This is a genomic window from Noviherbaspirillum humi (assembly GCF_900188095.1).
Taxonomy (GTDB): Bacteria; Pseudomonadota; Gammaproteobacteria; order Burkholderiales; family Burkholderiaceae_D; genus Noviherbaspirillum; species Noviherbaspirillum humi.
The window spans coordinates 113,113-168,105 of sequence record NZ_FZOT01000004.1 but is presented as its reverse complement, the minus strand read 5'-3'; the positions used below and the strand labels follow the sequence as shown (position 1 = coordinate 168,105).

Sequence of the window (54,993 nt, the reverse complement as noted above, 5' to 3'; positions counted from 1 at the left end):
TGGCGCCTTCTTCGAGGGCGCCGGCGGCTTCGGCACGCCGGTGGCGGTCACCGGCGCGATGCTGATCGGCCTCGGCTTCGCCCCGCTGGCGGCATCCGGCCTGTCGCTCATCGCCAATACCGCGCCGGTGGCCTACGGCGCGCTCGGCACGCCCATCATCGCGCTGGCGGGCGTCACCGGCCTCGACGTGATGTCGCTATCGTCCATGGTCGGTCGCCAGCTTCCATTCTTCTCGATCCTGGTGCCGTTCTGGTTGATCTGGGCCTTCTGCGGCTTCCGCGGCATGGCCAACATCTGGCCCGCCATCCTGGTGGCCGGCGTGGCTTTCGCCATTCCGCAGTTCCTGATCTCGAACTTCCATGGTCCCTGGCTGGTGGACGTCGGCGCCGCCATGATTTCCATGGCCTGCCTGACGCTGTTCCTCAAGATGTGGCAGCCGGCCCAGGTATGGACGTCCACCGAAGGCAAGTTCAAGGGCGGGCAGACGGCGGCGGCAGCTGCCGGCGCCGGCAGCACCGTGCATCAATACAGCCGCGGCGAAGTGATGCGCGCCTGGCTGCCCTGGCTGATCCTCTCTATCCTGGTGGTGATGTGGGGCATCCCCGAGTGGAAGAAATTTCTCGATGCGCTCTCCATGCCCAAGTTCGAATGGCCGGAGCTGCACAGACTGGTGCAGAAGATGCCGCCGGTGGCGCCCAAGCCGACGCCGGAAGCGGCCGTCTACAATCTGAACTGGCTGTCGGCGACAGGGTCCGGCATTCTCGTGGCGGCGGTCATCTCCGCCCTGATCATGGGCTACCGCATCCGCGAAATGTTTGCGGTGTACTGGGATACCCTGAAGCTGCTGCGTTTCTCGTTGATGACCATCGCCGCCATGCTGGCGCTGGGCTACACCACCCGCTACGCCGGCATCGATTCCACGCTCGGCTTGGCCTTCGCCCAGACCGGCGCCTTCTATCCCTTCTTCGGCACGCTGCTTGGCTGGCTGGGCGTGGCGCTGACCGGTTCGGACACCGCCTCGAACGTGCTGTTCGGCGGCTTGCAGCGCACATCGGCGGAACAGATCGGCTTGAGCCCGACGCTGATGGCGGCGGCCAATTCCTCGGGCGGCGTGATGGGCAAGATGATCGACGCCCAGTCCATCGTGGTCGCTTCCACCGCCACCAAGTGGTACGGCCATGAAGGCGACATCCTGCGCTACGTGTTCTTCCACTCCATCGCGCTGGCCTGCCTGGTCGGCATCCTGGTGACGCTGCAAGCCTATGTGGCGCCGTTCACCAGCATGGTGGTGAAGTAGGAGGCGGAAAGGCACTGCGGCCGCGCGCGTCGCAGTGCCCGTAAAAGCAAAAACCCCGGCATGCCGGGGTTTTTATTTGCTTCAACTCAGCGCGATATTACTGCGGCTGGATGTTGGAAGCTTGCTTGCCTTTCGGGCCGGTGGTCACTTCGAAGCTGACGCGCTGGCCTTCTTTCAGGGTCTTGAAGCCGCTGGACTGGATTGCGGAGAAGTGAGCGAAGAGGTCTTCGCCGCCTTCGTCCGGAGTGATGAAGCCAAAACCTTTAGCATCGTTGAACCACTTGACAATACCTGTTGCCATTTTCATTTCCTATTTCTGTTAATGAGAGCCCTGAGGCCCGGGTAGATCCTTTGAAGCAAGAAAGAAATGACAGACGATACTGCACTGCTCAGCTAAGACTTCAATAGGTGAGTCTGATTATAACTGTGTATTTGCGAAAGTGGTGACTTTCTTGATCCGGTTTTTGCCCAAAAAAACGGCAATGAAATTTGTTTTCGGAGGGAAATTTTTGTCCATCCCTTATTCATGGCATGGATGCTGCATCCGCGGGTGTTTTTGACGAGCCATTCCTCCGCAATGACCTTATCGCCACCGACTGAAACGACGCGCCGCAGGCCCTCCGCCCGCGGGAAAAAACCCATCTTTCCCAATCTCGATGAAGTCGAAGCGCACGCCCTCGAGGCGACCCTGAACGAGATCTTCGGCATCCGCAGCTTGCGCGCCGGACAGCGCGAAGTGATCGAGAGCGTGTTGAACGGCAGCGATACCCTGGCCATCATGCCGACCGGCGCCGGCAAGTCGCTGTGCTATCAATTGCCGTCCCTGCGCATGGCGGGCACCACGGTGGTGGTCTCGCCCCTGATCTCGCTCATGCGCGACCAGGTATCGAAGCTGGAGGAAGCCGGCGTCGCGGCTGCCGAGGTCAACAGCACCCTTGGCGTGCGCAGGGAAGCCGAAGTGCTGGCGCAGATCGAGGCAGCCGAGCACGACTTCGTGTTCACCACGCCCGAGCGGCTGGCCGATCCGGCGTTCATCGAAACCTTGAAGCGCAATCAGGTCGACCTGTTCGTCATCGATGAAGCACATTGCATCTCGCAATGGGGCCATGATTTCCGCCCAGCCTACCTGCACCTTGCCGCCGCCATCGAAGCCCTTGGCGATCCGGTGGTACTGGCGCTGACGGCGACTGCGACCGCCACGGTGATCGAGGACATCGGCCGCCAGTTGAAGCGGCCCGAGCTGAATATCGTGAACACCGGCATCTACCGGGAGAATTTACATTACCGGGTAATTCAGACCGGCGATGAAGAGGCGAAGCTGGGCGAGATCCTCGGCATTGTCCGCAGTTCGCGCGGGTCGGGCATCGTGTATGGAGCCACGATCAAGTCGGTCGAAGAGATCCATGCGGCGCTGGAGGCGGCCGGCGAAAGCGCCGCCTGCTACCACGGCCAGCTCGGCGCCAAGGAGCGGGGCGCCAACCAGGAAGCCTTCATGCGCGGCGATGTGCGCATCATGGTGGCCACCAATGCTTTCGGCATGGGCATCGACAAGGGCGACATACGCTTCGTCGTGCATCACCACATTCCAGCCAATCTGGAAGCCTATTATCAGGAATCGGGCCGCGCGGGACGCGACGGCGAATCCGCTGACTGCATCCTGCTCTACCACTACAAGGACAAGCGCCTGCAGCAATTCTTCCTCGCCCGGCATTACCCCAGCGTGGACGACCTGGAACGGGTACTGGAAGCAATCAAGGGGCTGGCGGCGGAAAGCGCGGTCGATGCCGAGACGGTCGGGACCTTGCTGCAAGAGATGCCCGGGGGCAAGCTGCAGGTGGCGCTCCGCTTGCTGCAGGACGCCGGCAACCTGGTGCAGGATGAAAATCTGCATTTCCGGATGACCGCAACGCCGGGGTCGCGGCGCGCCTTCGCCGAGATCGTCGCCGCCTACGAGAAGAAGGCAGACCATGACCGCGAGGCGCTGGAAAGAATGGTGTTCTACGCGCATACCGGCTTTTGCCGCTGGCGCGTGCTGCTCGAATACTTTGGCGAGGAAGCACCCTGGGAGCAATGCGGCGGTTGCGACAATTGCCTGCATCCGCCGGAGCAACAGCTGACCGACGTGGCGGCGCCGGCCCCTGTCGAGTCGGTGCCGGAGGAACGCGACATATCGCTCGAGCCGGGCATCCTGGTGACCGTGCCGAAATTCGGCGAGGGACAGGTTGTGAGCTGCGCCGGCGACCAGGTAACCATCATTTTTCCGGACAGCACCGAAAGGAAATTCCTGCGCGACTATGTCAGTCCCGCGCATTAATTGACACAGGCCGCCGGAATTCCGCTTGGCATTGCAAAAAATTTATGAAACCACTCGCGTTCGTCGGGTCAAAGCAAGTGGAAAGGTGGTCAATCGGGCAACAGCAATGCCGGAGGGCACCGCAACGGTTTTGCCGTCGTGACACCCATCTTGCCTTTCCAAAGGTGGGCGCTGATTTGCAACAACGTTAATTAAACTTTTTGCTTCGTTACGAATCTTCTAACAGACATTGCGTCACCGTCATTTCTTACTGAGTCAGACATTGAAGAGGTCATCCATGAAATATTCTGCATTGCTTGCAACCTTGGTCGCAGCGCTGGCTCTTGGCGCCTGCGGTAAAAAAGACAACGCCGACAGCGCGAGCACCGGCGGCACCGGCGCCCCCTCGTCGTCCAGCAGCACGGGCGCTGCCGGCAGCACGTCGACCGCACCGTCGACTGCCGGCGCCAGCAGCACGCCGGGCGGCAGCACCGGCAGCACCAGCAGCGCCAGCCCCGACAGCAGCGCGTCGGGCGGCGCCGGCTCGGCGGGCAGCACCGGTTCGACCGGCAGCGCCGGCAGCACTACCGGCAGCACCGGAAGCACCGGCACGACATCCGGCAGCCCGGGCGGCACCGCCAGCAGCAGCGACGCCGGCAGCTCGGCGGGCGCGGCAGGCACCACCGGTTCCGCATCCAGCGGCACGACCGGCGGCACTTCCGGCAGCACGGGCACGACCGCCTCGGGTTCCACCGGCTCGGCAGGCTCGACCGGCACCACGGGCAGCACCGGCGGCGCTTCCACGCCGGGCAGCTCGGCTTCCGGCCAGACCAAGTAAGGCGCTTGACCGCCTTGCCACTCAGCGGACCGGTCGCAGGCAGATGTGCCCGCGACCGCTTCCGCTTGTCTGCGCCGAGCCTTGACTGATGCACGCATGAATTTCACCGACCAATAAACTCAAGAAGAAAGGATAGCCATGAACAAACTGCTCGCCCTGCTTGTCGCCGCCCTGTTCTCTTCAGGCGCTCTTGCCGCTGCCCATACCGCCGCGCCGAGCGACAGCAAAGCCGCCGCCGCCGATGCCAAGGCCGACGCCAAGGCAGAAAAGAAAGCCGCAAAGGCGGATGCCAAGGCTGAGAAGAAGAAGGCCAAGGCCGAAAAGAAAGTGGCGGAAGCCAAAGCTGACAAGGCTGCTGCATCCGCCGATGCCAAGGCGGACAAGGCCGACGCCAAGGCCAACGCGGCGAAGTAAGGAGCCGGCCCGGCGCCATGCCGCGCATCGCTTCATCGTAGAGGGGGCCGCAAGGCCTCCTTTTTTATTCCGGCGGACCCGGCTGCCCATCGGGCCGCATCGCGCCGGCCTACATGCCGGCTTGCCCGATATCCGCATCATAGAAGCCATCAGGAGATTGCCATGACCAAGCCGCGTACCGGACAGGCGCCGCCCAAGCTGAACCGGGATGAATTCCGACTTCGCTTTCTTGACTCGTTTCGCGACCCGGCATTCGAACAGGCGGCAGAAGCCCTGTCGCAGATCGAAACGATCGCCTGGGACAACTACCTTCATGGCCACAAGGCGCCGGTAAAAGCGAAGGCAGGTGCGGGCTTCGCCGATCCCGACTATGACCTCTCGGTGGAGTGGCGAGCCACCCGGGACCGCCTGCTGCAGGCGGAACAGGTGCAGAAGAACCCGTCCACGCGTTCGCGCATTCTGCTGATTTGCGGCGCCGCGCGAAACGACGGCACCTGTCCGGGCGAGATGTCCAAAACCTACCGCATGACGCAGGTCATGCGCGAAGCAGTCGAGGCGGAGCAAGCGGATGTCGACATGCTCGATCTGAGCCTGCTGGTCTCCGACTATCAGCGCCGCATCCATCCCTGCAAGGGCTGCGTCTCCACCGCGATGCCGCTCTGCCACTGGCCCTGCAGCTGCTATCCGAATCACGGACTGCATCAGACCCACGACTGGATGGGCGAGATCTACGAGAAATGGGTCAGCGCCCACGGCGTGATCATCGCCACGCCGGTGTACTGGTACCAGGCGCCATCGGTGTTGAAGTTGATGATAGACCGGATGGTGTGCGCGGATGGCGGCAATCCCGATCCGACGAGCACCTCCGGCAAGAATGCGGAGAAGGCCAAGGCCATCGAAGAAGCGGGCTGGAACTATCCCAAGCATCTCGCCGGGCGCGCCTATGGCCTGGTGGTGCATGGCGACGTCGCCGGGATCGAGAGCGTCAGGCGCAGCCTGTCGGACTGGCTCGGCTGGATGGGGCTCGTGCCGGCCGGCCATATGTCGGAACTGGAACGCTACATCGGCTACTACGAGCCGTACGCCACGAGCCACGAAACCCTCGATCGCGATCAGGCGATGATGGAAGAGTGCCGCAACGTGGCACGCGCCGTGGTGATCACGGCCAATGCACTGCGCGCCGGCCGCCATAGCCGACCGGACATGACGCTGACGGATCCGCGTCCGAAGTAAGGGATGGTGTGTTGGGAGGGCTGCCCGGCATCAGCACGGGCGGAGAATGGTTCCGGTTCGGACAACGCTGTCGAGACAGGGCTGACCGAACCGCACCATGAGAAGCCGGGCGAGTGATTCGCCCGGGCGATTACTTGTTGATGGCGTCTTTGAAAGACTGGCCAGCGGAGAACTTGACCGTCTTGGCAGCGGCAATCGTGATTTCCTCACCGGTGCGCGGATTGCGGCCGGTACGGGCGGATCGCTCGCCGGAAGCGAAGGTGCCGAAGCCAACGAGTTGCACGGAATCGCCAGCGGCCACAGCCTTGATGACGTTATTCACGAAGGAATCCAGCGCGCGCTGGGCGGCAACCTTGGACAGATCGCATTCGGCAGCGATGGCGTTGATCAGTTCAGTCTTGTTCATGCATCAACCTCTTGTTGGAAAGAGTCGGATTCTAGCACTAGCCTTCTTAACAAGGAATCGCCCTTATCGGAACGACATGGATTCCATGCAACAGTTTCCACCGCGGAACGCAGCGCATGAATGCGGCGCAAATGATTTTCCTCTCTCGTGATGCACCTCAGACCCAGGACACGAAAGATTGTTTGCAGACAAATGGCCCATCTCCGTTGAACGAAATAATCATGCGGTACCGGGCGAAGCTCATGTCGCAAAATGGAGGAAAAATTGAAAACAGGCGTCAATGCGCAACTGAGAATGCACCATGCCGGCGGACCGGTTTCACGGCTGCTCCGCTCGCAGCGGAACAAGCTGGTCGAAGCTTTCTTCGCTTTCGTCGGCAATGCGAAGCAGGATCGGATTCTCAGCATCTGCATGCAGCGCAGCCCGTTCTCGGACAGCGCCGACCGCCTGATCGGCTCGGCGGAAGGCAGGCAGCGCAATACCATCATCTCCTATGCCCTGCCCTGGCAAACGGCGCAGGACCCCGGTGCTCGCAGTCTTCGCCTGCCTTACGCCGATGCGCAGTTCGACTGGATCTACTGCGACGAAGTGCTCGAGCATGTCGGCGGCTTCGAACGCCAGTATGAACTCTTGAGCGAACTTTCCCGCATCGCCCGCAAGGGCCTGTTCATCACTTGCGGCAACCGCTGGCATCCCATCCAATTCGATACCGGCCTGCCCTTGCTGCACTGGCTGCCCAAGCCGGTGTGGCGGGGAATGCTGAAACTGCTCGGCAAAGGCGCATGGGCCTCGGAGGGGACGCTGGAACCCTGCGGATCGGCGACCCTTTACCGCCTTGCCTCGCTGCTGCCCGGAACACCGCGCCACGACGTGGGCCACAAGCGGATCTTCGGCATCAAGGCGCACTTTTTTCTGATGGTCGAAAAATCGGTTGCCAGAGCGAGCAAGGATGCAGCCGGCACGGGAACGGCAGGGTAATTCGGGAAATTGCCGAAAGGGAGAGCGGGCGGGGGCGGGAACTCGCCATGAGCTGCCTGAAAAAACACGCGCCGTAAACCAGAAAAGGGATGGATCTTGCGATCCATCCCTTGATAAAACTGGCGCGGCTGGCAGGAATCGAACCCACGACCCCTTGGTTCGTAGCCAAGTACTCTATCCAGCTGAGCTACAGCCGCGAAGAACAAAAGTATAGCACGGGTTCAATCGCTTGGTAAGCACGGCAACAAAAATCTTGATTCAAGCCGGGCAACGCCAGCCCAACGCCCTCTTCCACACCACTTCACACCTCTTCACGCCCCTTCCCGCGACAAAGCGCATCGCAATTTCATTGATTTTTCCTCAACTCATACGTACTCGTACCGTCATTTCCCAGCTGCCAAAAGGGCATACCAGAACGTTTCACCATGAGGACTCCGGAAAAATTTTGTCTCAACATTTCAAGGCCTTATGGTAGAGTCACTGGCAAAAGTTGCTCACGATTACGAAATCTCTGCCAGAACATATACGCCTGTTGCATTTTTTCTAATCGCCTAATGTCATGCATGCATAAATTTCGCTTCAATCCGTCGGGCTCAAGCCTCCCCTGCAGACAGTCCAAGCCGATGGGTACTTCGGCAGTTGAATGCAGCAAACGGCGCATTGAATGGTGCGGCGGTGTCCACCGAGCGGAGATGTTGAGTCGATGAACGAATTCCGGGTGCACAAGTCCCTTGTCAGACAATTTGGTCCGGATCCCGGCATTCGCCCGTCCACGAACCCTCCCGGCGACCGGAAACGTGCAACGGGAATGGGCGTGAAGCAAGGCGTTGCTGTCCGCCTCCCTCGCCACGCGGAGGCCTGATGCCGCCCGTGCTCGATTCCATTCAGACGGATGTCGACCCGCGCGGCGATTTGATGCGAACCGACGCCCCCGCCAGCGGCACTAACCGACAAGAGATCATGCAAGCAGAGTGGCTGCCTATCGTCATGCAGGGCACGTTCAACGAGATCTACGTCGTTGAGCCTCATGGCCTGCGGCTGGTGCAGGTGAACGACGCCGGTCGCCGCAACCTGCAGTTCCGCGACGACGAGCTGCGCGGCATGACGCTGGCCGATCTGAACCGCGACTGTTCGCTGGAGGAGCTCGACCACCGCCTTGCTGCGATTGCCGACGGGCTGTCCGGCAGCCTGCAATTCGATACCGTCCATGTGCGCCGCGATGGCAGCTGCTACCCGGTTGAGTACCGCATCTCTTACTGCGCCGCCGCAGAGAAGCCGGTCTACATCGTCATCGGCAATGACATCAGCGCCCGCCAGGAATCCGAGCGCGCGCTGCAGCTGTCGGAAGCCCGCATCCAAGCCATGGTCTCGCATACGCCGGGCCTGGTGTACCAGTTCCTGCTGCGTGACGACGGCAGCGTGAGCTTTCCATATCTGAGCGACGGCTGCGAAGCACTGCTCGGCATCAGCGCCGAGCGCCTGCGCGCCAATTCCCGCCTGTTCCTGGAACTGATCCTGCCGGAAGACAGGCCATCCTATCTCGAATCGATGCAGGCATCGGCGACCGGCATGAAAGCCTGGAACTGGGAAGGCCGGCTCTGGATCGAAAAATGGAAGGACATCAAGTGGATCAACCTGCGCTCGACGCCGCGCGCGCTCGCCGGCCAGGGAATCCAGTGGGAAGGCATCATGACCAACATCACGCAGAGCAAGCTCGAGGAAGCGGAAATCAAGCGCTCCCGGGCACAGCTGGCGGAACTGTCGGCCCACATCCAGACGGTGAAGGAGAACGAGCGCACCCGCATCGCCCGAGAAATCCACGACGACCTCGGCGGCAATCTCACCGCCATCAAGATGGCGATGACGCTGCTGGCCCGGCGGCTCTCGCCGGAGGATGCCGAGCTGGCGGAAAAGGCAAGCTACGTCAATTCCCTCATCGACCGCACCATCGAGGCGGTGCATCGCATCACGGTGGATCTGCGGCCGGGAATACTCGACTTCGGCATCGTCGCCGCCATCGACTGGCAGGCGAAGGAATTCGAAAAGCATGCGGGCATTCCCTGCAGCTTCACCTGCAACAAGAAAGACATTGAATTGCACAACGACCAAGCCACTGCCCTGTTCCGCATCTTCCAGGAAGCGCTGACCAACATCGGCAAGCATGCGCAGGCCTCCGAGGTCAGGGTCAAGCTCGCCCGCACCAATCGCGGCGTCCATCTAGAAGTGTGCGACAACGGCCGCGGCATCGCCACCACCGACAGGTTGAAGCCGAAGTCGTTCGGCATCCGCGGCATGGCCGAGCGCGCCAGCGCCCTCGGCGGCAGCCTCACGGTCGGCAGCGCCCCGGGAGGCGGCTGCATGGTGTCGTTGCGCATTCCGCTCGCCGCCAGGGCGGGCTGAACCAGAGGAAGTTATGGCTGCAAAGAGCATCAAGATCATCATCGCCGACGACCATGCCATCGTGCGCGAAGGCCTCAAGCAGATTCTCGCCGACTCGCGCGACATGGCGGTGGCGGGCCAGGCCGACAACGGCGCGGATGCGGTGAAACTGGCGCGCAAGACCGATGCCGACGTCATGCTGCTCGACATATCGATGCCGGACAAGAGCGGCATCGAGGTGCTGAAGCAGGTAAAGAAGGAAATGCCGAAGGTCGCGGTGCTGATGCTGTCGATGCACCGCGAAGACCAGTACGCCATCCGTTCGCTCAAGGCCGGCGCCTCCGGCTACCTGACCAAGCAGAGCGCTCCCGACCAGCTGGTGGAGGCGATCCGGCAGGTGGCCTCCGGGCGCAAGTACATCAGCCCGGCGCTGGCGCAGGAACTGGCGAACCAGATCGGCGAAGACCGGGAAGTGCCGCCGCACGAGACGCTCTCCGACCGCGAATTCCAGACACTGATCATGATCGCCTCCGGCAAAACGGTGAGCGACATCGCCGCCGAGCTGTCGTTGTCGGTGAAGACGATCAGCATGTATCGCACCCGCTTGCTGCAAAAAATGAAACTCAGGCACAACGCCGAGCTGACGCATTACGCCATCAAGAACAACCTGGTCGAATAGGCGGCTTGCCGCCCTCATCAGGCACGGAAGAGGAAAACTGGCGCGGGTTTTCTGCCCTGATCCATTCATGGGCGGGATGCCGTGTGTCTTAACATCCCTGCAAACCGTCATCAGCCTGGAGCACGACCGCAATGGAAGACAAGCCGCCCCGCCCCGAATCCGCCAGCCCGGCCGAAATCGCACGGGAGGCTTTCCGCCGTCTGGCGACGCGGCGAATCGCTCCCACGCCCGATGCATACCGCCGCATCTACGAAGAGATTGCCGGCGTGCCGGAGGTCTCCCAGACGGAACTGCTGCTCGCCGATCTGGCGCAGGGATTGAAAACCGCGCCGGCGCCGCTGCCTGCGATCGGGAGCAGGCTCGCCAATGCCCTGGAGCAGCAGGATTGGGAAGAATATGCCAGCCAGATGGCCGTGCTGCTGAAGGATCATCTGCAAAAGCGTCCCGCGCCGGTGATTGCCCCGGTCCAGGCCAGTTCGACGCCCTCGATCGTCATCGACGGCGCAAGAAGCGCCGCCCTTGGAGCAGAGCCGGCATCGATGCGCATGCTGCGCGACCTTCTCGCGCGCACGCTGACGCTGGCCATTGGTTCGCTGCTCCAGGATTCGCCGGAGCTGGTCGCCGAAGCCGACAACCTCGCCGAAACCATCAAGCGGGCCGCCACCGAAACGGAGCTCAATGATGCGGGCGGCCGGCTGAAGCAGCTTTGCTTCCGCATCGAACTCAAGAGCGGCGACCGGGCGGAGCAGCATGAGCTGCTGCTGCAGCTCTTTCGCCTGCTGCTGGAGAACATCGGCGAGTTGATCGATGACGACAGCTGGCTGCGCGGACAAGTCGCCGGCATCCAGGATTTGCTGTCCGGCCCGATCAGCCATGGCGCGCTGCTGGAAGCCACCCGCAGCATGAAGGATGTCATCTACAAGCAGGGCGCGCTCAAGCACAGCCTGAGCCAGACCAAGGCCAAGATGAAGGACATGATGCTGACCTTCATCGACCGACTTGGCCAGGTCGCCGCCAGCACCGGCGATTACCATGAAAAAATTGATCGCTATTCGCAGAAGATCAGCACCGCCAAGGACATCGCCGAGCTCAACGTCATCCTCGACGATGTGATGCGCGAGACGCGCAACGCACAATCCGAAGCGCTGCGCTCGCGCGACCAGATGCTGGCGGCGCGGCAGGAAGCGCATGAAGCGGAAACCCGGATCCACGAACTCGAGAGCAAGCTGCAGGAAATGAGCGAACTGGTGCGGGAAGACGCCCTCACCGGCAGCCTCAACCGGCGCGGACTCGACGACGTGTTCGATCGCGAACTGGCCCGGGCACAGCGCAAGCAGGCACCCCTGTGCATCGCCCTGCTCGACCTGGACGACTTCAAGCGCCTCAACGATACCCATGGCCATAGCGCTGGCGATCAGGTGCTGGTGCACCTGGTCCGGGTGATCAAGGATACGCTGCGCACCATGGATGTCATCGCGCGATTCGGCGGCGAAGAGTTTTTGATCGTGCTGCCCGACACGCCGCTGGATGCCGCCGCCCAGACCGTGACCCGGGTTCAGCGCGAGCTGACCAAGCGCATCTTCATGTACAACAACGAACGACTGCTCATCACCTTCAGCGCCGGCGTGGCGATGCTCGGCGCGGATGAGGATCAGCGCAGCGTGATCATCCGGGCGGACAAGGCGCTTTACAAGGCGAAGAAGGCGGGCAAGAACCGGGTGGTCATTGCCGATTGATCGCCCATGAACGGGCTTGCAGGATGAGAAGCGAGGCCTGGCGCCTCGCTTTTTTCATGAAGGAATTCAGGCGCTGCCGAGCTGCGCGGTAAGCCAGCTGCTGGTCGACTTCATGCTGGTCAGGGCCGTGTCCAGCGCTCCATACTGTGCTCGAAGCCGTTTTTCAGTCAGACCCAGGCGGGCTTGCAATGCATCCTGCTGGGTCGTGTTGCGCCGTATGGCGGTTTGGAGTCCGGTCGTTCTGGAAGAGATTACGCCATCCGTTCCCAGGATGGTGTTTGCCACTGTCAGCATGCGGGTCGCCACGCCGTCGGTGCCGCTGAAGAATTTCGTCAGATTGTCGAAATTGCTGTCCAGCGCTGCCTGCAGCTTGCTGCTGTCCTCGATCATCAGGCTGCCATCGCGCTGAAAGCGGATGCCGATGTCGGACAGCGTCTGGATGGTACCCGTGGTAGTACTGGCCTTGCCCATCTCGGCGCGAAAGTTATCGGCGATCGACCGCGGGCCGGAATCGCCGCTCAGCACACCGCCCTTCTTGGTCGTCACGTCGAATGCAGTCATATCCTTCACGGTAGTGCGCATCTTGTTGAAGGCATCCACGAAGTTCGATATGGCTGTGCGCGCGCCGGACGTGTCCTGGCTGACCGAGACCTTGACGGGTGTTCCCGGACTCTCCTTCAGCAGGTTCAGCGTCACGCCCGGAATCGCGTCGGCGATTTCATTGGAAGCGCGGCTGATCGCAACGCCGTCGATGGTCAATTTCGCGTCCTGTGCCGCCTGCAGAACCTGCATTCCCGAGGCGTTGCCACTGGTGCCGAGCACCGAGGTATCCCCGGTGAAGGAGACCGTCATCGCCGAAGCCTCACCGGTCGCCTTTGCCGTCAGCACGAGGCGGTTCTTGGTTCCGGTGTTGATGACGGTTGCGGTCACGTCGCCGCCGGCCGAATTCACTGCACTGGCGATGTCGCTCAGCGTGTAGGTGGCGGGCGCCGTCGGTGGCGAAACGTTGACGCTTTTGCTGCCGATGTTGATGCTGAGGCCGCCAGTAAAAGTCGTCCCGTAATCGACGTCGGTCGATCCGAGCTTCTGCTGCTGCGCCAGCTTGTCGACAACCATCGAATAGCTGCCGGCAATTGCGGTGGACGATGCCTTTGCGCCGACGGCGGTTGCGTCGCTCGACGTCGCCGTGCGCGCCGTGAACGATGTGGTGGTCAAGGCCTTCAGGGACGTCTGCAACGACGCCACCGTACTCTTCAAGGTGCCATACGCCGAAAGCTTGGTGTTGTAGCTGCTCTGCTTGGTCTTGAGCGCATTGAGCGGCTGCTGTTCCACCGACATCAGCTGACTGATGATCGTTTCGATGTCTAGGCCGGAGCCGATTCCGGCTGAAGTAAGGGCCATGTCAACCTCATCAAAAAATCGGGCACCCTGCACCCAAAAGCACAGACGCTATTATGCCTTGTCTCTCACGAGCAGTCCCTGCATTTTGCTGATGGAACGGTTCATCTCCAGCACTTCCTTGCTCGGAATTTGCCTGAGCACTTCCTGCGTGGACGAATCGACCACTTTGACGATGGTTCTGCCGCTATCCTGATCGACCGAAAACTCGATGCCCTGGCCGATGGACCTTCCCAGATCGTTCAACTCCTTGAGGGCGGCATCAAGCTCAGCTTCACTTTCTCTTCCTGAAGATGCCGCCTGCGACGCCTGTTTCGCGCCTCCAGTCGACGGAGGCTCGCTCGCCAAGCGCACCTGACGTGACGAAGCGGTCGAAGCCGCGGCAACCAGATCAGCGCCTCCGCCGGCATTTATCGATGAGACTGCCATATCTCCTCCCTACAACACGAATGGGGGGAAAAATCCCCCCGTTTTCATGGAACCGAATTGTCAACCAGGCTTAGCCGCGCAGGAGGGAGAGCACACCCTGGGGCAAGGCGTTCGCCTGAGCGAGCATCGCGGTACCGGCCTGCTGCAGAATCTGGTTGCGCGACAGTTTTGCGGTTTCCGAAGCGTAGTCGGCATCCATGATCCGGCTGCGGGCGGCGGAAGTGTTTTCGGTCGAGGTCTGCAGGTTGTTGATTGCGTAGTTCAACCGGTTCTGCGCTGCACCGAAGGTGGAACGCATGGTGTTGATCTCTTTCAGCGCCTGGTCGATGTTGCTCATTGCGGTTTTTGCATTGGCGGCGCTGGTGATATCGCTGCCGCTGCTTGCCGTCACGGCGGCGAAGCCGGAGCCGGTGGTGCTGCTGGCGATATCGGAGAAGCTGACGGTCAGCGAATCGCCCGACGACGTGCCGGCACCGATTTGCAGGGTTGCCGAAGTTGCGGCGGAACCAAGCAGGTCATTGCCGTTGAAGGTGGTGTTGCCACGCACGCGGCCGATCTCGCTTTTCAGCTGCTGGAATTCGAGGTCCAGGTTGCTCTGCTCGGCGGCGCCGTTGCTGCCGTTGGCGGACTGAACGGCCAGTTCACGCATGCGCTGCAGTGCGTCGGAGATGGTGCCGAGCGCGCCTTCCGCAGTCTGCACCATGGAGATGCCGTCGTTGGCGTTGCGAACGGCTACATTCATGCCGCGGATCGACGAATCCATTTTGGTGGCGATCGACAGGCCGGCTGCATCGTCCTTGGCGCTGTTGACGCGCAGTCCGGAGGACAGGCGCTGGATCGAGGTTTGCAGGTCAGCCTGGGAAGAATTCAGGGTGCGCTGGGTGTTGATCGAAGCGATGTTGGTGTTGATGACGGACATGTTAGCTCTCCTGGCAAGGTTTGTTTCATCACGTCTCGGCTGGCCTGTCTATCGACTTTGTTTCGCTTGCTCACCGAGTTTAAATTTCTTAACGGACACTTCCAGAATTACTTGAGAACATTTTTCGAAAATTTTGCAGCCTCGAAATAAGCGATGCGAAAGGGGTTGCCATTTCTTTAATCAACACAATTGACTGCGTCCGGACTTGCTGGAGCGAATGGCACTTGCGAGGGAGCGAAGCCGGCAAAGGGCCATTGCGAAAGCCTGCTTCCCGTCGACCGGACCAACGCGGAACACGTGCCATTTCATCAATGCTTCGCATAGCGCCGAACCGCCTGTGCTCCGCTCGATGCCTGTTCTGGCCTAAAGATCGCACCCACACTTCGGACTGATGCAACCTACGCACTCCTCATTCACCTTGGGCGTGGGCGGCCAACCTACATAAGCAGTCGTTTCGCCTGATATCGCCCCGCATACGACTCGAAGTCCCGCAGGTTCGGCGCGCTGCATTCCCCGGCGCCAGAAAGTCGCAGCAAGACCCACTGCATTCATTACCAATATCGACGGTTGCGGAGAGCATGGAAGGAAGATTGGCGCAGCGGCACCACCGCACCACAGACTGCGCCATGCCGTGTTTCAGGAATGACAAAGCTTGCGGAACTTCCGGGACAGGATTGCGCAGCAGGCGCTGCAAGCCGATGATGAACTGGCAAAAGAAGGGACGCGATATACGGCCACGGCCTTGCCGGATGAGCGACGAAGGCGCAGCGGAAGCGCCTGCTCCTTCGTGGATTTGAGTCAATCCGTCGCCGGATTGGATTGTGTTGAATCGAGCGCCTTAACGGCTCGCACAAACACGGTAAAGGCTGGCGCAGAGATCCGGATATTTCCTGCCCAGTTCGAAGCAGCCATCCAGATATTTTTCGTCAATAATCTTTTCACGCAGAGCCAGGTCAAACTGGAAATTTGCCAGCGGTTTGAGCAGGATGCCGCCTTCATCAACCGCTTGCAGCCCCGCTTGCCGAAGGTGATGGTCGAGCATATCGCTGGCGTAGGTGATGCGATGGCCATGGCTTGCCTCAGCCGGGGTGACCGCCGCGTTGAAATCGATCAGTCCCATCTTGACCGCGATCTGCCTGGATAATGCATTGGCGTTGGGCACTGCGACAATGAGCTTGCCGCCCGGCTTCAGCCAGGATTGGATGCGCTTCAGAATGGCAATCGGGTCGTCCAGATGTTCCAGCGTATGCACCAGAAACGCGACATCGTAGATCGGCTCCATGGTCAGCGCCTCGAAGGTCGAATTCACCACCTTGACCCTTCCCTGGAACCGTTCCCTTACCGCATCCGCGAGCACGCTTGCCCCTTCGACCACGGTCAGATCGCCGACATAGTCGAGAATCTGTTCCGTCATGTCGCCCTTGTAGCAACCGAGTTCGAGCGCCTTGATGCCGTCGCCAAGAAAGGGAGAGACGGCTTTGAGCAGATAGTGCCTGACCACCGCATCGAAATCGTGCTGATACTTCTGGAAGCGGTCGCTGAATTCGAGATTGAAGTCGCGCATGTTCTAGCCTTGATCGGATTTGTAGAATCGGTTTTCGCTCAACTGGTACCACTCATCGATGCTCGCAGGCATCCGGGCATTGAAGCCGAACAGTTGCCGCATCCCGGGGGAGAGCGAACTCGCGTAGCTTTCCGGCAGATAGCGGGGGTAGTCCATCTGCTGCTTGCGATAGGGCCGCGTGAATACGCAGCTCAGACCAATGCGAAATGCATTGGAATGGTTTTGACCCGCCCGGTGCCACACATCTCCATCCATGAAAAGTACCGAGCCGCGCGGAGCGGTCATGGTCCGCTTGAAGCGCTCGATGAAGTTCGCCGGCGGGAAGTCCGCATGATGATGGGTTCCGAAGAGCACTTCGGTCGCGCCATTGTCGATCGTGAAAGGATCGAGCAGCACCAGCGCGATCAGCAGCTGTCTGGCGTCATTGCCGTTGTAGGTGCGAATGTCCCGGTGCCATTTATGGCCATGCTCGTAACGCCCCGTTTCCGCGATGGGCGGATTGATGGCCGTGCCGATCGTGTTGAGGATGAAAGGCTTGTTTCCGAAATAAGCCGATATATAAGGCTCGATCACCGCGCTGTCGAGGAAGGCATGGATCCCGTCATGGCGGCCGCAGGTATGGTGGGCGCTCCATTGGCTGATCTCTTCCAGGCCCGCAGCTATTTGCACAGGGCGCATCTGCCGGTAGTACCAATGCGCGTCCTCCTTCATCCGTTCACATAAACCGGGATCTACGGCATGCTCCACCACGCAGGCGCCATTGACCGCCATCTCGTACAGAAAATCGGATTCGGAAACCGACAGGAATTTCATTTCATGCCTTCCAATAGGAACTGCTGCCAAGGCGGTAATCATCCGCCGTGATTCCGGCAATGACCTTGTCATGGCGCTTGCCGTCGCGGTAGAACCAGTCCTTCTTCACGCCTTCGATCTTCCAGCCCAATGCCTGGACATGGAATTCCAGCGACACCTTGTTCGAGCCGACAATCTCGGTATCCAGCCGCACCAGATCGAGTTCATCGAAGGCATACCGCATGATCGCCATGGCAGCGTCCTTCCCCAGCCCCCTGCCGCGCGTATTGGGGTCGCCGAGCATGATGCCGTAGAAAGCGTTGCGGTCCTTCCAGTTTATCGGCTTGAGGGATGCCGTTCCAATCAGTCCGAGTTCCTCGTCTTCGATGCAAAGTGAAATCGAGTCAATGGAGCGGCCATCATAATTTCTCACCCAGTTCTCGGCCGAGCCGGCGCTATAGGGAAAATGCCAGCCCACCAAACTGGCCCAGAGTTCCGGATCGTTGGCCCATTGATGAAGGAGGGGCGTGTCCGCCATGATCGGCGCCCTCAATACGACGCGCTTGCCCTTGATATTCAAGCTGAAATCCTTTTCCTTACAACTTCGATAATGCGCGCCATGTCGGACTCGCCGTAGCGATGGTCGCATGGCAGCGGATGCACTGCGTTCACCCACGCTGCTTCGCGGCTGCCGGGTCCTACCCGCTGCAGGACATCGGGCCAATAACGCGGGATGAATATCCGGTTGGCAATCAATGCGTCGCGCAGCCCCTCGTCACGGCTCAGCAGCGGATAGCAAAGCGGTCCGTTCTGCTCGGATGCTGCGAAACTGAACTCATTGACATGAGCGAGCGCATCGTCAAGCTGGCGGAAATTGGCATTGCGACGCCGCCGGGCGGCGTCATAGTCGATTCCGTCCAGAAGCGCATTCGTCAGGCGCGACATGCGCTTCGGCGCCACGTCGGAGAAGCTCCGCTCGGCTTCCTGAAACTGCGCATAGCCTTTTTCAACTGCGCCATCGAGCCGGGTGAGCAAATGCAGACTGCGGGACGGCGACCGTTCGTCCTCACTCGGTGCGACCGGCGTGAACGCTGCGCAGGCGAGCAATCCACCATCCGGCACGCCGAAGAATTTTCGCGGCGAATACAACGTGGCCAACACTTCTTCAGGCGGACAGAAGAAGGCCTGGGAATTGTCGACGATCAGGCGCTGGGAACCATAGCGGGTTGCCACCGCCTTCGCCGACTCGCCGTGCAGACCGAAGTAGTTCACATACAGAATCCAGTCCGACTCGCCCGGCTGCAAGCTGCCGTCCGGCATAAAGTCCGCATCCAGCGAATAGAAGGATGTCGGCACCGAGGCCGCCGCAAGCGGCTCCAGCATGGCGTCGCATAAATAGCTGGGCATCCAGACGCGTGCCGGGCGGCCCTGATCGAGCAGCGCGGCAAAGGCCGCGCGGGCCGATTGAAATCGATGGGCCACGGGATAAGGAAATCCATCGAAGCGCGGGACTTCGAGCGAAAAATAGCCGCCGATGGCGTCACTCATTCTTCGCCCTCGCCTTTTGTCACCATGCGACGCACCTCTTCAGGAGGATTGAACATGAGCACATCAATGATGGACAAGCCCGGGACGAATGATGCTGCCCGCTGGTCGTAGGCCTTGAGGTTCGGCGCAATGAATTCAAGACGGATGCCGTTGTCGGCGAAGGCCTGCGGCTGGTATAGGCTTCGGCCGCCGGGCAGATTGACGTAATCGGTCGCGCCTTCATGCCTGCAGATGTCGATCACGCGCGCCTCCCCTTTCAGATTCCGGTTGCCATAGCGGGAAGACGACCAGACTATCTGTGCGTCAAAGCCGAGATAATGCATGACCGAGGAAACGCTCTGCTTGGCCATCTCGCCTATGCCGGCCTGATCGGCACATATCGTCTGCTCGAACAATTGGAAAACCGGATCGAAACAAGGGGCTTTGGCATAGGCATGGCGGATGAGGGCCAGCATCTTCCTTCGCCATACCGTATCCGGCTGGATCTCGACTTCATGAATTTCACGGAACGATCCGGCGTTCGATAGCGGCACGGTGAAGTAATGCGCCTTGCCTTGATGCAGGCAGCGGTTGCGATTTATCCAGCCATTCTTGATGAAGTTGACGTCGTCGTAAAAGACGAACTTGTCCGCCGCCGCCACCATCTGGAAATAACCGATGTAGGGGAACAGATAGGGCTGCATGATCGCCAGCTTCATTCCTGCGTTTCTCTCATGCGAAAACGGGCCGGATCATAAGACGGCGTCGGCAGCCTGCGCCGGGGCCGGCTCCTCCGAAAACGGTTCGCGGATGATGTCGATCACCCGCTGCTGATCGGCATCCGACATATCCGGATAGATTGGAAGGCACAGCACCCGGTCGGCTGCGCCCGCGGCCACGGCCAGGTTTGATCGCTGTGCCGAGGGCAGCCCTCGATACATCGGAAAGTCGGAGATCAAGGGATAGAAATAGCGCCTGACCATCACGTTACGCTCGCGGAAGCGCGCATACAGCTGATCCCGCGTCAGCGGGTAGTTGGCGCTGACCAGCACCGGAAAATAGGCGTGGTTCGGCTGCACGCCGGCAACGCTCTCAAGGCAAGTGATGCCGCGCACGCTGGTCAGTTCCCGCCGATACACTGTATCGATTTCCTTCCGCCTGCCCAAGGCCGCATCGATATGCTTGAGCTGCAGCAGCCCGAAGGCAGCATTCACCTCGCTCATCTTGCCGTTGATGCCGGCGGCGACCACGGTAGTTTCATCGACAAAGCCGAAGTTCTTCAGATGGTCGATCCGCTGCTTGGTCTTGGCGTCGGGGCAAACGATGGCGCCGCCTTCAAACGTGTTGAACACCTTGGTGGCGTGGAAGCTGAGCACGGATAGATCGCCGTGGCTGAGTATGCTTCCCTGCTCGTCCTTGACGCCGAACGCATGAGCCGCATCGTAGATGACGCGCAGATTATAGTTATCCGCAATCTTTTGAATGGCGTCGACGTCGCAAGGCCTGCCGTAGCAGTGCACCGGCATGATAGCCGTCGTCTGGGGCGTGATCGCCGCTTCGATCTTCGCCGGATCGAGATTGAGAGAAACTGGATCGATATCGACAAACACCGGTTTGATTCCGTTCCAGAGCAGGGAATGCGCGGTGGCGACGAACGAGTATGGCGTGGTGATCACTTCTCCGTTGATTCTCAGCGCTTGCAAGGCGGTCACCAGGGCAAGCGTACCGTTGGCAAACAGCGCGATGTGCTTGACGCCCAGATAGTCTGCCAATGCTTGCTCAAGCTGCTGATGAAACGGTCCGCCGTTGGTCAGCACCCGGTTCTGCCAGATTTCCTCGAGGTAGGGAAGGAACTCGGCAAGCGGAGGCATGTAGGGCTGCGTCACGAAAATCGGTTTTTGCGCCATGTCTTGAACCTCCCAGTTCTTATGCAATTTGGCGGGTGCTTCCTGTAATTCGTCCGTCACCCTTTGTGGTGCCATGTCAGATGCCGTCGGTCCCGATGACAGCCGGCGGCTCGCCTGCACACCAGCGCTGCCACATGACTCTGAACAGCCTGCTCAAGTCTTTCGCGATATCGTCCGGCCGCATGAGCGGCGATTGTTCGAATCGATCGCGCATTCCGCTTCGAAGGGATGCAAGCTGTTCCAGATTCTCCGTCCAGAACAGCGCCTTCCGGATGAACTCCTCTTCACCCTCCGACACGAATTCGCCGAGCCCCAGCTGATTCAGGCTCCAGGCCGCAATCTGCGTCGGCAATGTCGCGCCCGTGATGGTCAAGGTGGGCACGCCCATCCACAACGCATTCAAGGTCGTGGTGCCGCCGGCATAGGGAAAGGCATCCAGGCACACGTCAACATGGTGGTGCATCTGCAGGTAGACCGGCGTGCCTGCGCGGGGGTGAAACTCAAGCCGGTCGCGGCCGATGCCTTCCTGCTCGAACCATTCGATCAGGCAGTCGTATTCGCCTTCGGGAGGCATCCCTCCAAGGAACATGCGGGCGTTGGGCGCGGCCAGCAACAGCCTGGACCATAGGCGAATGACGTCCTGGCTCAGCTTGTTTATCCGGTTGAAGCTGCCGAAGGTGATGAACCCGTTGCGCAGCGCCGGCAGAGCGTTGACGGGCGGCGAATAGCGCGGCGGGCTGAAGGGCGACTGAGCCCGCAGGTAGGCGATTTTCTCGGTGAATTGACTGTCGAACTTCCCGGGCGGCATGAGGTAAGGATCGGCCAGGTAGTAGTCGACGGCTTTCAGCCCGGTGGTACCCGGATAGCCGATCCAGCTGGCCTGGATCGGCGCAGGCTTCTTGGCCAGCGTGGCGAGCCGGTTGGAACCGGTGTGGCCTGAGAGGTCGACCAGGATGTCGATGCCGTCCGAGCGGATTTTCTCCGCGACGACCTGGTCGGGCAGTTCGAATACCGATTCCCAATGCGCGAAATGGGTTTTGAGCCGCTCCGTATAGTGGTCGAATTTGTAGGTGTTATGGTAAGCGTGCAGGCATAGGCTTTCGTCCTGCGCGAGGTGGCGCAGAATCGGCTCGAGGAAAGTCGCCACCGCATGGTTGTAGAAGTCGCCCGAAACGAAGCCGATGTTGAGCCGGCGATCCGCTTGCCGGGAATTGGCGTGGCTGTCGAATGCCGGCGCCGAAAGCGTTTCACAAACCTTGCCGAAGTGCAGATGGCGTCTGAAGATGTCTTCTTTCGACAGCGCCTGGTTGTGCAGTACGCCGAACAGCAAGGTGCTGTGGGCATACAGATATTCGGGTTTCAGATCCACCGCCTTCTGCAGGCAGGCTACCGCCTCCTCCTGCCGCCCCAGCTCCCTCAGCGCCTGGCCGAGCAACTGGTATGCGGGGAAATATGATGGGTCGTCCCTGGTCAGTTCCCGCATCATGGCTTCGACTTCCTTGTGCCGCGTCTGCGCAAAGATGATCGACGCCAGGCTGAGGCGGGTCGTGCTGCAATCCGGCCGGGCCGCCATCGCTCCCGCGAAGTAGGTTTCCGCTTCCTTCAAGCGGCCTTGCTCCTTGAAGATCATTGCCAGCGCGTCATGCACATAGAAATCTTCAGGCAGCAGCTCCACGGCTTCCTGCAGCGGCGGGATGGCCTCGCTCACTTTGCCCTGCTTGTAAAGAAGCAGGCCGAGCAGTTTCCAGCCGAGGCCGAAATGCGGGTAACTCTCCGTCAATTCCCTGGCGCCCTTGGTCGCCTGGTCCAGCTTGTTGCGGTTATATAAATCGAGAAGGCGATCCACCTTGTCGCCGGCGGGCTTCACCGCCAGCTTCCTGCGCGCTGCAGGCAACACTTTCCCCGCTCCGCCCCTCAACGCGCCGCCTTGCAGCGCCTCGGCCAGCGGTTGCGCTTGTGCCGGCTCGAGGATCTGATTGGCTTTCGCGGCATAGCCCGAATCCACCAGTCGTGCGATCGAATCCGACACCTCCTCGGCGTTCAGTCTTGCCATCTTTTGCGCCAGCTCCAGCGCCTCCCAGGCGTCGGTCTTGCGTTCGTCGATGATGAGCGCATCGATGTAGTTCAGCCAGTAGCTCTTCTGGGCGGGACGGGCGGTGATGGCTGCTTCGAAGAAGGGCCAGGACGATTCGATACGCCGCGTCTGGACCAGCAGCACGGCCATGTTGTGACTGGCCTCCGCATGTTGCGGCATGATCGATAGCACTTCGCGGTACAAGGCCTCCGCCTCCGCGTACCGTCCCTGGTTGTAGTGCGTCGCCGCCGTCCGCAAAACCTGATCGGTCAGCTGGGCGAGTTCCCCCGCCGCGTTTGATTCCGCCGGAGCTTGCGCATGCACGTCTGCAGAGAGGGCCATAAATTGAGCAAAGAGTAATCAGATGTTACGTAGATTATGCTGGCGGCGACATGAAACCCAAGTGCCGAAATGAACGCGAAAACGCATTCTGTCCGGCTGATTGAGTACAAGAGGAACGTCCAGCATCATCGAGTAAACAGTTAACGGCCGATGCCCCGGCTTCTTTAGCTTCGGGATTGTCGGATTGGCATCGCAGGCACATACGTTCGCAGCCTACAACGGCGGAACCGCAAGCGCATATCCCATATCCGGGGCATGCATGTTTGAACGGACAGGCCGCAAAATCGTCCGATCGGACGGAGAACAACACGGCAAATCCGCCTCTAAAGTTAGCTTTGCTCCTGTCGATAACAAGGTAAAGTGCGGTGGTTGAAACAATTTGGCAATAGCGCAAGCAACCACCAAATCGAGTCTGCGCCGAAGCGGCCTGCCGCGCCGGTTACGAGACGGTGTGCGCCCCGACGGCTTCCGTTACACGGGACCATGTTCGCGGTGCCGTGGCAAAAATCTTGGAGATTCTATGTTTGGAAACATTACGAAGGGAGCAAGCGCCTACGCCAAGGTCGGCGTCGAGACTGGGGTGACAAGCGCCAGCCCGCACGTATTGATATTGATGCTTTACGATGGTGCGATTGCGGCTATCAATTCTTCCATCGGCGCCATACAGGCCGGGGATATTGCCAAGAAAGGCATGCTCATCTCCAAAGCGATCGCGATCATCGACAGCGGACTGAGAACGAGCCTAGACAAGTCAAAGGGCGGGGAGCTGGCGACGAATCTGGAAAATCTGTACGCCTATATGAGCCATCGCCTGTTGACCGCGAACCTGCACAACAATGCTTCTGAACTCGAGGAAGTAAGACAGCTTCTCCAGGACCTCAGGCATGCATGGGAATTGATCGGGAAGAAAGCGCAGGAAACCGGTAGCGCGCCCGCGGGCATCAACGGCAGCATGCCTGCTCGCAGCATTGCAGCTTAAGGATGGCGAAAACCCATGGAATGTGACGAAATCATCGGTCTCTACGAGCATGTCGCAGCGCTCACCGATCAGATGCTTGCCGCTGCCCGGTCCGGCGAATGGGACGAATTGACGGCACTCGAGTCGGATTGCGCCCGGCAGGTGGAAATGCTGCGCAAAGCACAGCCGCCCGGTCCGCTGCCGCCCGAGGCACGCGAACAAAAAGTGCGCATTCTCCAGAAAATCCTGGCGGATGACCGCGAGATCCGCTCGCTGACCGAGACCTGGATGAACCGGCTGTCGGAACTCATGAACAGCACCGGCACCGAACGCAAGCTTGCCAGTGCCTATAGCCAGACAGGTTGATGCGCCATGATTCAGCGGGCTGACCTGGGCGGCGCCAAGGCCGCCGGCCCGGCGGCCGCCATTGCCGCGTCCAGTCCGGCAACCGGCCCGCAGCGGGATACCCTGCAGCGGCTGATGCAGCTGTCGGTCGGTCAAGCCTACCAGGCCAGCGTGCTGGCAAAGCTTCAGGACGGCACTTTCCTGGTTCGCGTCGCCGATGCGCAAGCCCGCATGGCGCTGCCCGCCGGCACTTCTGCAGGCGATTCGATCGTCATGACCTTCGCCGGCAAGGAGCCCATTCCCACCTTCCTTCTGGCCCGCTCCGGCAGCAGTACGGCGGCGAACGTGAGCGATGCCGGGCGAATGATCAGCAACCTCCTTCAATCCCTTCAGGGAGGGCCGGACATTCCGCATGTCAGCGCCGCGCAGCCGCTGCTGGAGGACGCGCTTCCGGCGAACGTCGGCAAAGTCGCCGAAGCGCTGCACCATGCGGTGGAGAGCAGCGGCGCCTTCTACGAATCTCATGTGGCCGAGTGGGTCCAGGGACGCCGCCCGCTGGAAGCCATCAAGCAAGAACCCCAGGCACGCTTTACCCAGGACGCCCCCGTCCCGGACGTCCCCGAAGCCGCACCGGATTCGGCAGGCGCTGCCAGCGCGACGCCCGCCGAAGTCGACGCCCGGCTTGTCGTCCGGCAGGAGCCTTCCATGCATATCACGCCGGAAGCGGCAAGCATGGTAGGCATTCAACTGCATGCACTCGAACAGCGGGAATTGCAATGGCAGGGTCAGCTGTGGCCAGGGCAGGAATTGCAATGGACCGTGCGCGAAGAATCCGGCGGACACGGTTCGGCAGGGAGCGGGGAAGCGGCCTGGAGCAGCAGTGTCCGCTTCGAGCTGCCCTCCCTGGGCGTGGTGTCCGCTTCAATTCATGTACAGGGCAGCCACGCCCGGGTGAGTCTGAAGGCCCACGGCGAAGCGGCCGCGACCGCCCTGCAGGCGAATGGGTCACGCCTTGCCGCCTCACTGGAGGCGAGCGGCACCTTCCTTGACCAGCTGACGGTGGCGCGCGATGGAGACCGCTAAGCGCCAGAACGCCGTCGCCCTCGCCTATGGCGCCGGCGATGCCGCGCCCAGGGTGGTGGCCAAGGGAAACGGACTCGTGGCCGAACAGATCATCGCGCGCGCCCGCGAGCATGGCGTCTTCGTGCACCAATCCCGCGAACTCGTGGCGCTGCTGATGCAGGTCGATCTGGACAAAAATATCCCGCCTGCCTTGTATCGGGTAGTGGCGGAATTGCTCGCATGGCTTTACCATATCGACGCCGCGCAACGCTTGCCCGGCCCCGATGCGGGGCAGCGAGGCGATGCCGGCCTCCCTGCATCCGATCACAAGCCATGACTCTCGAGAAAAAGCTCGGCAACGACGACCTCAGCTCCTATCAAATCACTTCGCGTCGCGAGATACTGGCTCTGCTGAGAGGAATGCGGGATTCCAACCAGTTCGTCTCCATCGAGGTGGACGGCGGCCAGCAGGGCGTCGTCACCTCGGTGCTCGACGTGGATCCCGAAGAGGATGTCGTCGTGCTCGATCGCGCGCAGGACGACGCCGTGCATCGGCGCATCCTGGAATGCGACGACATCCTGTTCGAGACGCTGGTGGACAAGATCCGCATCCTGTTCTTCTCCGGCTCGGCCGAAGAGTGCCTCCACAACGACCGCCCCGCCTTGCGCATCCCGACTCCGACGTCCGTGATCCGCCTGCAGCGCCGGCAGCACTACCGCATTCCCACGCCGCTGATCAACCCCGCCCGCTGCACCATGCAGATTCCGATGGTCGGCGAGAACCGCAACACCACCGTGGTGGTTCCGCTGAAGAACGTCAGCGGCGGCGGCATCGCCATCCTCGATGAAAAAGGCGTGCTGAATCCGGCCATCGGCACCGAGTATCGCGACTGCCGCATCGACTTCCCCGGCGGCACCCTGATCGTGGCCACGCTCGAGATCCGCAACTGCATGCATGTGCGCCTGCCGAATGGCAAATTCGCCAATCGCCTGGGCTGCCTCTTCGTCGACATTCCCCGCCCCATGCTGGCGGCGGTGCAGCGCTACATCACCAGGCTCGAGCGCGAGCAGAACGCCAAGACGACCGGTCTGGGCTGAACCTGCGCCGTTTCGGCGCCTTCCGCGGCTGCGCTCAAGCGCACAGGCTTTCCATCGTGCAGACGATGTAAGCCGGCGCACCGTCGTTCCCACGCTGCAGGCTGAGCGTCTGCCTAACCCGAATGTCATCCCCGTTCCCGCGGCGGCAACGCCTTTCCAGCGTCAGGTTGTCCTCCGGCCCGGTCAACAGGCGGCGCACCGGATCGTCGCGATGCGGCGCCTGCGGATGGTCGATGTCGGCAAGCCCGCATTCAGCCAGTTCCTCGGCGCCATAGCCGAGGATGTCGCACAGCCTGCGACTGGCCCAGCGCCAGCGTCCATCGAGTCCGAGATGGCCGAGGCCGATGTCGGCCTGCTCCATGGCGGCCGTCAGCGGCGCGGGACTGCTTCCGGCATTGCGCGGCGCTTGCGGGCTTCCGGACAATTCCTGCACCAGGCTGAGCAGGGACACCATTTTGCCGGAGGCATCGAAGATGGCGGAGTTGTGCCAGGCGCATTCGATCACCGAGCCGTCCTTGCGGTAATTGCGGTTGTGGCAGACGTTGCTGCTCTGGCTGCGATTCAACAGGCGTCCGACCGCCGCCTCCACCTTGCCGGCATCGCTCTCGTGCACGAAGCGCCACTGGCCCGGGTGACGGCCGATCACGTCGACCGCGCTCCAGCCGAACAGCTCGCGCGCCCGCGCCGACCAGAGCGACACCCGGACCTCGCCATCCCATTCAATGGCGGCCAGCGGCGTCTGCTCGATGTGCAGGCTCAGCCGCCGCGACGCCGTATCGTCGGCGCCGGAACGAAATGAACTGCGCACCATGGCGACCGGCTTGCCGATTTCCTCCTCTGCCATGCAGGCCAGGTCGGCCAGCAGGCTGAAATCCATGGCGCCGGGGTCGCGTGGGCGGGTGTCGATCAGGCACAGGGTTCCGATGACTTCGCCTTCCGGGCTCCGTACCGGCTGGCCGGCGTAGAAGCGGATGTAAGGCGCCCCCACGACCAGGGGACTGGCGGCGAAGCGCACATCGGCATGGGTATCGGGGATCACCAGCAGATTGCGCCGCTCCACCACATGGGTGCAAAAGGACAAGTGCCGCCCGGTCTGTGCCAGCGGCATTCCAAAACGCGACTTGAACCACTGGCGGTCGCGGTCGATCAGCGAGATCAGGGCGATCGGCACGTTGAAGAGCGACGCCGCCAGCCGGGTGATGCGGTCGAAGCGCTCCTCGGCCGGCGTATCGAGGATTCCCAGCGCACACAAGGCTTGCAGCCGGCGGGTCTCATCATTCTTCACGGGTTTGCCTTCCATGCTTCCAGGAGGGGTCGGATCGCATGCGCCTGGCTTCGGGGCGCCTCGATCGGGCGCGCATGCGCGGGAAGCCGCGCACCGTCACGGTCGGCACTGCGAGCGCCGGGGTGTTGCGCGTCAGACCTGCATGTTCATGATGTCATGATAAGCCGACACCAGCTTGTTGCGAACCTGCACGGTGGTCTGGAAGGCGATGCTCGCCTTTTGCGTGGAGATCATCACGTCCGACAGGTTGACGCTGTCGTCGCCGAGCGTGAAGCGTTTGCCCAGGTCTTCCGCCTTCTGTTGCGCGCCGTTGACGCCATCGAGCTGGGCCTTGAGGGCCTGGGCGAAATCGACTTTCTCGGCCGGCTTGGCCGAGGGCGCGACGCGGCCGACGCCATCCTGCGGCCGGGTGGCTGCGGTCTTCAGCTGCTCGATCATGGACTGGATGCGGCTAGCATCGATCATTCCGGTTTTCATGCGTCACCTGTAGGTTGGCGGAAGCGTTTTTCTGACGACGCCACCTTAACAGGCTGGCAAAAGCCGGCGAACCCCAATTAGCCGGGGAAAATTTCCTCTATTCCCGTAATCGAAATATGATTCCTGTAGGAAAATCCTGCACCAAGGCCCCCACCCTCTGGCGGCCTCACGGGACATATGAACAATAAATTCGATAGCAACGCTCGGGGAGCTGGATCATGGCGATAGAAGGCGAAGACGGCGCGCTGGCGCTGCCGCGTCAGCCGGCGCTGGTTGCATTCGCGCAGACCACCGCCGGCCGCAACTTCTTCCTCATGCTTGGCGTGGCCGCCGTGATCGCGGTGATGGCGGTGATCTACCTGTGGAGCCAGCAGCCGGATTACCGGGTGCTGTTCTCGAACTACTCCGACCGTGACGGCGGCGCCATCACGGCGGCGCTGCAGCAGATGAATGTGCCCTACAAGTTTTCGGAAGGCGGCAACGCCATTCTGGTGCCGGCGGATAAAGTCCATGACGCCCGCCTGAAGCTGGCCTCGCAGGGCTTGCCCAAGGCCAGCGGCGTCGGTTTCGAGCTGATGGAAAACCAGAAGATGGGCGTGTCCCAGTTCTACGAGCAGGTGAATTTCCAGCGCGCGCTCGAAGGCGAACTGGCCCGCTCCATCGGCGCCGTCGGCGCGGTGGCGGCGGCCCGGGTGCACCTCGCCCTGCCCAAGCCCTCGGTATTCGTGCGCGACCAGCAGAAGCCGACCGCTTCCGTCCTGCTCAACCTGCATCCCGGCCGCGGCCTCGACCAGCAGCAGGTCAGCGCCATCGTCCACCTCGTGGCCAGCAGCGTGCCGGACCTGCCGACCAAGAACGTCACCGTAGTCGATCAAAACGGCAACCTGCTGTCGGAAGTTGGCAAGATCGGCAACAACGGCCTCGATCCGAGCCAGCTCAAGTATGTGCAGGAGTACCAGCAGAACATCGTCAAGCGCATCGAGTCCATCCTCACGCCTATCGTCGGCGCCGCCAACGTGCGCGCCGAGGCCAGCGCCGACATCGACTTCTCCCAGAGCGAGCAGGCGGCTGAAATCTACAAGCCGAACCAGAATCCGGAAGTGGCCGCGGTGCGCAGCCAGCAGACCCGCGAGAGCCAGAGCCGCGACGGTTCCGGCAATGCCTCCGGCGTGCCCGGCGCGCTCTCCAACCAGCCGCCGGGCAACGCCTCCGCGCCGCTGTCCCAGCAGCCGGCCGCCAACGGCGCCAATGGCGCGAACGGCACGCAAACCGCGGCCGGTACGCCGACCAATGTGCAGAAGGATTCCACCGTCAATTATGAAGTCGACAAGACGGTGCGCTACGTGCAGCAGCCGATGGGCGGCGTCAAGCGCCTGTCCGTGGCGGTGGTGGTCAACTTCAAGAAGGACGTGGACAAAGCCGGCAAGGTGAGCTTCAAGCCGCTGAGCGAGGCGGAGAAGAACCAGCTCACCGACCTGGTGAAGGAAGCGATGGGCTTCAACAAGGAGCGGGGCGACAGCCTGAACGTGGTCAATAGCCCGTTCGCCGGCATGGAAAAGGAAGCGGTCGAGGAGCTGCCGATCTGGAAGCGTCCGGAATCCATCCAGATGGCGATGGCGGCGGGACGCTACCTGCTGATCGCCGGCGTGCTGGCCTACCTGTTCTTCGGCGTGCTGCGGCCAACGGTGCGCCGCGTCTTCGACGGCGTGTTCCCGAAGCCGGCTGCACCGGAGTCATCGGAGACGGCGAAGGCGCTGGAAGGCGAGGATGACGAAGCGGCGGTGGTACAGCTGTCGCATGAGGTGGAGCCGATGGGACAGAAGGCCAGGAGCTACGAAGACAACCTGGAAGCGGCGCGGCAGCTGGCCCGCAACGATCCGAAGGTGGTCGCCAATATCGTGAAGACATGGGTGAGCGGAAATGAGTGACGACGGCGCGCTGAAGGGCGCAATTCTGATGCTGGCGCTCGGCGAGGAAGAGGCCGCGGAGGTGATGAAGTATCTCGGGCCGCGCGAAGTGCAGAAACTGGGCGCAACCATGTCGACCCTGAGGTCGATTCCGAGCGAGCAGCTGGCTACGGTGCTGGATGATTTCCGCAACGAGACTGAAAAGAACACCAGCATCGGGCTGGATTCCGACGAGTACATCCGCACCGTGCTGACCAAGGCGCTGGGCGAGGACAAGGCCTCGTCGCTGATCAACCGCATCCTCGGCACGCGCGACGCCAGCGGCATCGAGAGCCTGAAGTGGATGGATGCGCAATCGGTGGCGGACCTGGTGCGCAACGAGCATCCGCAGATCATCGCCACCATCCTGGTGCACCTGGAGCGCTATCACGCCTGTGAGGTGCTGGGTTTCTTCACCGAGCGCCTGCGCAACGACGTGGTGCTGCGCATCGCCACGCTGGACGGCGTGCAGCCGACTGCGCTGCGCGAGCTGAACGAAGTGCTGACCAAGCTCCTGACCGGCAACGAAAGCCTGAAGAAAAAGGCGATCGGCGGCGTGCGGGCGGCGGCAGAGATCCTCAACTTCATGTCGGGCGACCTGGAATCCGGCGTGATGGACAACCTGAAGAACTACGACGCCGACATGGCGCAGAAGATCATGGACGAGATGTTCGTGTTCGACAACATCATCGACATCGACGACCGCGGCATCCAGACTCTGCTGCGCGAGGTGCAGTCCGAGTCCCTGATCATCGCCCTCAAGGGCACCGGCCAGGAACTGCGCGACAAGTTCTTCAAGAACATGTCGCAGCGGGCGGCGGAGATGATGCGGGAAGACCTGGAGTCCAAGGGACCGGTGCGGCTTTCCGAAGTCGAGGCCCAGCAGAAGGAAATCCTGCAGGTCGTGCGCCGCCTCGCCGACGAGGGCCAGATCGTCCTCGGCGCCAAGGGCGAAGATGCATTCGTGTAGGGCTGATTCATGAACAACATGATTCCGAAGGAAAAACTGTCCGCCTACCAGCGCTGGGAAATGGCCTCGCTCGGCGACACGCCGAAAACCGCGAGCCAGGCCCAGGCGGATGCACAGCGGGCGGAGGCCGAGCGGCAGCAGATGGTGGAGCAGCTCGCCCGCCTGCGCGAGCAGGCGCTGCAGGAAGGCTATGCCGCCGGGCTGGAACAAGGCCGGGAGGAAGGCCTGCGCCAGGGCTATGCCGATGGCATGGCGCAGTCCGCCGATGCGAGCCAGCGGCTGCAGCAGCTGACCGGGCAGCTCGCCGCCGAGATCGGCCGCGCCGATGAAGCCATCGCCGCCGACCTGCTGCAGCTCGCGCTGGACCTGTCCAAGGCCATGCTCAAGGATGCGCTGGCCGCCCGTCCGGAAATGGTTTTGCCTGTGGTTGGCGAAGCCATCCGCTATCTGCCGGCGCTGCACCAGCCTGCGCTGCTCTACCTGCATCCGGACGACATGCCGCTGGTGCAGGAGCACATGCATGATGAATTGACCAAGGGCGGCTGGCGCCTGGTGGAAGACCATCACATGGAGCGCGGCGGCTGCCGCGTCGAGACCGCCACCAATCAGGTCGACGCTTCGCTGCAAACGCGCTGGCAGCGCATCAGCGCCGCCCTCGGCAAGCCGGACGACTGGCTGGCCTGACCATGCCCGACACCCTTGCCACCCACCAGGGCCGCTGGAAATCCTTCCTGCGCGACTGCGGCTCGCTGGCCGCCATCGCCGAGCCGATGGAAGTGTCCGGCCGCGTCACCCGCGTCGCCGGTCTCGTGATGGAAGCCGTCGGCCTCAAGCTCGCGGTGGGCAGCGCCTGCACCATTCCGCTGGCCGGCGGCGCCCGCATCGAGGCGGAAGTCGTGGGCTTCGATGGCGAGCGCCTGTTCCTGATGCCGCAGAGCGATGTCGATGGCGTGGTGCCGGGCGCCCGGGTGTTCCCGGTCGGCGTGGCCCAAACCCTGCCGAAGCCGGGGAGCGTGGATCATCCGCGCCGCCGTCCGAGCGACCGCGGCCGCCATCTGCCGGTGGGCGATGAACTGCTCGGCCGCGTGCTCGATGCCGCCGGCCGGCCGCTCGACAGCCTCGGCCCGCTGGTGGCGCGCCATTCGGCGCCGCTCAATGTGCGGGCCATCAATCCCCTGGGACGCGAGCCGATCTCCACCACGATGGACGTCGGCGTGCGCGCCATCAACAGCATGCTCACCGTGGGCCGCGGCCAGCGCATGGGCCTGTTCGCCGGCTCCGGCGTCGGCAAGAGCGTGCTGCTCGGCATGATGGCGCGCTACACCACCGCCGACGTGATCGTGGTCGGGCTGATCGGCGAGCGGGGACGCGAGGTGAAGGAATTCATCGAGCAGATCCTGGGCGAGGAAGGCCTGGCGCGCTCGGTGGTGGTCGCGGCGCCGGCGGATACGCCGCCGCTGATGCGCCTGCAGGGCGCCGCCTACACCACCGCCATTGCCGAGCATTTCCGCGACCAGGGCAAGGACGTGCTGCTGATCATGGACTCCCTCACCCGCTACGCCATGGCGCAGCGCGAGATTGCGCTGGCCATCGGCGAGCCGCCGGCCACCAAGGGCTATCCGCCTTCCGTGTTCGCCAAGCTGCCGGCCCTGGTGGAACGCGCCGGCAACGGCAAGCCGGGCGGGGGCTCCATCACCGCCTTCTACACCGTGCTGACCGAAGGTGACGACCAGCAGGACCCGATCGCCGACTCCGCCCGCGCCATCCTGGACGGACACATCGTGCTCAACCGGGTGCTGGCCGAAGCCGGCCACTATCCAGCCATCGACATCGAGCAGTCGATCAGCCGCGCGATGCACAACATCACCACGCCTGAGCACCAGCAGCTGAGCCGGCGCCTGAAGCAGTTGTATTCCCGCTACCAGCGCAACCGCGACCTGATCAGCGTCGGCGCCTACAGCGCGGGCACCGACCCGGTGCTGGACGAAGCCATCGCCCGCATTGCGCCCATCGAGCGCTTCCTGCAGCAAGGCATACATGAGCGCGCCGGCATAAACGAGAGCTTGGGGGAACTTTCCGCCCTGTTCGGCGGTTAGAATCGCTGGCCCTGCCCCTACACTGTTGAAAAATGAGCACCCCGTCCGCGCTGCAAACCCTGATCGAACTGGCCACCACCGAGTCCGACGAAGCCGCCAAGCGGCTCGGCAAGGCGGTGGCGCTGGTCGAGGATGCGCAGCAGAAGCTGGCCATGCTGGAGCAGTACCGCGACGATTACCGCAGCCGGCTCGACCACGGCATGAGCAGCGGCATCACCGCCAGCGGCTACCGCAACTTCCAGCTGTTCCTGGACAAGCTCGATGATGCCATCAAGGGTCAGCAGCGCATTCTCGACGACGCCCGGATGCGGGTGGAGCGGGAACGCGAGAGCTGGCAGGAAAGCGAACGCAAGCGCATGTCCTACGGCACGCTGGCGGACCGCGCCGAAAAGAAGGCGCAGCAGGTGCAGAACAAGCGCGACCAGAAAATGATGGATGAATTCGCCACCCGCCAGGCGCACAAGAACCGCTAGGCGGACCACCCATAACATGCATGGAGCCTGAGTGATGCGTACCGCTTCGACCCAAGTCCTCAACACCCTGCTGAACGGCACGGCGCCCGCCGCCTCGCCCAAACCGAATGAATCGGCGGCGCCCGTCACGCCGTTCAGCACCTTCCTGTCCCGCGAGTCCGCCGGCCGCAGCATGCCCGAGATGCCGGCTCCGGCCGCCGCGCCCGCCCGCAGCGAATCACCCAAGCCGGCGCAAAAGCAGGCGCAAAAGCAGGTTCAGCCGGAAAAGCCGCGCGCCGCCGAGGCCAAGACCCCGGAAAAGACAGAGTCGGCCCAAGCCCCCGATGCCCCCGCCGACAAAACTGCCGGCAAAGCCGAAGCTTCGTCGGCCAAGGAAGCCGACGCTGACGAAGGGGATCAATCCGCAACCCCCGCCGCGGAATCCGCGCAGTCGCCGCAGGACATGCTGGCGCTGATGATGGACGCCGGGCAGTTTGCCCGCGCGGCGCAGACGGTGCAGGCTCCTGGAGCGGCCGAAGGAATGAAGCAGCCCGGCGCCGAGGCGCTGGCTGAAGGCGGCGTCACGGAACAGCCGGAGCGGGCCGGGCGCGTCGCATTGCGCCATCCGCTGGAGGCGGCAGCGGGCAAGCATGTCATCGATGACGGCGATACCGGCGGCAAGACCCTGCCCGGCGCGGCCGCCGACAAGGCCGGGCTGGCTGGCACTGCGGCGGCGCAGAACAACGTCCTCCCGGATCTCGGCGCCGCGCTCAAGGAACCGGCGCTTGCCGCCGACCAGGCGGCGGAATTTGCCGCCAAGCTGAACGACGCCCTGCCGGCAGCCGCGCAATCCGCCCAGGCCTTGCGCCAGGCGGCGCCTGCCGCCTTTGCCGCGGGCGGTGTGAACAGCGACACCCTGGCGCCCAAGGTCGGCACGCCGGCCTGGGATGCGGCGCTCGGCCAGAAGGTCGTGTGGATGGTCGCCGGCGAGGAGCAGAGCGCCTCGCTCACGCTCAATCCGCCGGACCTCGGTCCGCTCCAGGTCGTGCTGAACGTCTCCAACAGCCAGGCCACTGCCACCTTCGTCTCCGACCAAGCCCAGGTCAGGGAAGCCATCGAAGCGGCCATGCCCAAGCTGCGGGAGATGCTGGGCGATGCCGGCATCCAGCTCGGCCAGGCCAGCGTCAATGCCGGCACGCCGGGGCAGCAGCACGCCTTCGCCCAAACCGGCGAAGGATCGCGCCGGACGCCGGCCGCCGGCCAGGACGCCGGCGAGCGCATTGCGGAGGGCGAGGTGCGGACGGGCCGGGCGCGCACCGGCGCCGGCGGCAATGGCCTGGTCGACACTTTTGCGTAAAATCCCGCCGCGCGCATGCGGGGATTTGCGTTGACTTCCGCCCTCTTTTCCAAGCATTCTTCGGGTCAACAATTCGCAATAATGGTAACAATCGCAGCATGACGGCACGGTGGCGAAACTTCTTTCCGCTGTCCCGCATGACGCACCTGGGAAAAGAGGAAAAGAATGGCAACAGCCGCTAAATCAAAGGCAGCGCCGGCTGAAGAAACCGGCGGCAAGGCCGGCAGCAAGAAACTCATCATCATCATCGCCGCCCTCGCGGTGCTGCTCGCCGCCGGCGGCGGCGCCGCCTGGTTCTTCCTCGGACACAAGAAGGAAGAAGCCCACGGCGATGCGCATGCCGACGCGCCCAAGGCCAAGGTCGATCCCGGCAAGCCGCCGGTCTTCGTGACGCTGGAACAATTCACCGTCAACCTGCAGCCCGACAACGGCAATGAGCAATTCCTGCAGCTTTCCATGACGCTGCAGGTGCCGGACCAGCCCACCGTCGATCAGATCAAGACCTTCATGCCGCTGGTGCGCAGCCGCCTGCTGATGCTCCTGTCGAGCAAGAAGGCAAGCGATCTGCTCAGCATCGAAGGCAAGAACAAGCTGATCGAGGAAGTCATCACCCAATTCAAGCAACCCTTCGCCAAGGGCGGATCGGCGACGGAAGTTTCCGGGGTGTTCTTCACTTCTTTCGTGATCCAGTAAGCACAAGGACCATGGCGGAGAATTTCCTATCACAGGAAGAGGTCGATGCCCTGCTCAAGGGCGTCACCGGCGACCAGGATGAAGCCGTCGTTCCCGAGGACGAGAATGGCATACGGCCATACAACCTCGCCACCCAGGAACGCATCGTGCGCGGCCGCATGCCGACGCTCGAGATCATCAACGAGCGCTTCGCCCGCCTGCTGCGCATCGGCCTGTTCAACTTCCTGCGCCGCAGCGCGGAAGTGTCGATCGGCCCTGTCCGTGTCCACAAGTACAGCGAGTTCATCCGCAACCTGGTGGTGCCGACCAACCTCAACCTGATCCAGATGAAGCCGCTGCGCGGCACCGGCCTGATGGTGTTCGATCCGAACCTGGTGTTCCTGCTGGTGGACAACCTGTTCGGCGGCGATGGCCGCTTTCACACCCGGGTCGAGGGCCGCGACTTCACCCAGACCGAGCAGCGCATCATCCAGCGCGTGCTGGCGATCGTGTTCGAAACCTATGCAAAATCCTGGGAACCGGTCTATCCGGTCCAATTCGAATACATCCGCTCGGAGATGAACACCCAGTTCGCCAACATCGCCACGCCGAACGAGGTGGTGGTGGCGACGACCTTCACCATCGAGCTGGGCGCGGTCAGCGGCGAGATGCACTTCTGCGTGCCCTACTCGATGATCGAGCCGATCCGGGACATCCTCACCAGCAGCCTGCAGGGCGAGACCCTGGAAATGGACAAGCGCTGGGTGCGGCTGATGACGCAGCAGATCCAGACCGCCGAGGTGGAAATCGTCGCCGACCTCGGCACCGCCTCGATGACGCTGGGTGAGATCCTCAACATGAAGGTGGGCGACGTCATCCCGCTGAACATCTCCGAGATGGTGGAAGCCAAGGTGGACGGCGTGCCGGTGATGGAATGCACTTATGGGAAATTCAACGGCCAGTACGCGCTGCGCGTGGAGCGCATGCTGACCTATACCGAAAAGCAGGGAGGTGAAGACAATGGCTGATGAAAACCAATCCTCGGCGGATGACGACTGGGGCGCCGCGATGGCGGAACAGGCGCAGGCCGACGCCGCGATGCAAGCCGTGCAGCAGCCGCAGCCGGCCAGCGCCACGGTATTCAAGGACCTGAGCGGCTCCGGCATCAAGACCGGCACCCACAACGACATCGACTTCATCCTCGACATCCCCGTGCAGCTGACGGTGGAACTGGGACGCACCAAGATCGCCATCAAGAACCTGCTGCAGCTGGCGCAGGGCTCGGTGGTAGAGCTCGACGGCCTGGCCGGCGAACCGATGGACGTGCTGGTCAACGGCTGCCTCATCGCCCAGGGCGAGGTGGTGGTGGTGAACGACAAGTTCGGCATCCGCCTGACGGACATCGTCACGCCGTCCGAACGCATCCGCAAGCTCAACCGCTGATGAGGCGCCTTGCCGCATTCATGCTGCTGTCGGCAGCGTCCGTCACCGCTCGCGCCGCCGGCGAGGCGACAGCCACCGCTTCCGCCGGCAGCATGCTGCAGGTGTTGTTCGGCCTGGCGCTGGTGCTCGGCCTCATGGTCGGCGCCGCCTGGCTGATGAAGCGCCTGGGCATGGCGCGTCCCGGCGGCAGCGACGTCGTCAAGGTGATCGGCGGCGTCAGCGTCGGCAACCGCGAGCGGGTGATGGTGGTGGAAGTGGGCGAACAATGGATCGTGGTCGGCGTGGCGCCGGGCCGGGTGAATGCCCTGTCCACCCTGCCGCGCGGCAGCCTGCCGCAGCAAACCGAACCTGCTTTCGCGGGCAAGAACTTTCCCGCCTGGCTGAAGCAGACGATGGACAAGCGCAACAATTCAGGCAGTACCGGCAACACAGGCAATATCGATAATGGCAATCCGTGATTTTCGAAGCGCGGCGGGCGGCTTGCTCAAGCTGGCCGGCACGCTTCTTCCCCTGGCGCTGCTCGCGCTGCCGCTGACGAGTTCGGCGCAGGCCGCTCTTCCCGCCTTCACCAGCACGCCTACCGCCGGCGGCGGCGCATCCTACAGCTTGAGCCTGCAGACGCTGCTGCTGCTGACCGCCCTCTCCTTCCTGCCGGCGGTGCTGCTGATGATGACCAGCTTCACCCGCATCATCATCGTGCTGTCCCTGCTGCGTCAGGCGCTCGGCACCCAGACCGCTCCGCCCAACCAGGTGATGGTCGGGCTGGCCCTGTTCCTGACGCTGTTCGTCATGGGCCCGGTGTTCGACAAGATCTATACCGAAGCTTACCAGCCGCTGTCGGACAACAAGATCAGCATGCAGCAGGCCATGGAAAACGGCGCGGCGCCGCTGAAAGCCTTCATGATGAAGCAGACGCGCCAGGCCGACCTGGCCATGTACCTGAAGATTTCCAACGGCCCGCAGGTGCAGGGCCCGGAAGACGTGCCGCTGCGGGTGCTGATCCCGGCCTTCATCACCAGCGAGCTGAAGACCGCCTTCCAGATCAGCTTCGCCATATTCATCCCGTTCCTGATCATCGACATGGTGGTGGCCAGCATCCTGATGTCCATGGGCATGATGATGATGTCGCCCGCCATCGTCTCGCTGCCGTTCAAGCTCATGCTGTTCGTGCTGGTGGACGGCTGGCAATTGCTGATCGGCTCGCTGGCGCAGAGCTTCTACTGAATTCGACCGAGGACCCGACATGACTCCGGAAAGCGTAATGACCATCGGCCGCCAGGCCATGGAAGTCACCATCATGGTTTCCGCGCCGCTGCTGCTGGTGGCCCTGGTGATCGGCCTGATCGTCAGCATCTTCCAGGCCGCGACCCAGATCAACGAAGCCACCCTGTCCTTCATTCCGAAGCTGGTCGGCATCTTCGTCGCCCTCGTCATCGCCGGTCCGTGGATGCTGTCCGTCATGGTGGATTACATGCGCCAGATGTTCAGCGGCATTCCCGGCATGGTCGGCTGACCGCCAACCGGTTGGCGGCAGCCGCCGCGCTTTCTTCATGATCACCATTACCAGCGGCGACTTGAACGCATTGATCGCCGGCTTTCTCTGGCCCCTGACCCGGATTCTCGGTCTCATCACCGTCGCGCCGCTCTACGGCAACCTGAGCGTGCCGGTGCGGGTGAAGCTCGGCCTCGGCATCGGACTGTCGCTCATCGTCGCGCCCACCCTGCAAAGTTTGCCCAATGTCGACCCGATGTCGGTTGCCGGCGTGCTGCTGCTGACGCAGCAGGCGGTGATCGGCCTCGCCCTGGGCTTCGCCATGCGCATCGCCTTCGTCGCCGTCGAGTTCGCCGGCGAGATCATCGGCTTGTCCATGGGTTTCGGCTTCGCCACCTTCTTCGATCCGCAAACGCGGGGCCGCACCTCGGCCATCAGCCAGTTCCTCGCGCTGCTGGCCATCATGCTGTTTCTGGCGCTGAACCTGCATCTCACGGTGCTGTCGACCCTGGTCGGCACCTTCCAGAGCATGCCGATCTCCGCCTCCTTCACCGCGATGTCGAATGTGCGCGACCTGCTCACCTGGAGCAGCCACATCTTCAGCGGCGGCGTACAACTCGCGCTGCCCTTCATCGCCGCCCTGCTCATCACCAACATCGCCCTCGGCATCCTCACCCGAGCGGCGCCGCAGCTCAACCTGTTCGGCATCGGCTTTCCGGTCATCCTCGGCGTGGGCTTCATCATGCTCGCCATCGCGCTGCCCTATCTCGCCGTGCCGGTGGAACGCCTCTTCAGCGACGGCATGGAAACCATGGCGCGGATCGGCACGCTGAAATAGCGCGTCCGGTTTGCGATGCCAGCCGCACAAATTGCGCGCAATTCTGTCAACCGATGGCCAATTTTGGTCCGCTGGTGCTTGTGCGCTTGTCCATCGTTCCGCCAGTTTGCGTCAGTTTTCGAGGTCTCGAACCCGAATTTTCGCTGGCACTCTATTTGCGAGTTTCGAAGCGAGTCGAACTTCCACCTTGACGGGAGGCCCCATGCACACTCCGGCAGAATTCCTGAAACCAGCGATTCCATTCAACGCCTTCGTTTGCCTGCATGCCGACAGCCTCGCCGACTGCCTCAAGGAAGTAAGCCGCATTGGCGCCGATTTCAGCTTTCCGGCAAAGACATTGAAGGCGAGCGCCGCCGATGTTCGCACCGCCCTGTGGCTGCTTGCGAAGATGGCCGTTTCCTGTGCACTGTCGATGAGCCGGGCATGCCGCGAATCTTCCTCGCTTGCACCGACCCCGGCAGCGAGCTTGCAGCTGGCGAACATCGTCGCGCTTGGCAACAACCTCATCGCGGGCGCCAAGGAAAAGAAACTGCTGCCTTGCGGCTTCACGAAATTCGAAGACTTCGCTGGCATTCCCGGCATGCACCGTCCGATGGCGATGCTTGCGGAAGTGCCGCTGGCTGCCTGACTTACCCCTCGTTTCGCCCCGCCGCCCCGCCATGTCGAGCCCGCAGGCAAACCGCCTCGGGCTCGATGCTTTTTGAACTCGCGCCCGAAGCTGCACGGTGCCAAGGCCGAGTTCGAATCACCCGCTCAAATAGCAAAGCCCGGCATCGCTGCCGGGCTCGTCGACTGCGGCTTGTATCGAATCAGAGGTACTGGAACAAGGACATCCCCGTCACCTTCATGAAGGACTGCTGCGCTGCCTGCAAGGTGATCTGGTCCTGGGAAAATTTCGAGATCGCCTGGGTATAGTCCAGGTCCTGCAGATCTGAAAGCGTGGTGGCGAATTGAATGTCCATCGCCGAACCGACGTCGTCCAGCGTATCCAGTTCCTTCAACCGGTGTCCGACCGAAGCGCGCACCGAGAGCGCACGGTCCAGCATGGTGGAGACGTTCGTGTTCGCATCCTTCAGCCCGGACTGCAGGGCCGCCTGGGCGGCGGGATTGTTCGCGGTCGGTGTCTGCAGCAGGTTGATCATGTCGTCCAGGGTCTTGAACATGTTCTGCTTCACCGTCGCGCCGCCGCTCGCCGTGGCGACGCCTTCGAAGACATCGTAGCCATTGTCGTTGATGGCCATCGTCCGGCCGGCTGCCACTTCAAGTATCCGCTGGCCCTGGTCGCCGACGTAGCTGGTACCGCTGGCATTTTGCGAAAACGGCGGCACATTGATCTGGTAGCCGGAGAACAGGTAATTGCCGTTCTGGTCCTTGCTGTTGGCCAGGCCGATCAATTGCTGCTGCCGCGCGCGCAGGGCATTGGCGATGTCCTGGCGCTGGCTGTCGTTATATGCGCCATTGCCGGCGTTGACGATCAGCTCGCTCACATCCTGCAGGGCTTCGGTCACGCCGGCCAGCGCCGTTTCTTCGAATGACAGCGTGGTGCGCGCGTTCTGCCGATTGATGCCGAGCTGTTCATTGACCGACTTGCTCTGGGAGACGGACAGCACCTTGCCGGCCGCGATCGGATCATCCGAAGCGGTCATGATGCGCTTTCCTGTCGCCATCTGCTGCTGACCCTTGACCAGCCGGTTCTGCAGTTCACCCATCCGGCTGGCGGCCGAATCATAAATCGTCGCGGTGCTGATTCGCATGACTTGCCTCTTTATCCACCGAGTTGGAGCAGCATTTGGAAAAGCTGGTTGGCGGTCTGCATGACCTTGCTCGCGGCCTGATAAGCCTGCTGGTAGCGCATCAGGTTGCTGGCTTCCTCATCCAGGTTCACGCCGGACTCCGACTGATGCGCTTCCTGCGCCTGCGTCAGCACCGCCGTGTCGGACTTCGCCATGACTTTCATTTCGCTGGCCTTGGCGCCAACCTGGCTGACCAGCTGGCCGTAGGCAGTCTGGAAGCTCAACGTCGCGCCGCCGCCGGTGTCGCCCAGCGTGTTGGACAGCTGAAGCTGCGCCAGCTGCATGGCATTGCGATTGTCGCCGCTGCCATTGACATTGTTCGCCAGGTCGAAGGTGTCCTTGATGTAGAACTTGTCACCGTTGGCCGGAGAACCGGAGAAGGTGAAGCTGACGCCGGCCACCGTACCCGTCGAGCCGTTCGTCACCGGGATGCTGACTGCGGGCGATCCGGTCGAATCCAGGGTCTGCGTCCCGGCGTTGTAGGTCAGCGTCAGCGGCAGGGTCATGCCGCCGAGCGATTTCACCGCCAAGGGCCCGAGCTTGCCGCTGCCGGCATTGGCCGGGTCTGCGGCAGCGGTGTACGGCGCTGCGGCCGCGATCTGGCTGATGTCGGTTAGATTGAGCGAAATCGTTCCGGCGCCGGCGGAGGTCGGCTTGGCAACGAAATAATCGCCGACGTTCATCGGCGTGGCCGGCGAGCCGGAGAGCGCGAAGGTGACGCCGTCGACGGTTTGCGGCAGCGACGGCAGCGACGCATTGCTCGGCAGGATGGCGCCGTCGGCTATGCGGGTGATGCGGTAATTGGACGTGCCGCCGGAATCCGGCAGGCGCTCGATCCGATAGTCGCTGGTGGTCAGCTTGGTCGCATCGACGACGGTTGCGTCGAGCTTGGCGGTCGAGGTATTGCCGGCGCCGGCGACCGCCTGCGACGTCACCTGGACGTTGAAGAAGTTCTTGCCGGGATTGCCATTGGCATCCACCCCGAGCTGATGCTGGGCATTGAACGCCATGCCCAGGCCGATGGCGATCCGTCCCAGCGTGTTCTGGGCGGTATCGAGGGAATTCTTGCGGAAATCGAGCAGGCCGCCGAGCGTGCCGCCAGGCAGGGCGTTATCGGGAACGATGGTGGTGGTGCCGGTCGTCGCTCCGGTGCCCAGCGTGGGATTGGCCGGGTCGGCGGGCGCCACCACCAGCTTGTAGCTTTGCTCGCCCACGACCATGGGGGAACCGTTGCCGATGAAGACGTTGTAAGCGCTGCCCTGCTTTACCGTGGTCACCTTGGTTTGCTTGCTCAGTTCGACGATCAGCTGGTCGCGCTGGTCGCGCAGATCGTTCGCCGGCTTGCCGTCGCCAGCAGTGCCCTCGGCCTTTTCGATGGCCTTGTTCAGGGCCGCGATCTGGTCCGCATACGAATTGATCTGCGAGATGCTGGAACTGATTTCCTGGTTGACGTTGTCGCGCATCTCGTTCAACCGGGAATCCAGGCTGTTCAGGCGGGATGCCAGCGCCTCGCCGCTCGACAGGGCCGCCTGGCGCGATTCGGCCAGGCTGGGGTTGGCGGTGAGATCCTGAATACCCTTGAAGAAGTCCTGGATCGCCGGTCCGACGCCGGAATCGGCGTCGCTCAGCATGCGATCGATCTGGTCGATGCGCGTGGAGTAGGCGGTGGATGAAGCAGCGGTGGTTTGCGAGCTCAGCACGCGCGAATAGGTGAATTCGCTGAACACGCGCTGGATGCCGAGCACCTCCGTGCCCTTGCCGACGAAGCCGAAGCCCATGTCCTGGGCGCCGGCCGGTCCCTGAATCACCACCTGCCGGCTGTAGCCCGGCGTCGAGGCGTTGGCGATGTTGTGGCCGGTCGTCACGAGACCTGCCTGGGCGGCGGCAAGCGCGGACTGGCCTACACCAATGACATTCGTAGCCATGGAAATCTTCTTTCAAGAAGCGACAATGTTATCTACGGCAGCGCGAGCGGAAACTTGAGCGTCGAGCGCAGCCGCGTCAGGTCGACATTGTCTGTTTGATAATCTTGGTCAGCTTGGCGGCGTAGTGCGGATCGGTCGCATAGCCTGCCTTTTGCAGGCCGCGGGCGAAGCTGGCTGCGTCCTGGGCGTTTGCGATCACGTTCTCGTAGCGTGGGTTGTTGCGCAGCATGCCGGCGTAATCGCGGAAGGCGTCGGCATAGGAGTCGTAGGCGCGGAACTTTTCCACCTTGGTCTGCGCCACGCCATTGACGTATTCGGTGGTGGTGGCTTCGACAACCTTGCCCTTCCACCCGGCGTTGGCCTTGATGCCGAACAGGTTGTGGCTGGTGGCGCCGTTGGCGCCCTTGATCTCGCGGCGGCCCCAGCCGCTTTCCAGCGCTGCCTGGCCGAGCATGAACTTGGCCGGGATGCCGGTGGTTCGGCTGGCTTCTTCCGCATGGGAAACCAGTTTTTCATGGAAGCTGCGCACATGGGCGGGCGCCGACGGGTTCACCTTGCTCGCCTCGCTCGCCCGCGCGGCCGGCAGCGTGGTCGAGGCCTTCAACTCCAGCGGCAAGCCGGGGATGGCGTCCTCCGGCGTGACCACCTGCTTCACGCCCGGCATGTTCGACAGCTGCCGCGTCAGCACATCGGCCAGGCCGACGCCGCGCGACGCCATGCTTTGCGACAGCTGCTGGTCGAGCATGGAAGTGAACATCTTGCTCTGCTGGTTATCGAAGATGCCGTCCTGGGGCGAGGCGTCGCGCATGCTCTTCATCATCATGTTGACGAACATGGCTTCGAACTGCTTCGCAGTCGTCTTCAGCGCCTCGGGAGAATTTTGCCGGGCCGCCTGGCGCAGGCGGTCCATGTCCTTGACATCGGTGGCGAGGTTGTTCGAGACGGTGGAAGGATTGCTGATCATGGCGGAGCCCGCTTAGATGATTTCCAGTTCGGCGCGCAGCGAGCCGGCTGCCTTCATCGCCTGCAATATCGCGAGCAGGTCCTGCGGCGTGGCGCCGATGGCGTTCAGCGCCTTCACCACATCGGCCAGGTTGGTGGCCTGCTTCAGCAGCACGACCTGGCCCGGGTCCTTCTTGATGTCGATCTGCGAGGTGCCGGCCACGACGGTCTGGCCGTTGGACAACGGCTGCGGCTGGCTGATGACCGGCTCGCTGCTGATCACCACCGACAGGTTGCCATGCGAGACGGCGCAGCTGTCCAGCGTCACCGCCTGGTTCATCACCACCGAGCCGGTGCGGGCATTCAGGATCACCTTGGCGTTGGTCTGGCCCGGCGTGACGTTCAGGCTCTCCAGGTTGCCGAGGAAGGCGACGCGCTCGTCGCTGCCCTCCGGCGTGCGCACCCGGATCACGCGGCCATCCTGGGCGGCCGCGGTTTCCGGGCCGAAGCGCTTGTTGATCGCGTCCACCACCCGGCTGGCGGTGGAGAAATCGCTTTCATTCAGTTCGAGCTGGATCATGTTGCCCTGGCCGAGCGCAGAGGCCACCGCCCTTTCCACCGTGGCGCCGGCCGAGATCCGGCCCACGCTCAGGTGGTTCACCTGGGCCTTGCTGCCATTGGCCGAGGCGCCGACGCCGCCCACCAGCAGGTTGCCCTGCGCCATGGCGTAAATCTGGCCATCGGCGCCCTTGAGCGGTGTGAGCAGCAGCGTGCCGCCGCGCAGACTCTTGGCATTGCCCATGGAAGAAACGGTGATGTCCAGCGTCTGGCCCGGCTGGGCGAAGGCCGGCAGCGTCGCCGTCACCATCACCGCCGCCACATTCTTCAACTGCAGGGAAGTGGAAGGCGGCAGGTTGACGCCGAGGTTCTGCAGCATCGCGATCACGCTCTGCACGGTGAACGGGGTCTGCGTGGTCTGGTCGCCGCTGCCATCGAGGCCCACCACCAGGCCGTAGCCGATCAGCTGATTCTGGCGCACGCCCTGAATGCTGGCGAGGTCCTTCAACCGGTCCGCCTGCGCCGGCGCGGCGGCGAGGCAGCCCATCGCGAGCGCTGCCCACAGGAGGCGCCGCGCAAGGCGCTTCGGCATGGAGGTGTGTTTATTCATCATGAAGATCTGCTGTACCAAGTGCTTAGAACGGCGCCACGCTGTAGAAGAAGCGCGCCAGGCTGGACATCACTTCCGCCCGGTCGACCCGGCTGCTGGTGCGGTACTCGATGCGCGCATCGGCCACCTGGGTGGAAGAGACGATATTGCCCGACACGACCGTATCCGGATTCACCACGCCGGAGAAGCGCACGTATTCAACCCCCTTGTCGAACGCGATCTGCTTCTCGCCGCTCACCGACAGATAGCCGTTGGGCAGCACCTCGTTCACCGTCACGGTGATTGCGCCGCTGAAGTTGTTGCTCGAGGAGGCGGCGCCCTTGTCCTCATATTTGTTGGCGCTGCTGGCGTCGGCGCTCAGTCGGCCGAGAACTCCGCCGGACAGGCCCAGCAAGCCATCGACCGAGGCTTTCACGCTGCCGTTCTTGCTGGCGGAAGCGCCGGAGGATTTCGCCGCGCTGGTTTTTTCGTTGATGGTGATGGTGATGATGTCGCCGACCAGGCGCGCGCGCCGGTCTTCGAACAGCGGGCGATAGGCAGCCGCCTGGTAGATGCCGCCATTCGACGACGGCGCCGGCGCCGCCATCACCGGACGCGCGGGCGTCTGGCGGGTGATGGACTCGGGCACCGTGCCGCCGCAGGCGGACAGCATCGCCGCAGAAACGGAGAGGAGCAGTAAGGCAAGGGCTCGCATGGTCAAGGTCCGGTTACAGCTGCGACAGCTTTTGCAGCATCTGGTCCGAGGTCTGGATCGCCTTGCTGTTGATTTCGTAGGCGCGCTGGGTCTGGATCATGGCGACCAGCTCTTCCACCACATTGACGTTGGAGGTTTCCACATAGCCCTGGGCCAGCAGGCCGGCGCCATTGGTGCCCGGGGTATTGGTGTTCGGGTTGCCGGACGACGCGGTTTCCACATACAGGTTCTCGCCGCGGCTTTCCAGGCCGGCCGGATTGACGAAAGTGGCGAGTTGCAGCGTGCCGACCTGGGTCGGCGTGGCGCTGCCGGCCTGGGTGACCGACACCGTGCCGTCGCGGCCGATGGTGATCGCCTGGGTATTGGCGGGGATGGTGATCGCCGGCTGCACCACGAAGCCGCTGGAGGTCACCATCTGGCCCTGGTTGTCGACATGGAAGGAACCGTCGCGGGTATAGGCGGTGGTACCGTCCGGCAGCAGCACCTGGAAGAAGCCCTGGCCCTGGATGGCGACGTCCTTGTCGTTGTTGGTCTGCTGCAGGTTGCCCTGGGTATGAATGCGCTCGGTGGCGACAGGACGCACGCCGGTGCCGATCTGCATGCCGCTCGGCAGCTGGGTCTGCTGCGAGGACTGGGCGCCGGGCTGGCGCACGGTCTGGTACAGCAGATCCTCGAACACCGCACGGGAGCGCTTGAAGCCGGACGTGCTGACGTTGGCCAGGTTGTTCGAGATGACATCCATCTGCGTCTGCTGCGCATCCAGGCCTGTCTTGGAAATCCAAAGCGAGCGAATCATCGTTTTCTCCGTTGAGGCGTGCCGCCGTTTCATCGAACCGGCCGGACCCGCCGACGTTCCTATTCTGCCGCCACTGCCGTCAAGTCAAACTCAGGAGCTGGCTGGCTTTATTGGCATTATTCTCGGCATTCTTCAGCAGGTTCATGTGCGCCTCGAATTGCCGCGACAAGGTGATCATGTTCACCATCGCATCCACCACGTTCACATTGCTGTTCTCCAGCGCACCGCCCGCCAGGCGCACGCGGGCATCGGCATCGGCCGGATTGCCGTCCCGGGTGCGGAACAAGCCGTCGTCGCCGCGCTGCAGGTTCGCCTCTTCCGGATTGACCAGCTTGATGCGACCGAGCACCGTGACCGTGCTGGAGCGGCCGCCGGACGTGCCGGAGATGGTGCCGTCGTTGGCGATGGAGATATTGGTATCCGGCGGCACGGTGATCGGACCGGCGTCGCCCAGCACGTTCATGCCGGACTGCGTCTGCAGCACGCCGTTCTCATTCAGCTTCAGGCTGCCATGACGGGTATAGGCTTCGGAGCCGTCCGGCAGCTGCACCGCCAGCCAGCCCTTGCCCTGCAGCGCCACGTCGAGGTCGCGCCCGGTCTGCATGATGGGGCCGGGCGTAAAGTCTGCGCCCACGGTGGCATCCACCACGTAGGTGCGGGTCGGCAGGCCGCCGTTGACCACCGGCACCGCGCGAAAGGAATCGAGCTGGGCGCGAAAGCCTGTCGTGCTGGCGTTGGCCAGGTTGTGCGAGACGTTCGCCTGCTGTTCCATCACATGCTTGGCGCCGGTCATGGCGGTGTAGATCATGCGGTCCATGTGGTTTACCCCTTAGCGAGAAGCCGTGACAAGTCCGTCATCAACGCAGGTTGACGATGGTTTGCAGCACCTGGTCCTGCGTCTTGATGGTTTGCGCATTGGCCTGGTACACGCGCTGGGCAGTGATCATCGCCACCAGCTCGGCAGTGAGGTCCACGTTCGAGTCTTCCACCGCCGATGCCTGCAACGTGCCCAGGCTGCCGGTCTCCGGGGCGCCCACCAGCGGCACGCCGGACGTCGGTGTTTCGGCCCAAGCATTGTTGCCAAGCGGCTGCAAGCCATTCGGGTTGGTGAAGTTGGCCAGCACGACCTGGCCGAGCAAGGCATTCTTGCCATTGGTGTAGCGGCCGGTGATGAGGCCGTCGGCACCGGTGGTAAAGCCGGCCAGGCGGCCGGAGGTATAGCCATCCTGGTTTAGCGCGTTCACGCTGAAGGGGGCGCCGAACTGCGTGGTCTGCATGTTCTTGTCATTGAAGTCGAGCGTTACCGAGAGCGGTGCGGCCGCGCTGGTAGCTGGCAGCGGTACGTTCACCGTCGGCTTCAGCGCCGGATTGGCTACACCGGTGGCGGGATCCACATAAGCCTGAGTCGCCAGCGCGCCTTTGCTGTCGAAGGTAATCTGGGCCACCGGCGTCGCCGGCGTGGTGGCCGGAGTCAGTGTGCCGCCACCGGTTGCGTAGACATTCCAGCTGTTGGCGCCGGTCTTGACGTAATAGGTTTGCAGCACGATGGTGTTGCCAAGGCTGTCATAGACGTTGACCGAGGTGGCGTTGCTGTAGGTATCCGGCTTGGTTGGATCGAACAATGCCGGGGTCAGCGTCGTGGCCTGCGAATTCAGGTTCAGCTGGGCTTTCACCGTGCTGGTGGCGGACGGCTTGAGGTCGGCGGTGTTGATGACGATGTCGCTCGGCGCGCCGGAGGCAATCTTGCCGGTGGTGGGATCCACCGCATAACCGGTGAGATGGGCGCCGGATGCGTTGACGACGTGGCCGTCCTTATCCAGGTTGAACTGGCCGTTGCGGCTGTAGACGATAGCGCCATTGTCGTTCAGCCGGAAGAAACCGCCGCCGTTGATGGCGAGATCCATCGAATTCGATGTCGAAGTGATGTTGCCCTGGCCGAACTGCTGGGACACCTGCGATACCTTGGTGCCGATGCCGACCTGCCCTGATACCGAGCCGGCAAAGGCGGTGGCGTAGACATCCGAGAACTGCACATTGGACTGCTTGAATCCGGCGGTATTGGCGTTGGCGATGTTGTTGCCGAGTGTTTCCAGCATCTTGGAAGCGCCGTTCAGTCCGCTCAGTCCCTGTTGAAAGCTCATGTTTCTCTCCTGGTTATCGAGTGCTTGGCGGTTCGGCCGATCAGAGGATCTGGCGGACGTCGCTCAGGTTGACCGAGCCGCCGCCCGGAATATTCAGTTTCACGCCCTGGGCGCCGGTGGCGACGCTGTTGACGATGCCAAAGGACAGCGGCGTCGCCGACACCTTCGTTCCGCCGACCGATGCTGCCACCGTGAAGTTATAGGTGCCGTCGGGCGCCGCTGCACCGCTGTCGGTGGTGCCATCCCACTTCAGGGTTTGCGCGCCTGCGTCCTGGGCGCCGATGTCCATGCTGCGCACCACCTGGCCGTTCTGGTTCGTCACCGTCACCTGCACCTTGTCGGCCGCCGAGGCCAGTTCCACGCCGAACAGCGCCTGGCCGCTGGCAAGCGAGGTGCTGGCACCGGGCACCAGCACGCTGTGGCCGATCATCGATGCCGCCGACAGCGACTGGCTGGACTGGTAGCTGCTCTGCAGGGCCTGCAGCGTGGTGTTGAGCTTGTCGATGCCGGTCACGGTGGACAGCTGCGCCAGCTGGCTGGTGACCTGGGCATTGTCGAGCGGATTGAGCGGATCCTGGTTCTTCATCTGTGTCACCAGCAGGGTCATGAACCTGTCCTGGGCGGCGTCGGCCGTGCTTTGTGTGCCGGTGGACTTGGTGCCGTTCATCGTCGTCAGCAAGTCGTTCGACACGGTGCCAGTTGGTATGGTGGTCATTGGGCGCTTCCTTATTGTCCGATGCTCAGCGTCTTGAGCAGCATGGTCTTGGCGGCGTTCATGGTCTCGACGTTGGTCTGGTAGGAGCGGGAGGCGGAAATCATGTTCACCATTTCCTCCACCATGTTCACGTTGGGCATGGCGACATAGCCTTTTTCATCCGCCTGGGGATGCTTCGGGTCGTAAACCATTTTCGGCGGATTCTTGTCTTCCACCACCTGCGCCACCTTGACGCCGCTGGCTTCCGGCCCGCCCACCTGGACGGCGGAGAACACCACCTGCTTCGGACGATACGGCTCGCCGGTGGCGCTGGTGGTGCTGTCCGCGTTGGCGATATTGCTGGCGACGACGTTCAGCCGGTGCCCCTGGGCGCTCATGGCGGAACCGGCAACGTTGAAGATATTGAAGAGCGACATGATGATTACCCCTGGATGGCGGCGAGCAGGTTCTTGATCTGGGCGCCGATCAGCGTCACGCTGGCTTCGTAGCGCAAGGCGTTGTCGGCGAACTGGTTGCGTTCCACATCCATGTCGACAGAGTTGCCGTCGATGTTGTTTTGCTGCCCGGTCCGGTACTGCACATCGGCGCCGCCGCTGGTCGCAGTCGCGCTGCCGGCTGGGATGTGGCTCGCCTGGGTACGGGCCAGCTGCGCGGGGCCGGCCGTGCCGGGAGCGCGCGCCAGCGCCTGGCCAAGCGCGGCGTTGAAGTCGACGTCGCGCGCCTTGTAGTTCGGCGTATCGGCGTTGGCGATGTTCGACGCCAGCAATTGCTGGCGCTGGGCTCGCAGGGAGAGCGCGGTTTCATGGAAGCGCAAGGCTTCGTCGAGTTTTCCGATCATGGCGGGCTCCGGGCTTACCGGCTGAAGGTCGCTCAAGAAACCGACATTCGGGCCGATAAAGGATTAATGTAGGCTTGATAATAAGGAGCCCAACCCGCCAGCCATCAGTCGATAAGCGTCCCAAACAACCGCTTTTTCCCGGCTTTGCCCTCGCGCGCGGACGGTAGCATTCGTCTCCATGAGAATCCCAGTCCGTCTGCTGCCCGCACTTGCGCTGCTTGCCGCCCCGTTCGCCGGCGCGCAAACCGCACCCGCGCGCCAGGATCCGGCCATGCTGCGCCAGGTGGTGGAGCAATTCCTGACGACGCAATCCGCCGGCCTGCCCGGCGAGGTATCCATCAGCGTGACGCCGGTGGACCCGCGCCTGAACCTGGCGGCCTGCGTTGCGCTGGAGCCGTTCCTGCCGGCCGGCAGCCGCGTGTGGGGCAAGACCACGGTCGGCGTGCGCTGCAGCGTGCCGGCGCCCTGGACGGTGTATGTGTCGGCCATGGTGCAGGTCAACGGCCAGTACGTGGCCAGCGCCGCGCCTCTCGCCCAGGGACAGACGGTGCAGAAAGCCGACTTGACGATGATGAAAGGCGACCTCACCGCCCTGCCCGCCGGCATCCTGACCGACGCCAACCAGGCGGTGGGCCGCACGGTGGTCGCCTCCCTCAAGGCCGGAACGCCGCTGCGCCAGGACGCGCTACGCGCCCAGCAGGCGATCCAGCAGGGGCAGGTGGTTCGGGTGGTGTCCGGCGGCGCAGGCTTCAAGGTGTCTGCCGAGGCGAAAGCCTTGGGCAATGCGGCAGATGGCCAGACGGTGCAAGCCCGCACCCAGGCCGGCCAGGTAGTCAGCGGCACGGCCCGAATGGGCGGCATCGTCGAGGTTGGCTATTGACAACCCGACAACGAAAATATTTGTGTTATCTCAACAGCCGAGCGCTAAAGTTTTTGGTGAACCTGTCGTTAAAAAGATTGACTAAGGGCATTGTGCCTTCCGACACAAGGATAACGCCGTGAAAATTGACGACTCCATTAAAAAAGCTGCCGGTCTCCCCGTGGGAGCCGCCGGCACCGCTCAGGCACGCTCCGCGCGTGGTGCCGACAAGACCGGTGCCGTTTCCAACATCCCGGCCAGCAAGGAAAACGTCAGCCTGTCGGAAGAAGCCAAGGCGCTTTCCGGCAACAGCGGCGTATTCGATGCGGCCAAAGTGGAACAGATCAAGGCAGCCATCGCCGACGGCACGTTCAAGGTCGATCCGGAAAAGATCGCCAATGGACTGCTGGATTCGGCGGCCGATCTGGTCCGCGCCTCCCGCAAATAAGCCTCGATGACACCACAGACCTCCAGCCTCGACCACACTCTCACCCAGGAACTCGCCGCCGCCACGCGCCTGCAGCAGGTGCTTCAGCAGGAGCAGGAATTGCTGATCGGCGCCGACATCGGCGCGCTGGAGGCGGTCACCGCCGACAAGAACAAGCTGGTGGCGGAACTCACCGACCTGGCGCTGCAGCGGCAGCGCCACATGACCTCCGCCGGCATCGCGCAAGACGCTGTCGGCATCCAGGCCTGGCTCTCCACTGCTTCTCCCGCAACGGCCAAACTCTGGACCGACCTGCTCGACACAGCCCGCGCCTCCCAGTCGCTCAACCGCACCAATGGCATGCTGATCACGCAGCATCAGAACCGCAACCAATCCGCGCTGAATGTGCTGCGCGGCGCGAGCAATTCCGCCGGCGGCTTGTATGGGCCGGATGGGCAGAAGGCGGTGGGTGGGGGTAAGCGGGGGTTGGTGGTGGGATGATCGTCTCACCCGCCTGCTTTGAAATATAGGGGCAAGGATCGCCTTAAAAGCTCACATGCAAATCGACAACCGGTGATATCGTTCCTTGGTTGAAGTTCGGAACGGCTTGATTGAAAGGCTGAACAATACCTGACAATCACCTTCGTCAAACCGGACAACTGTCAGATCAGATCACGCTTACACCAAGTTATTTTTTACGCCCTCGGCCTTGCTGTGTTCGCTGGTTTGCGGAAGCCGCAGGTGGATAGGGTTTGATAACTTCCCAAAAAAAAGTGTTGTCTGCCGGTTGCCAATAAAGAAGATAGTTGTTTTCCGGCCCCGTCCCATTCGGCAAAAGCACAGCATCGCCCGCTAAGGTGGTTGACACAACAGTAAAGACACTGTTGCCGTCACGAGGGTCAATCACTGGTGTTCCTGAATCTCCCAACTCCACATGTTTTTTACGGTCATTACTCTTGAAAGTGTTTCCGTCAAAAACCAAGCGCTGAAAATACTTGATTCGCTCTGCATCGGTCATTGCCAAAAGATTGGCAGGAGGCGCTTTTGTGCCGAGCAGCTTTCGTACAGGGCTCGATTCAAGATAAATTTTTTCCGCATACATGTCGGAATAATCTGAATCAACCAACACTGCGCAGTCAATGAGTGGCTTTCCATCATGACCAGTATTTATAAATATTTTAGAAAGTACAGTGATTTTGCCTTCAGACTGAAGTTTTTTAAGTCTTTTGTATTGTTCAGCCAAGCTTAGGGACTGAATTCCCAAAAAAGCGGAAAGGACGTGGAACGCCGTGTAGACGCCACCGGTTCCCACCGCTCCTGAACCAAATAGCGAATCGGTAGTGCTCTGCAGTCTGATAGCTGCTTGGGCAATAAGCGGCTCTTTGACGAGAATTGCATTATTGATCCCCAATGCAACTTTTGGGAAAATTTCAGTGCCCGATATGTTCGACGAGTTTGCTACGCCACTCTGTATAACAATATTTGCCAATTTACATTCCTCACAAAAAGTATTGTCTCTTACAAATTAGAATCCAAAGAAAGTGAAATCGCTTTGATCCCTAATAGTGCTGATCTTTGAAACAATCAGGGTGTTTTAAGATGCATCCGGAGTAACCCAAGATTTATAAAGCTAAAATCTCTAGCGTACTGCTGAACGAAATCTGGATTTCTATTCTGTGCATGTTTTTCACTCCATCTGCATTTAAAAATATTTTTACAACATTCAACACTTCTGATTCCTTGAGCTTGCAAGCTTTATACCATTTGCTGACAGCATTAATATGAAGGCGATTCCGGCTCATATGCATCTAAACGATTTCAGATTGACTTGGAAGCTACTGTGGATTGAGGACTTGAAAGGAGAAAAAAAGCAGGTGGAATTGCCAAAGCCTATAGTTAGGCTAGGGCTAAAGTGCGCTGGTGTCAGGGCTGAGCTTAGGCTCGATACCAATTGGGGTTGATTCGAAGCGCTCGAAACAACAAGACGGTTTTAATATTAAATCAGGCCCAAATGACGACAAACATCCTTTTGTGCATTGGGACTGAGCAACCTGAATCAACTACCCTGGCTAAGGCTTATTCGAAGCGCTCACCGACACCTCAGTCACCGCCTCCGGCAGATTGGAAAGAATCATCACAGCGACACGCCTGTTGCGCAACCTGCCCTCGGGCAGACTGTTATCCGCCACTGGCCGGGTGGACCCATAGCCCACTGCCGTCAGCCGCTCTTCGGCGACACCGCTGTCAACGAATAGGCGCACCACGCTGCCCGCGCGGAAGGCGGAAAGCTCCCAGTTGGAGGGAAAGACGGCGTTGCTGATGGGCAGGCTGTCGGTATGGCCCTGGATCTGGATCTGGTGGTTGTCGTCCTTGAGCACTTGAGCGACAGCACGCAGCGCTTGCGTAGAGTCGTCGGCGAGTCGCGCGTCGCCGGGGCGGAACAGGATGGCGGCGTTAATCTCCAAAGTGACGCCGCGCTCCCCCTGCGTCACCTTTACCTTCCCTTCCGCAAGCAGCGGCGCCATCGCCTCCATCAGGTCGCGGGCGATGCCGGTGAGTTTTTCCCGCTCCTTGTTGAGCGCGGCCTGGTCAGGCCGTTTTTTCGGCGCGCCGAGCGGACGCGGCAGGCCGGTGACAGCAGGCGGAGTTTCCGGCGTAACAGAAACCGGTGTCGTGCCGAACGCGGTGGTGATCGCATTCGAAAGCTGGCGCATCTTGGCTTCGTTGACGCTGGAGTAGGCGTAGAGCACGACGAAGAAGGCGAACAGAAGCGTGATGAAGTCGGCGTAGGAGACCAGCCAGCGCTCGCGGTTCTCTTCTTCCTCGATAATGGGCTTGCGCCGGCTCATGAATGATGATCAGCGGTAGGCGGTGAGCTGTTCTTCGAGAACGTTGGCATTCGCGCCCTCGGCAATGGGGCAGAAGGCGTCGGCCAGCATTTCCATGCGCGCGACTTCATCCGAGATGAGGGTTTTCAGCTTGCTGCCGATCGGCAGGAA

General features: G+C 62.1%; 59 protein-coding genes and 1 tRNA gene (2 of these 60 cut by a window edge). 30 read left to right on the top strand and 30 right to left on the bottom strand.

Annotation, left to right across the window (positions count from 1 at the left end):
• A protein-coding gene (locus CHB88_RS09160; RefSeq protein WP_089399016.1) for an L-lactate permease crosses the window boundary here: on the top strand, positions 1-1,297 show its 3' portion. The gene continues 368 nt to the left of window position 1, outside the view; the window shows 1,297 of its 1,665 coding nt (coding positions 369-1,665); its start codon lies off the left edge, out of view; the stop codon is at positions 1,295-1,297.
• A gap of 97 nt (positions 1,298-1,394) precedes the next feature.
• Here CHB88_RS09160 and CHB88_RS09155 read toward each other — a convergent pair whose 3' ends face one another.
• Positions 1,395-1,598, bottom strand: coding sequence for a cold-shock protein (locus CHB88_RS09155; RefSeq protein WP_089399015.1), 204 nt, complete (start codon positions 1,596-1,598; stop codon positions 1,395-1,397).
• 276 nt (positions 1,599-1,874) lie between these two features.
• On the opposite strand from CHB88_RS09155, the gene CHB88_RS09150 reads away from it, so the two are divergent.
• A complete protein-coding gene (locus CHB88_RS09150; protein ID WP_089399157.1) occupies positions 1,875-3,611 on the top strand; it encodes a RecQ family ATP-dependent DNA helicase in 1,737 nt (578 codons plus the stop codon).
• A 255-nt stretch (positions 3,612-3,866) separates the two neighbouring features.
• On the opposite strand, the gene CHB88_RS09145 is transcribed toward CHB88_RS09150, so the two are convergent.
• Complete coding sequence (locus CHB88_RS09145) at positions 3,867-4,424, bottom strand: hypothetical protein (protein WP_089399014.1); 558 nt, start codon at positions 4,422-4,424, stop codon at positions 3,867-3,869.
• Between the two features lie 142 nt (positions 4,425-4,566).
• On the opposite strand from CHB88_RS09145, the gene CHB88_RS09140 reads away from it, so the two are divergent.
• Together CHB88_RS09140 and CHB88_RS09135 are read left to right on the top strand one after the other, a co-directional pair.
• The gene (locus CHB88_RS09140) at positions 4,567-4,842 is read left to right on the top strand and encodes a hypothetical protein (RefSeq protein ID WP_089399013.1); all 276 of its coding nucleotides are present in this window, start codon (positions 4,567-4,569) and stop codon (positions 4,840-4,842) included.
• A 162-nt stretch (positions 4,843-5,004) separates the two neighbouring features.
• Positions 5,005-6,075 (top strand): flavodoxin family protein, encoded by a 1,071-nt coding sequence (locus tag CHB88_RS09135; RefSeq protein ID WP_089399012.1) that lies wholly within the window; start codon positions 5,005-5,007, stop codon positions 6,073-6,075.
• A gap of 130 nt (positions 6,076-6,205) precedes the next feature.
• Here CHB88_RS09135 and CHB88_RS09130 read toward each other — a convergent pair whose 3' ends face one another.
• On the bottom strand, positions 6,206-6,481 hold the full coding sequence (locus tag CHB88_RS09130; protein ID WP_089399011.1) for an HU family DNA-binding protein: 276 nt from the start codon (positions 6,479-6,481) through the stop codon (positions 6,206-6,208).
• A gap of 264 nt (positions 6,482-6,745) precedes the next feature.
• On the opposite strand from CHB88_RS09130, the gene CHB88_RS09125 reads away from it, so the two are divergent.
• On the top strand, positions 6,746-7,459 hold the full coding sequence (locus CHB88_RS09125) for a methyltransferase domain-containing protein (RefSeq protein ID WP_176442389.1): 714 nt from the start codon (positions 6,746-6,748) through the stop codon (positions 7,457-7,459).
• A 120-nt stretch (positions 7,460-7,579) separates the two neighbouring features.
• Here CHB88_RS09125 and CHB88_RS09120 read toward each other — a convergent pair.
• Positions 7,580-7,656 (bottom strand) — tRNA-Arg (locus tag CHB88_RS09120).
• Between the two features lie 664 nt (positions 7,657-8,320).
• Between CHB88_RS09120 and CHB88_RS09115 the strand changes: the two genes are divergently transcribed.
• The 3 genes from CHB88_RS09115 to CHB88_RS09105 all read left to right on the top strand — a co-directional run bounded on the left by CHB88_RS09115 (position 8,321) and on the right by CHB88_RS09105 (position 12,253).
• On the top strand, positions 8,321-9,859 hold the full coding sequence (locus tag CHB88_RS09115) for a PAS domain-containing sensor histidine kinase (RefSeq protein WP_245844859.1): 1,539 nt from the start codon (positions 8,321-8,323) through the stop codon (positions 9,857-9,859).
• A gap of 13 nt (positions 9,860-9,872) precedes the next feature.
• Positions 9,873-10,517 (top strand): response regulator, encoded by a 645-nt coding sequence (locus tag CHB88_RS09110; RefSeq protein WP_089399009.1) that lies wholly within the window; start codon positions 9,873-9,875, stop codon positions 10,515-10,517.
• 131 nt (positions 10,518-10,648) lie between these two features.
• Positions 10,649-12,253 (top strand): GGDEF domain-containing protein, encoded by a 1,605-nt coding sequence (locus CHB88_RS09105; protein WP_089399008.1) that lies wholly within the window; start codon positions 10,649-10,651, stop codon positions 12,251-12,253.
• Positions 12,254-12,319: 66 nt separating this feature from the next.
• On the opposite strand, the gene fliD is transcribed toward CHB88_RS09105, so the two are convergent.
• From fliD to CHB88_RS09055, 10 genes are all read right to left on the bottom strand, one after another.
• Complete coding sequence (gene fliD / locus CHB88_RS09100; protein ID WP_089399007.1) at positions 12,320-13,654, bottom strand: flagellar filament capping protein FliD; 1,335 nt, start codon at positions 13,652-13,654, stop codon at positions 12,320-12,322.
• Positions 13,655-13,705: 51 nt separating this feature from the next.
• A complete protein-coding gene (locus CHB88_RS09095; protein ID WP_089399006.1) occupies positions 13,706-14,080 on the bottom strand; it encodes a flagellar protein FlaG in 375 nt (124 codons plus the stop codon).
• A gap of 70 nt (positions 14,081-14,150) precedes the next feature.
• The gene (locus CHB88_RS09090; protein WP_089399005.1) at positions 14,151-14,999 is read right to left on the bottom strand and encodes a flagellin N-terminal helical domain-containing protein; all 849 of its coding nucleotides are present in this window, start codon (positions 14,997-14,999) and stop codon (positions 14,151-14,153) included.
• An 838-nt stretch (positions 15,000-15,837) separates the two neighbouring features.
• Positions 15,838-16,563, bottom strand: coding sequence for a class I SAM-dependent methyltransferase (locus tag CHB88_RS09085; protein WP_089399004.1), 726 nt, complete (start codon positions 16,561-16,563; stop codon positions 15,838-15,840).
• A gap of 3 nt (positions 16,564-16,566) precedes the next feature.
• Positions 16,567-17,376 (bottom strand): phytanoyl-CoA dioxygenase family protein, encoded by an 810-nt coding sequence (locus CHB88_RS09080; RefSeq protein ID WP_176442388.1) that lies wholly within the window; start codon positions 17,374-17,376, stop codon positions 16,567-16,569.
• A gap of 1 nt (position 17,377) precedes the next feature.
• Positions 17,378-17,935, bottom strand: a complete 558-nt coding sequence (locus CHB88_RS09075) for a GNAT family N-acetyltransferase (RefSeq protein WP_089399002.1) — start codon at positions 17,933-17,935, stop codon at positions 17,378-17,380.
• Positions 17,932-18,903 carry a hypothetical protein gene (locus tag CHB88_RS09070; protein WP_089399001.1) on the bottom strand — a complete coding sequence of 324 codons (972 nt, stop codon included), beginning with the start codon at positions 18,901-18,903 and terminating at the stop codon, positions 17,932-17,934. Before CHB88_RS09070 ends, CHB88_RS09075 begins: the two co-directional genes overlap by 4 nt.
• Positions 18,900-19,586 carry a WbqC family protein gene (locus CHB88_RS09065; protein WP_281255010.1) on the bottom strand — a complete coding sequence of 229 codons (687 nt, stop codon included), beginning with the start codon at positions 19,584-19,586 and terminating at the stop codon, positions 18,900-18,902. Before CHB88_RS09065 ends, CHB88_RS09070 begins: the two co-directional genes overlap by 4 nt.
• Before the next feature lie 48 nt (positions 19,587-19,634).
• Positions 19,635-20,789, bottom strand: a complete 1,155-nt coding sequence (locus tag CHB88_RS09060; RefSeq protein WP_089398999.1) for a DegT/DnrJ/EryC1/StrS family aminotransferase — start codon at positions 20,787-20,789, stop codon at positions 19,635-19,637.
• 76 nt (positions 20,790-20,865) lie between these two features.
• Positions 20,866-23,205 (bottom strand): tetratricopeptide repeat protein, encoded by a 2,340-nt coding sequence (locus tag CHB88_RS09055; protein ID WP_089398998.1) that lies wholly within the window; start codon positions 23,203-23,205, stop codon positions 20,866-20,868.
• Between the two features lie 520 nt (positions 23,206-23,725).
• On the opposite strand from CHB88_RS09055, the gene fliS reads away from it, so the two are divergent.
• The 5 genes from fliS to CHB88_RS09030 are packed head-to-tail and all read left to right on the top strand — an operon-like array spanning position 23,726 to position 26,668.
• Positions 23,726-24,184 carry a flagellar export chaperone FliS gene (fliS, locus tag CHB88_RS09050; RefSeq protein ID WP_089398997.1) on the top strand — a complete coding sequence of 153 codons (459 nt, stop codon included), beginning with the start codon at positions 23,726-23,728 and terminating at the stop codon, positions 24,182-24,184.
• A 15-nt stretch (positions 24,185-24,199) separates the two neighbouring features.
• On the top strand, positions 24,200-24,529 hold the full coding sequence (locus CHB88_RS09045) for a flagellar protein FliT (protein WP_089398996.1): 330 nt from the start codon (positions 24,200-24,202) through the stop codon (positions 24,527-24,529).
• A 6-nt stretch (positions 24,530-24,535) separates the two neighbouring features.
• Positions 24,536-25,591, top strand: a complete 1,056-nt coding sequence (gene fliK / locus CHB88_RS09040; RefSeq protein WP_089398995.1) for a flagellar hook-length control protein FliK — start codon at positions 24,536-24,538, stop codon at positions 25,589-25,591.
• The gene (locus CHB88_RS09035) at positions 25,578-25,907 is read left to right on the top strand and encodes an EscU/YscU/HrcU family type III secretion system export apparatus switch protein (RefSeq protein WP_089398994.1); all 330 of its coding nucleotides are present in this window, start codon (positions 25,578-25,580) and stop codon (positions 25,905-25,907) included. Before fliK ends, CHB88_RS09035 begins: the two co-directional genes overlap by 14 nt.
• Entirely contained in the window at positions 25,904-26,668 is a 765-nt protein-coding gene (locus tag CHB88_RS09030) for a flagellar brake protein (RefSeq protein ID WP_089398993.1), read from the top strand. Before CHB88_RS09035 ends, CHB88_RS09030 begins: the two co-directional genes overlap by 4 nt.
• Positions 26,669-26,702: 34 nt before the next feature.
• Here the strand turns inward: CHB88_RS09030 and CHB88_RS09025 are convergent, their stop codons facing one another.
• Together CHB88_RS09025 and fliE are read right to left on the bottom strand one after the other, a co-directional pair.
• Positions 26,703-27,953: a PAS domain S-box protein gene (locus CHB88_RS09025; protein WP_176442387.1), complete on the bottom strand. Its 1,251-nt coding sequence runs from the start codon at positions 27,951-27,953 to the stop codon at positions 26,703-26,705.
• Between the two features lie 132 nt (positions 27,954-28,085).
• A complete protein-coding gene (gene fliE / locus CHB88_RS09020; protein ID WP_089398991.1) occupies positions 28,086-28,430 on the bottom strand; it encodes a flagellar hook-basal body complex protein FliE in 345 nt (114 codons plus the stop codon).
• A 218-nt stretch (positions 28,431-28,648) separates the two neighbouring features.
• On the opposite strand from fliE, the gene fliF reads away from it, so the two are divergent.
• From fliF to CHB88_RS08950, 14 genes are all read left to right on the top strand, one after another.
• A complete protein-coding gene (gene fliF, locus CHB88_RS09015) occupies positions 28,649-30,358 on the top strand; it encodes a flagellar basal-body MS-ring/collar protein FliF (protein WP_089398990.1) in 1,710 nt (569 codons plus the stop codon).
• Positions 30,351-31,346 carry a flagellar motor switch protein FliG gene (gene fliG, locus CHB88_RS09010; protein ID WP_089398989.1) on the top strand — a complete coding sequence of 332 codons (996 nt, stop codon included), beginning with the start codon at positions 30,351-30,353 and terminating at the stop codon, positions 31,344-31,346. Before fliF ends, fliG begins: the two co-directional genes overlap by 8 nt.
• A 9-nt stretch (positions 31,347-31,355) precedes the next feature.
• Positions 31,356-32,030, top strand: a complete 675-nt coding sequence (locus CHB88_RS09005; protein WP_089398988.1) for a flagellar assembly protein FliH — start codon at positions 31,356-31,358, stop codon at positions 32,028-32,030.
• A 2-nt stretch (positions 32,031-32,032) separates the two neighbouring features.
• Positions 32,033-33,442, top strand: a complete 1,410-nt coding sequence (gene fliI / locus CHB88_RS09000; RefSeq protein ID WP_089398987.1) for a flagellar protein export ATPase FliI — start codon at positions 32,033-32,035, stop codon at positions 33,440-33,442.
• A gap of 32 nt (positions 33,443-33,474) precedes the next feature.
• Positions 33,475-33,915: a flagellar export protein FliJ gene (fliJ, locus tag CHB88_RS08995; protein ID WP_089398986.1), complete on the top strand. Its 441-nt coding sequence runs from the start codon at positions 33,475-33,477 to the stop codon at positions 33,913-33,915.
• A gap of 34 nt (positions 33,916-33,949) precedes the next feature.
• On the top strand, positions 33,950-35,251 hold the full coding sequence (locus CHB88_RS08990) for a flagellar hook-length control protein FliK (RefSeq protein WP_245844854.1): 1,302 nt from the start codon (positions 33,950-33,952) through the stop codon (positions 35,249-35,251).
• Between the two features lie 165 nt (positions 35,252-35,416).
• Positions 35,417-35,944: a flagellar basal body-associated protein FliL gene (fliL, locus tag CHB88_RS08985; RefSeq protein ID WP_089398985.1), complete on the top strand. Its 528-nt coding sequence runs from the start codon at positions 35,417-35,419 to the stop codon at positions 35,942-35,944.
• An 11-nt stretch (positions 35,945-35,955) separates the two neighbouring features.
• On the top strand, positions 35,956-36,951 hold the full coding sequence (fliM, locus tag CHB88_RS08980) for a flagellar motor switch protein FliM (protein ID WP_089398984.1): 996 nt from the start codon (positions 35,956-35,958) through the stop codon (positions 36,949-36,951).
• Positions 36,944-37,366, top strand: a complete 423-nt coding sequence (fliN, locus tag CHB88_RS08975) for a flagellar motor switch protein FliN (RefSeq protein WP_089398983.1) — start codon at positions 36,944-36,946, stop codon at positions 37,364-37,366. The genes fliM and fliN overlap by 8 nt, the downstream gene beginning before the upstream one ends.
• Complete coding sequence (fliO, locus tag CHB88_RS08970; RefSeq protein ID WP_089398982.1) at positions 37,366-37,824, top strand: flagellar biosynthetic protein FliO; 459 nt, start codon at positions 37,366-37,368, stop codon at positions 37,822-37,824. Before fliN ends, fliO begins: the two co-directional genes overlap by 1 nt.
• Positions 37,811-38,590 carry a flagellar type III secretion system pore protein FliP gene (gene fliP / locus CHB88_RS08965; RefSeq protein ID WP_089398981.1) on the top strand — a complete coding sequence of 260 codons (780 nt, stop codon included), beginning with the start codon at positions 37,811-37,813 and terminating at the stop codon, positions 38,588-38,590. The genes fliO and fliP overlap by 14 nt, the downstream gene beginning before the upstream one ends.
• A 19-nt stretch (positions 38,591-38,609) precedes the next feature.
• Entirely contained in the window at positions 38,610-38,879 is a 270-nt protein-coding gene (gene fliQ / locus CHB88_RS08960; protein WP_089398980.1) for a flagellar biosynthesis protein FliQ, read from the top strand.
• A gap of 37 nt (positions 38,880-38,916) precedes the next feature.
• Complete coding sequence (gene fliR / locus CHB88_RS08955; protein WP_089398979.1) at positions 38,917-39,696, top strand: flagellar biosynthetic protein FliR; 780 nt, start codon at positions 38,917-38,919, stop codon at positions 39,694-39,696.
• Between the two features lie 31 nt (positions 39,697-39,727).
• Entirely contained in the window at positions 39,728-40,324 is a 597-nt protein-coding gene (locus tag CHB88_RS08950) for a hypothetical protein (protein ID WP_143131193.1), read from the top strand.
• A 181-nt stretch (positions 40,325-40,505) separates the two neighbouring features.
• Here CHB88_RS08950 and flgL read toward each other — a convergent pair whose 3' ends face one another.
• The 11 genes from flgL to flgB form a co-directional block, all read right to left on the bottom strand.
• Positions 40,506-41,450 carry a flagellar hook-associated protein FlgL gene (gene flgL, locus CHB88_RS08945; protein WP_089398977.1) on the bottom strand — a complete coding sequence of 315 codons (945 nt, stop codon included), beginning with the start codon at positions 41,448-41,450 and terminating at the stop codon, positions 40,506-40,508.
• A gap of 11 nt (positions 41,451-41,461) precedes the next feature.
• Positions 41,462-43,414: a flagellar hook-associated protein FlgK gene (flgK, locus tag CHB88_RS08940; protein WP_089398976.1), complete on the bottom strand. Its 1,953-nt coding sequence runs from the start codon at positions 43,412-43,414 to the stop codon at positions 41,462-41,464.
• Between the two features lie 76 nt (positions 43,415-43,490).
• Positions 43,491-44,378, bottom strand: a complete 888-nt coding sequence (gene flgJ, locus CHB88_RS08935) for a flagellar assembly peptidoglycan hydrolase FlgJ (RefSeq protein WP_089398975.1) — start codon at positions 44,376-44,378, stop codon at positions 43,491-43,493.
• Between the two features lie 12 nt (positions 44,379-44,390).
• A complete protein-coding gene (locus CHB88_RS08930; RefSeq protein WP_089399154.1) occupies positions 44,391-45,524 on the bottom strand; it encodes a flagellar basal body P-ring protein FlgI in 1,134 nt (377 codons plus the stop codon).
• Positions 45,525-45,549: 25 nt separating this feature from the next.
• Entirely contained in the window at positions 45,550-46,218 is a 669-nt protein-coding gene (locus tag CHB88_RS08925) for a flagellar basal body L-ring protein FlgH (protein WP_089398974.1), read from the bottom strand.
• A 13-nt stretch (positions 46,219-46,231) separates the two neighbouring features.
• The gene (flgG, locus tag CHB88_RS08920; protein ID WP_089398973.1) at positions 46,232-47,014 is read right to left on the bottom strand and encodes a flagellar basal-body rod protein FlgG; all 783 of its coding nucleotides are present in this window, start codon (positions 47,012-47,014) and stop codon (positions 46,232-46,234) included.
• Between the two features lie 79 nt (positions 47,015-47,093).
• Positions 47,094-47,831, bottom strand: coding sequence for a flagellar basal-body rod protein FlgF (gene flgF / locus CHB88_RS08915; protein ID WP_089398972.1), 738 nt, complete (start codon positions 47,829-47,831; stop codon positions 47,094-47,096).
• Positions 47,832-47,871: 40 nt separating this feature from the next.
• Positions 47,872-49,155 carry a flagellar hook protein FlgE gene (gene flgE / locus CHB88_RS08910; protein ID WP_089398971.1) on the bottom strand — a complete coding sequence of 428 codons (1,284 nt, stop codon included), beginning with the start codon at positions 49,153-49,155 and terminating at the stop codon, positions 47,872-47,874.
• Positions 49,156-49,195: 40 nt separating this feature from the next.
• Positions 49,196-49,870 (bottom strand): flagellar hook assembly protein FlgD, encoded by a 675-nt coding sequence (gene flgD / locus CHB88_RS08905; protein WP_089398970.1) that lies wholly within the window; start codon positions 49,868-49,870, stop codon positions 49,196-49,198.
• Positions 49,871-49,881: 11 nt separating this feature from the next.
• Positions 49,882-50,286 (bottom strand): flagellar basal body rod protein FlgC, encoded by a 405-nt coding sequence (flgC, locus tag CHB88_RS08900; protein ID WP_089398969.1) that lies wholly within the window; start codon positions 50,284-50,286, stop codon positions 49,882-49,884.
• A gap of 5 nt (positions 50,287-50,291) precedes the next feature.
• Positions 50,292-50,708, bottom strand: a complete 417-nt coding sequence (gene flgB, locus CHB88_RS08895; protein ID WP_089398968.1) for a flagellar basal body rod protein FlgB — start codon at positions 50,706-50,708, stop codon at positions 50,292-50,294.
• Positions 50,709-50,886: 178 nt separating this feature from the next.
• Between flgB and flgA the strand changes: the two genes are divergently transcribed.
• The 3 genes from flgA to CHB88_RS08880 all read left to right on the top strand — a co-directional run bounded on the left by flgA (position 50,887) and on the right by CHB88_RS08880 (position 52,495).
• The gene (gene flgA / locus CHB88_RS08890; RefSeq protein WP_089398967.1) at positions 50,887-51,588 is read left to right on the top strand and encodes a flagellar basal body P-ring formation chaperone FlgA; all 702 of its coding nucleotides are present in this window, start codon (positions 50,887-50,889) and stop codon (positions 51,586-51,588) included.
• Positions 51,589-51,706: 118 nt separating this feature from the next.
• Positions 51,707-52,015, top strand: a complete 309-nt coding sequence (flgM, locus tag CHB88_RS08885) for a flagellar biosynthesis anti-sigma factor FlgM (RefSeq protein ID WP_089398966.1) — start codon at positions 51,707-51,709, stop codon at positions 52,013-52,015.
• Positions 52,016-52,021: 6 nt separating this feature from the next.
• Positions 52,022-52,495, top strand: a complete 474-nt coding sequence (locus tag CHB88_RS08880) for a flagella synthesis protein FlgN (RefSeq protein ID WP_089398965.1) — start codon at positions 52,022-52,024, stop codon at positions 52,493-52,495.
• A gap of 187 nt (positions 52,496-52,682) precedes the next feature.
• On the opposite strand, the gene CHB88_RS24370 is transcribed toward CHB88_RS08880, so the two are convergent.
• The 3 genes from CHB88_RS24370 to CHB88_RS08865 form a co-directional block, all read right to left on the bottom strand.
• Positions 52,683-53,483: a hypothetical protein gene (locus CHB88_RS24370; RefSeq protein ID WP_143131192.1), complete on the bottom strand. Its 801-nt coding sequence runs from the start codon at positions 53,481-53,483 to the stop codon at positions 52,683-52,685.
• 580 nt (positions 53,484-54,063) lie between these two features.
• Complete coding sequence (gene motD, locus CHB88_RS08870; RefSeq protein WP_089398963.1) at positions 54,064-54,843, bottom strand: flagellar motor protein MotD; 780 nt, start codon at positions 54,841-54,843, stop codon at positions 54,064-54,066.
• Positions 54,844-54,852: 9 nt separating this feature from the next.
• A protein-coding gene (locus tag CHB88_RS08865) for a flagellar motor protein (protein ID WP_089398962.1) crosses the window boundary here: on the bottom strand, positions 54,853-54,993 show its 3' portion. Its footprint extends 597 nt past the window's final position; 141 of the gene's 738 nt are visible here — the last part of the coding sequence; the start codon falls outside the window, past its right edge; its stop codon occupies positions 54,853-54,855.

Bases quoted from the DNA above. Each gene is read 5' to 3' on its own strand.
- CHB88_RS08925 (WP_089398974.1), bottom strand. From the start codon at position 46,218: ATGCGAGCCCTTGCCTTACTGCTCCTCTCCGTTTCTGCGGCGATGCTG.
- fliQ (WP_089398980.1), top strand. From the start codon at position 38,610: ATGACTCCGGAAAGCGTAATGACCATCGGCCGCCAGGCCATGGAAGTC.
- CHB88_RS09140 (WP_089399013.1), top strand. From the start codon at position 4,567: ATGAACAAACTGCTCGCCCTGCTTGTCGCCGCCCTGTTCTCTTCAGGC.
- flgK (WP_089398976.1), bottom strand. From the start codon at position 43,414: ATGGCTACGAATGTCATTGGTGTAGGCCAGTCCGCGCTTGCCGCCGCC.
- CHB88_RS09135 (WP_089399012.1), top strand. From the start codon at position 5,005: ATGACCAAGCCGCGTACCGGACAGGCGCCGCCCAAGCTGAACCGGGAT.
- flgC (WP_089398969.1), bottom strand. From the start codon at position 50,286: ATGTCGCTCTTCAATATCTTCAACGTTGCCGGTTCCGCCATGAGCGCC.
- CHB88_RS09045 (WP_089398996.1), top strand. From the start codon at position 24,200: ATGGAATGTGACGAAATCATCGGTCTCTACGAGCATGTCGCAGCGCTC.
- fliM (WP_089398984.1), top strand. From the start codon at position 35,956: ATGGCGGAGAATTTCCTATCACAGGAAGAGGTCGATGCCCTGCTCAAG.
- CHB88_RS09070 (WP_089399001.1), bottom strand. From the start codon at position 18,903: ATGAGTGACGCCATCGGCGGCTATTTTTCGCTCGAAGTCCCGCGCTTC.
- CHB88_RS09080 (WP_176442388.1), bottom strand. From the start codon at position 17,376: ATGAAATTCCTGTCGGTTTCCGAATCCGATTTTCTGTACGAGATGGCG.
- flgL (WP_089398977.1), bottom strand. From the start codon at position 41,450: ATGCGAATCAGCACCGCGACGATTTATGATTCGGCCGCCAGCCGGATG.
- fliK (WP_089398995.1), top strand. From the start codon at position 24,536: ATGATTCAGCGGGCTGACCTGGGCGGCGCCAAGGCCGCCGGCCCGGCG.
- CHB88_RS08930 (WP_089399154.1), bottom strand. From the start codon at position 45,524: ATGAATAAACACACCTCCATGCCGAAGCGCCTTGCGCGGCGCCTCCTG.
- CHB88_RS08880 (WP_089398965.1), top strand. From the start codon at position 52,022: ATGACACCACAGACCTCCAGCCTCGACCACACTCTCACCCAGGAACTC.
- fliS (WP_089398997.1), top strand. From the start codon at position 23,726: ATGTTTGGAAACATTACGAAGGGAGCAAGCGCCTACGCCAAGGTCGGC.
- CHB88_RS09150 (WP_089399157.1), top strand. From the start codon at position 1,875: ATGACCTTATCGCCACCGACTGAAACGACGCGCCGCAGGCCCTCCGCC.
- fliJ (WP_089398986.1), top strand. From the start codon at position 33,475: ATGAGCACCCCGTCCGCGCTGCAAACCCTGATCGAACTGGCCACCACC.
- CHB88_RS09095 (WP_089399006.1), bottom strand. From the start codon at position 14,080: ATGGCAGTCTCATCGATAAATGCCGGCGGAGGCGCTGATCTGGTTGCC.
- CHB88_RS09130 (WP_089399011.1), bottom strand. From the start codon at position 6,481: ATGAACAAGACTGAACTGATCAACGCCATCGCTGCCGAATGCGATCTG.
- CHB88_RS09110 (WP_089399009.1), top strand. From the start codon at position 9,873: ATGGCTGCAAAGAGCATCAAGATCATCATCGCCGACGACCATGCCATC.
- CHB88_RS09115 (WP_245844859.1), top strand. From the start codon at position 8,321: ATGCCGCCCGTGCTCGATTCCATTCAGACGGATGTCGACCCGCGCGGC.
- CHB88_RS09090 (WP_089399005.1), bottom strand. From the start codon at position 14,999: ATGTCCGTCATCAACACCAACATCGCTTCGATCAACACCCAGCGCACC.
- flgF (WP_089398972.1), bottom strand. From the start codon at position 47,831: ATGGACCGCATGATCTACACCGCCATGACCGGCGCCAAGCATGTGATG.
- CHB88_RS09005 (WP_089398988.1), top strand. From the start codon at position 31,356: ATGAACAACATGATTCCGAAGGAAAAACTGTCCGCCTACCAGCGCTGG.
- motD (WP_089398963.1), bottom strand. From the start codon at position 54,843: ATGAGCCGGCGCAAGCCCATTATCGAGGAAGAAGAGAACCGCGAGCGC.
- CHB88_RS09055 (WP_089398998.1), bottom strand. From the start codon at position 23,205: ATGGCCCTCTCTGCAGACGTGCATGCGCAAGCTCCGGCGGAATCAAAC.
- fliO (WP_089398982.1), top strand. From the start codon at position 37,366: ATGAGGCGCCTTGCCGCATTCATGCTGCTGTCGGCAGCGTCCGTCACC.
- flgE (WP_089398971.1), bottom strand. From the start codon at position 49,155: ATGAGCTTTCAACAGGGACTGAGCGGACTGAACGGCGCTTCCAAGATG.
- flgG (WP_089398973.1), bottom strand. From the start codon at position 47,014: ATGATTCGCTCGCTTTGGATTTCCAAGACAGGCCTGGATGCGCAGCAG.
- fliF (WP_089398990.1), top strand. From the start codon at position 28,649: ATGGCGATAGAAGGCGAAGACGGCGCGCTGGCGCTGCCGCGTCAGCCG.
- fliN (WP_089398983.1), top strand. From the start codon at position 36,944: ATGGCTGATGAAAACCAATCCTCGGCGGATGACGACTGGGGCGCCGCG.
- fliD (WP_089399007.1), bottom strand. From the start codon at position 13,654: ATGGCCCTTACTTCAGCCGGAATCGGCTCCGGCCTAGACATCGAAACG.
- flgA (WP_089398967.1), top strand. From the start codon at position 50,887: ATGAGAATCCCAGTCCGTCTGCTGCCCGCACTTGCGCTGCTTGCCGCC.
- CHB88_RS09060 (WP_089398999.1), bottom strand. From the start codon at position 20,789: ATGGCGCAAAAACCGATTTTCGTGACGCAGCCCTACATGCCTCCGCTT.
- CHB88_RS09030 (WP_089398993.1), top strand. From the start codon at position 25,904: ATGACTCTCGAGAAAAAGCTCGGCAACGACGACCTCAGCTCCTATCAA.
- flgB (WP_089398968.1), bottom strand. From the start codon at position 50,708: ATGATCGGAAAACTCGACGAAGCCTTGCGCTTCCATGAAACCGCGCTC.
- fliL (WP_089398985.1), top strand. From the start codon at position 35,417: ATGGCAACAGCCGCTAAATCAAAGGCAGCGCCGGCTGAAGAAACCGGC.
- CHB88_RS09035 (WP_089398994.1), top strand. From the start codon at position 25,578: ATGGAGACCGCTAAGCGCCAGAACGCCGTCGCCCTCGCCTATGGCGCC.
- CHB88_RS08990 (WP_245844854.1), top strand. From the start codon at position 33,950: ATGCGTACCGCTTCGACCCAAGTCCTCAACACCCTGCTGAACGGCACG.
- fliP (WP_089398981.1), top strand. From the start codon at position 37,811: ATGGCAATCCGTGATTTTCGAAGCGCGGCGGGCGGCTTGCTCAAGCTG.
- flgD (WP_089398970.1), bottom strand. From the start codon at position 49,870: ATGACCACCATACCAACTGGCACCGTGTCGAACGACTTGCTGACGACG.
- fliI (WP_089398987.1), top strand. From the start codon at position 32,033: ATGCCCGACACCCTTGCCACCCACCAGGGCCGCTGGAAATCCTTCCTG.
- fliR (WP_089398979.1), top strand. From the start codon at position 38,917: ATGATCACCATTACCAGCGGCGACTTGAACGCATTGATCGCCGGCTTT.
- CHB88_RS09155 (WP_089399015.1), bottom strand. From the start codon at position 1,598: ATGGCAACAGGTATTGTCAAGTGGTTCAACGATGCTAAAGGTTTTGGC.
- fliE (WP_089398991.1), bottom strand. From the start codon at position 28,430: ATGAAAACCGGAATGATCGATGCTAGCCGCATCCAGTCCATGATCGAG.
- flgJ (WP_089398975.1), bottom strand. From the start codon at position 44,378: ATGATCAGCAATCCTTCCACCGTCTCGAACAACCTCGCCACCGATGTC.
- CHB88_RS09065 (WP_281255010.1), bottom strand. From the start codon at position 19,586: ATGCAGCCCTATCTGTTCCCCTACATCGGTTATTTCCAGATGGTGGCG.
- CHB88_RS09105 (WP_089399008.1), top strand. From the start codon at position 10,649: ATGGAAGACAAGCCGCCCCGCCCCGAATCCGCCAGCCCGGCCGAAATC.
- CHB88_RS09085 (WP_089399004.1), bottom strand. From the start codon at position 16,563: ATGCGCGACTTCAATCTCGAATTCAGCGACCGCTTCCAGAAGTATCAG.
- fliG (WP_089398989.1), top strand. From the start codon at position 30,351: ATGAGTGACGACGGCGCGCTGAAGGGCGCAATTCTGATGCTGGCGCTC.